Raw genomic sequence first — 57,671 nt, forward strand, 5'->3', positions numbered from 1 at the left:
CCTGGAATTCGCCCAAGCGCTGGAGGAAGGCGGCTTTACCCCGGCCAACCGCGATGCCTTCAACCAGCAGGCCGCTGAGCGGTATGAGGGGATCCGCGACTACATCGTGGGCCATTACCGCCTGAACCAGCGCAGCGACACGCCCTATTGGCGCGAGAATGCCGCCAACCAGCACCTTTCGGACCGGCTCAAGGCGATGATGACCGCGTGGTTCAGCCAGGCTGACCTGGCACAGGCCAACGCGCGGCTTTATGGCGCGCGCTACTATTCGGCGATGAGCTGGCACTGCCTGTTCGCCGGTTATGGCACCTTCCCAGCGGAGGACCGGATGCGACCGTTGCCGGACGGCATCGACGACGGCGGGCTGGAGCGGGTGCGGGCCATGCTGGTGGCCTGCGCCGGCAATTTTCCGCCACTGCCGGGCGTGGCCCAGATCCGCTGAGACCGGCGGCTGGCCTTTCAAACGTGTTGGCAAGTGAGCAGCGGCAAGGCATCTTCCCGCCAGACGTGCCCTGACCGCTCAACCGGAGACCGCCATGCCGCGCCTGCCCCAACGCTTCGCACTTGCTTTGCTGGCCCTGCTGGCACCTGTACCGGCCGTGGCGCTGCCTGCCGGAGAGGGGCGCGATCTGGTGGAGGCGGTGTGCACCGCCTGCCACGCCACCAACATGATCGAGGCCAGCTCCGGCTATACGCGCGAGGACTGGGCCTTCCTCACATCCACCATGATCGACCTTTCGGGCAATCCGGTGGTGCGGGATGGTGTACTGGATTACCTCGCCACCCATTTCCCGCCTGCCGCGAGGCGCAGCGCAACGCCTGCACCCGGGCCGCTGGCGGTCCGGTTCGAACAGTGGCAGGTTCCCACGCTGGGCCAGCGATCGCGCGATCCGGTGGAAGGGCCGGACGGCTCCATCTGGTGGGTGGGGCAGTGGGCCGACATCCTGGGCCGCCTGAACCCGGCAACGGGACAGATGGAGGAAATCCGCCTGCCAGCGGGCGCCAAGCCGCACTCGGTCAACATCGCTCCGGACGGCGCGGCCTGGTACACCGGCAACCGCAACGCCACGATGGGCCGCTATGATCCGCTGACCCGCCAGATCGTGGAATTCGCCATGCCCGATCCGGCAGCGCGGGATCCGCATACGGCAGAATTCGATGCGCAGGGCATCCTGTGGTTCAGCCTGCAGGGCAGCAACATGATCGGCCGGCTGGATCCGGCCAGCGGCGAGGTGCGGCTGGTGGCCAGCCCGCGGCCTGGTTCGCGCCCCTATGGCGTGAAGGTGGCAGCGGACGGCACCGTGTGGGTGGCCTGCAACGGGGCCAACTGCCTGCTGCGGGTGGACCCCGCGACAATGGCGGTGACCGAAGTCACGCTGCCGGAAGCAGGCACCACGGTGCGGCGGCTGGATATCGACGCGGACGGGATCATCTGGTGGGTCAATTCCGGTCTGGGCCGGCTGGGCCGCTACGATCCTGCCAGCGGCGAGATCCGCGAGTGGCCATCGCCCAGCGGCCCGCGATCGCACCCCTATGCCATTGCCGTGTTCGACGGGGCGGTGTGGTACAACGAAAGCGGCGTGCGCCCGGACATGCTGGTGCGGTTCGATCCGGCAACCGAGACGTTCCAGAGCTGGCCGATCCCGTCCGGCCCGGTCCATGCCGGTATCCTGCGGCACATGCGGACCACACGCGACGGGCAGGCGCTGCTGATCCACCAGAGCGGCACCAACCACATCGCCCGGGTGACCGTGTAAAGGTAAGGGCTGCGCCCGCGCCAACAAACTGAAAAACCACGCGTAAATTAGCCGACTTCGCCGGCTGCGATGACGTGCGCCCGCACGATCCGAGAATCTCTGCACGCCAATTCGATGCGATCGCAACAAACAGTGTTGCGATTAAGAATCATTCGCATTAGCTTGCAGATGAGAATGAGTCGCAAAAGCAGCGACGCAGATCGAGTGAGGAAAATCGTAATGAAGCTTGCCACTTGCCTCCTGCTGGCCGGGAGCGTCTTCGCTTCCAGCACCGTCCTGGCCCGGGATAGCGCGCCGGAGGACACCGACCGGGAGCAGATTGTGGTCACCGGCCAGCGCTTGCAGAGCGAGGGCGCAACCAAGACCGACGTACCTGCGGTGGAGGTGCCGCAGCCGGTGACAGTGATCCCGGCGGAGCTGTTCGAAGCCCAGGGCGCAGTATCGGTGTCCGACACGCTGAACTACGTCGCCGGCGTCCAGGCCAATCCCTACGGCCCGGACAGCCGGGTGGACGGCGGCTTCGTGCGCGGGGTCAACGCCCTGCAGTTCCGCGACGGGATGCGTGACATCTTCAGCTATTATGCCAGCATCCGCGCGGATCCTTATAACTTCAGCCAGGTCGAGCTGGTGCGCGGGCCGGCATCGGTGCTGTTCGGCGCTGGTTCGCTGGGTGGGCTGATCAACCTGGTATCCAAGCAGCCGGAATTCACGACCAGCGGCGAGGTGTCGCTGCGCTATGGCTCGCACGACCGGATCGAGGCGCTGGCCGATATCACCGGGCCGCTGGGCGATACCGTGGCGGCGCGGCTGGTGGCGCGGGTGCGCGACAGCGGCACGCAGACCGATTTCGTGGCCGACGACCGGGTGATGATTGCCCCCTCGTTCACCTGGGCGCCCAGCATGGACACCGAACTGACCCTGATCGGGCTGTACCAGGAGGACGACAGCGGATCGACCTCCCAGTTCCTGCCGCTGGTAGGCACCATCCTGCCCAACCCCAGCGGTCAGCTTCGATCCGACCTGTTCATCGGCAAGCCCGGCTGGGACCGCTACGACGGGCGGCTGGCGCAGGGCACCGTGCTGCTGCGCCAGAACTTCGCGGACAATGTGAAGCTGAACATGCGCGGCCGCTATATCGACAGCGACCTGACCTATTTCACCCACTATCCCAACAGTTACTCCAACCCTGCCAACCCCTACCTGGACCCGGACCAGCGGATCATCGGCCTCTACTCCGATGGCAGTTTTGCGCGGATGGAGATCGCCTCCACCGACAACAACCTGCAGTTCGATTTCACTACCGGCCCGAGTATCGAACACGTGCTGCTGGCTGGGGTGGACTATAGCTGGAACCACGTGAGGAAACGCGGCGGCTTCGGCTACGAGACGATCGACATCTACGATATCGACTACGATGCCATCAACGGCTGGAACGGCGGCCTGCCCCAGCCGGAGTATGACGCCGAGGATATCGAGCAACGGCAGCTTGGCTTCTACCTGCAGGACCAGATCCGCTTTGCCGATCGCGTATCGGTGGTGCTGGGGGTGCGGCGCGACCAGGTGAAGAGCGACAATTTCGGCACCCGCGAGGTCGACACCGGGGCCACTTCGTTCCGCGCCGGGGTGATCGGCGAGATCGTGCGCGGGCTGTCGCCCTTCGTCAGTTATACCGAAAGCTTCGAGCCGATTGCCGGCACCGCCAGCGACGGCACGGCCTTCGTGCCGCAACGTGGCCGCCAGTACGAGGCGGGGATCAAGGTGCATCCGTCCGACGCGATCATGGTCACCGTGACCGCCTATGACATCCGCCAGACGGGCCGGCCGATCAGCGACGATTCCACGCCCGATCCCACCGATCGGATCCAGGCGGGCGAGGCCTTTTCGCGCGGGTTCGAGATCGAGGGCACGGCCAGCCTGCCGGGCGGGTTCAGCGTGATTGGCAACGTCAGCCGCAACAAGGCGCAGGTGGTGGGTACCGGCGTGCAGCTTGATAACGTGCCGCGGTTCAACGCCTCGCTGTGGGGCACCCGGCGCTTCGCGGTGAGCGAGGAGATGATGCTGATGCTGGGCGGCGGTGTGCGCCATTCCGGCCGCAGCCGGTCATTCGGGCCTGCCTTCCCCGATGGCATCGTCACTCCGTCCTACACGCTGGTGGATGTGGTGGCCGAACTGTCGTGGAACGAATGGAGCCTGGCGCTGAATGCCACCAACCTGCTGGGCACGGACTATTACGCCGCCTGCCTGGCGCGCGGTGACTGCTTCCAAGGGGCGGAACGCAACGTCTACGCCACCGTAACGCGGCGGTTCTGACCATGGACGCGGGGCTTGGCCTGGCGGCGCTGGGTGCGCTTGGCGGAGTGGCGGTATTGCGCTGGTCATGGTCGCTGGCGCAGCGTTCCACGCTGGCGAACCTGGCCGGCTGGGGCTTGCTGGCGACAAGCCTTGGCCTGGCAGCAGGGTTTGCCGGGGCCTGGGGCGTATCGGTGGTGGCACTGGTGGGCATGACCGGAGCCGCCGCGCTGCTGGGCTGGGCAGCCGCAACCTCTCCCAAATTGCGAGCCAAGGCATCCGACCGGCGGGTGCGAATGCTGCCCGAAGCGGGCGAGCCGTCGCGTCCTGGCGGGCGGGTGCTGACTTTTGCCATGGTGGTGGTTGCGGGCCTGGCGGCTTCCATCGCGCTCGGCATTGCCCTGCGCGGCGCGGCGCTGGGCGTGGGATGGAGCGAGGCCGATGCCAACGCCAGCGCGCTGTTTGCCGTGCCGCTGGCGTGGGGCGTGCTGGCCAGCGTGCTGCTGCTGCTGGATTCGCGCCGCCAGCAGGTGACTGCCCTGATCGTGACGGCCCTGCCGCTTGTTCCTGCCCTGCTTGCCGGGAGTTGACCCGATGTCCGTTGCCCCCGAACCCTCCATCGTGAAGCGCGGCCTGTCTGCCCATGCCGCCATTGGCCTGGTCGGCGGCGCGCTGCTTTACCTCGTGTGCCTCAGTGGCACCGTTCTGGTCCTCTACGAGGAGTGGCAGCGCCTGGAGCAGCCGGCCGCCCCCGAGATGGAGGCGATCAGCCCCGCCGCCGTGCAACGCGCGGTGGAAGCGGTGCTGGCCAGCGAGGAGGAGCCGACCACCCACCTCTATGTCCACATGCCCACGGCCGAATTGCCGCGCGCCACGATCACCACGGACAACCGCGCGCTGCATGTGGACCGCCAGGGCGCGCCCGTGGTGCCGGAGGAGAACGCCTGGTCCGAATTCCTCTATGCCCTGCATTACACGCTCAACCTGCCCGCATTGGTGGGCATCACCATCGTCGGGGCGCTGGGGGCCATGATCGTGGCGCTGGCGGTAACGGGGCTCATTGCGCACCCCAGGATATTCCGCGATGCCTTCCGCCTGCGCGCCCGAAACCAGGGCGGTGTGGCCATGTCGGACTGGCACAACCGGCTGAGCGTGTGGACCCTGCCGTTCTCGCTGACCATCGCCCTGACGGGGGCGGTGATCGGCCTTGCCTCGGTGGCCGCCTATGCCTTGGCGGCGACCAGCTATGGCGGCGATGCCGAGGCAGTCTATGCCCCGATTTTCGGCGACGAGCCGGCGACCGACCCGGCCCCCGCGCCCGTGCCCGACGTGGCTGCGGCCCTGGCGTATATGCAGCAGGCCTATCCGCAGGTCACGGTGTCCTATGCCATCCTGCACGACCCGGGCACCGCCGGGCAGCACGTACAGATCGTGGGCGGGCATGACCGGCGGCTGATCTTCGGCGAATACTACGCCTTCTCGGCCGATGGCCAGTTCCATGGTGCCGCCGGCTTGGCGGATGGCAGCCTGGGCCAGCAGGCGGCGGCATCGGTCTACAACCTGCACTTTGGCAATTACGGCGGGCTTCCGGTCAAGCTGGGTTACATCCTGTTCGGCCTGGCCCTCACGGCGATCTGCGCCACCGGGGTTTATATCTGGCTGGGCAAGCGGCGACGGCGGGGCCATGCCGAGCCGCGCCTTACCGCCATGTGGCACGCGGTGGTCTGGGGCTCGCCCGTGGCGCTGGCGTTGACCGTGGTGGCGCGGCTGGCGTTCGGCAATGGCGCACCCTTTGCAGCAATCTTCTGGCTCAGCCTGGCGGCCATGGTCGGATGGGCAGCCTTGCCCGGCCGGTCACGCTCTGCCCGGGACAAGCGGGCCCTTGCTGGCGGTGAACACGCCTAGGTTCGCCTGTGCTCCGCTGTCCGTGCGTTCGGCCACGCTAGGTCACGTGGTGCGGTGACGGCTCCGCAGGAATGAGCCTGCCCTATTCCTCGGATGCTGAACCGGGTGAAGCGACCAGGCGGATCTTCGATGTGTTAGAGCAGGAGCAGCAAGCCGGATCAGAACCAGAAACGGATACCCGCGACTAGGCTGGTCGTACGGGGATCTGCACCCGCCGCGCGTGCGAAGTCGGCGCTGTGGCCCAGTCGCCAGCTCTGCTCGATGCCGATATAGGGCGCGAACTCGCGGACGATCTCGTAGCGTAGCCGCAAGCCCAGTTCGACCTTGTCGAGGCCTACCCCGATGCCAAGCTGCGGCACGTCCTGCGCCGCCAGCGACACCTCAGCGCGCGGCTGCAGGATCAGCCTCTGGGTGATGCGCTCGTCAAGCTCGGCCTCGATCCGCGCGGTCAGGTCACCGCGGTGCGACAGGAACAGCGCTGCATCCAGTTCGAACTGGTAGGGGGCCATGCCCTGCACGCCCAGCGTGGCATAGGTCGTTTCGGCCCCGCCAAAGTCCTGCCGCGCACCAGCCTGCAGGTCGAAATAGGGTGAGACCGCCTGCGAGTAGAGCGCCTGCACCTCGGCATCATCGATCCCTTCGGCAAAACTGCCTTCACCTTCGCTCTTGAACCACAAGCGGCGGGTGGGGCTGCCATAGTAACCCTGCGTGTCCCACAGGAACTGGTCTTCACCGTCACTTACCTGCACCTCGGCGCGGTCGGCCTGGAACCAGAACAACGGAAAATCGCCATGGGTCTTGAGGTCAGCGCGGGAGGCACGCATCGCCTCGGCACCCCAGATCGCATCGGCGGCGCGCGGCGGGCCGCTGCCCGCTTCGGGCGGGGGCGGCGTTTCGACGGTCGGCCCGGGGGACACCTGCACGGCGTTCGCCTGCCCCATCGCGCCGTGATCCATTGCCCCATGGTTCATCGACCCGTGATCCATGGAACCGTGGTCCATCGCGCCGTGGTCCATCGCGCCGGACGGTGCGTCTGCTGCCGGTGGGACGGCGTGTCCTGAATGGGGATCGACCGCTGCAGGCAGAGGTGGCGGGCTGGGTGCCGGACTTGGTGCCGTGGCCGGTGCGGGCGCGGCATACCCTTCATGGCCGGAGTGGTCCTGCGCCAGCACCGGGGCGGCAGTCGTCAGCCAGGCCAGACCCGCAACCGTGCTCAGCAGCGCCTTCATTGGCCCGGCCCCATCACGGTTACTGTCTGCATCATGCCGCCGTGCATGTGGTAGAGCAGATGGCAGTGGAAAGCCCAGTCGCCCGGCTCGTTGGCGGCCAGGTCGAACTGCGCGCTCGCTCCCGGCTGCACCACCACCACGTTCTTGCGCGGCTGGTGCGCCGGGTCAGCTCCGTTGACCAGTTCGAAGAACATGCCGTGCAGGTGGATCGGGTGGGCCATCATGGTGTTGTTGACCAGCTTCACGCGCACCCGCTCGTTCCAGGCGAAGCGGATCGGGTTGTCGCTGACGGCCGAATACATCTGTCCGTCGAACGACCACATGTAGCGTTCCATGTTGCCCGTCAGGTGCAGTTCCAGCAGGCGCGATGGCTCGCGCACATCCGAGTTCGGCTCCAGCGCGCGCAGCATGCGATAGTTGAGCGCCCGGTGCTCCACATCGCGCAGGCCCAGGCCGGGATCGCCCATCTTGTCCACGGGAGCCATGGCGACCATGTCCACGCCGGGGCCAAATTGCACATCGGGCGGCAGCAGGGCCGGGTCGCGCATGTTCATGCCCGCCATATCATGGCCGGCATCGGTCGCTGCGGTCCCGCCGCCATGGGCGGAATGGTCCTGGCCGGTAGCCGGACCAGCGCCATGGTTCATGCCCATGTCGGCCATGGTCAGCAGCGGCGGATCGCGCAGAGCCGGCACCGTCGCGCGTGCACCGAGACTGCTCGCCAGCATGGCCAGGGCCATGCCGGAGCGGTCCATCGCTTCGGCGACAATCGCATAGGCAGCGGCACTGCCGGGATGGACGATCACATCATAGGTTTCGGCGGTGCCGATCTGGAATTCGTCCACCTCCACGGGCTGCACGTTCTGCCCGTCCGCGGCGATCACCGTCATCGGCAGGCCGGGAATGCGCAGATTGAAGAAGCTCTGGGCGGAGCCATTGATGATCCGCAGCCGTACCCGCTCGCCAGGGTTGAACAGGAACTCCATCCCCTCATTCGGTCCGAGTCCGTTGGCAAGGAACGTGTAGGTCGGCGCGCCGATGTCCATGATATCGGTCGGTGCCATCCGCATCCGCGCCCACATCCGCCGTTCCGCGCCGGACAGCGGATAGGCGTCGGTCCAGGTGTTCATCTGGCGGTTGAAGTGGTGCTCGCCGGTCCGTAGCCGGTCCATGATGTAGTGCGGGTCGTGCGTGGTGAAGTCGCTGACCAGCAGGATATAGTCGCGATCCACCTGCACCCGCTCGCCGCCGCGCGGTTCGATGATCATCGGGCCATAGTGGCCGATTTGCTCCTGCAGGCCCGAGTGGCTGTGATACCAGTAGGTGCCCGCCTGCCGGACGGGAAATTCGTAAATGAAGGTCTCACCCGGCTTGATGCCCGGGAAGCTGATGCCCGGCACCCCGTCCATATGGAACGGCACCAGCAGGCCGTGCCAGTGGATCGAGCTGTCTACGTCCAGCGTGTTGGTGACGGCCAGACGCACGCTCTGGCCCTCAACCAGTCTGATCAGCGGCCCCGGCACGCTGCCGTTGACGGCGACGCCCGGGCCGCGCCGCCCTTCCACGATGCGGTGGCCGCTGCCGATGGTGAGGTGAATTTCCTCTCCACGCACCTCGTCGAATCCGGCGGGGATCAATGGCCCGCCCTTGCCGTGGCTGCCGCCATGCATGCTGTGACCCTGCGCCCAGGCCGGGATGGCCAGCGCGGTGGCCCCCATGCCGAGACCGCCGAGTACCGCGCGACGGGAGAACGAATCAACGAGAGCTTGCTTGTTCATTCCTGGATGGATACTATACCCCCCTAGGGTATACAAGAGGCAGGGTAACCATGGGCAAGGGCAAGGAAGCGATACTGAACCGGCTGGGGCGCATCGAGGGCCAGGTGCGCGGTGTGCGCCAGATGGTGGCGGACGACCGTTATTGCATCGATATTCTGCATCAGGTGCAGGCGGTGAAGGTGGCGCTGGCCAGGGCCGAGAGTGAAATCCTGAAAGATCACGCCGCCTGTTGCGTTTCCGAAGCGATTGCATCTGGTGACGTGGCTGAACAGCGCGCCAAGTTCAACGAGCTGATCGACCTGTTTGACAAGGTCAAGCGATAGGGGTGCTGTCGCGCTCAACGAAAGGTTGACGATCCCGGCCATATATTAGTATGGGGATTTTAATTAGGCGGCGGGCAGGATGTCCATTGCCAATCGCCGCATCCTGCTGAAGCGGCATCCCCCGGGAGCGTGACCCCAGCCATGAATACCGACCCTATCGCGATCAGCCTCGACCTGATCAACCGCCACTATCAGGAGCCGAACCGGAACCGGTACGAAAGCCGCTACTTCTGGGAGGAGCTCTACACGCTGATCGCGGCGGCGGGCTTCCCGGCCATCGAAATCCCCTACGAACCGGTGTGGCAGTTTGGCGGGCGCAGCGGGGTGCCGTTCAACCGCTATTGCGTGAACACCAAGTACGGCGATGCCGCCACTTACCGGGCACGGCTTGCCGCCAGCGGCATCGACCGGGTTGCCGGCATCACCTTCGATCCCAACCTGTTCATGCGCAACGCCAACCTCGATTTCTTCTTTGGCGCGACCGGGCACTTTGCCGGCGAGGCCCTGGCCCATGCGGCGGACATGGGGGCGGATTACCTCGCCATCAGCCCATCAGCCTATTACGGCCGCATTGCCCAATATCATCCGGACCTGGAAGCAAAGCGAGACTTGTTTACCGAGCGGACGGTGGCCCTGCTGGTCGGGCTGGCTGCCAAGGCGGAAGACCTGGGCGTAACCCTGGTGCTGCGCAACGAATACTGGAGCCTGTTTGGCGGCGAGCGCATTCTGGCACTGGCCGAGGCCCTGCCCGCCAGCGTCAAGCTGGACCTGGACAGTGCCAACCTGTTCATCGCCGGCCTATCGGCGACAGAATTCCTCCACCAGCACGCCGGACGCATTGGTTGTGTCCACCTGACCGATACGGCCTTCGTCGACACCGCCGATGTTTGGAAGGCGCCCAATCCGGAATTTCCGCCAGACCGCGCCACGCAGGTGTTCCGCGACCCCGGCCAGGGCGAAATCGACTTCGCACAGCTTGTCGCCGCGCTGGACCAGGCTGGCTACACCGGGCCCGTCACCTGCAGCGCCCGCCAGACGCGCGACCCGTTCCGCGCCCTGCTGCGCACCCGCGCCGTGCTTGACCGGCTGGCCAACTGAGACGGACGGAGACTGATCCGATGCCCAACATCCGCTACGCCAACATGTGCCACTGGAAGTCCATTCCGTACCGGCAGATCCCCAATTTCCGCGAGTTCTACTACGAGGACAAGACCAACAGCGCCTACTATTCCGATTGGGACAGCATCCTGAAGTACCAGTCTGCCCTCGGCTTCGACGGGATCGAGATTGCTCCCTGGGATCTGGCCGACATCCTGCCGCTGTTCGGATCGCCGGAAAACTTCAGCGCCTTTGCCCGGGATCGCGGAGTGGAAGTGATCGGCATGTTCCACGGGGCCCACGCCAGCCACGCGGCAGACCATTTCGACGAGGCGGTCCGGTCAGGGCGCGAGGCGGTCGATACCATCGTAAGGTTCGGCGGCACCTACATGAACACTTGCCCCACGCAGAACTATTTCGGCACCGGCCCGCTGACCCGCGATGAGGTGCAGAACTGTGCGAAGGTTATGAACGAGATCGGCCGCTATGCCACCGATCACGGGGTGAAGATCGGCCTGCACAACGAGTTCTTCTGCGCCATCAACCTGCCCAACCATCGCGAGCTGATCGAATCCACCGATCCCGCCCTGGTCCACTACTGCATCGATACCGCGCAGGTCTCTATCCTGGGCGAGGACTTGCTGACCTTCTATGACGACTATCACGACCGGATCAGCACCTTCCATCTGAAAGACACCGCATCGTCGAAGCAGCCGGACAGCGTGCGCTATGCGCAAGACCCCGAAATTGCTGACGACGGCCACCGCTGGTTCTGGGAGCCGGGCCTGGGCGAGCTGGACCTGAAGGGGCTCTACCGCCTGCTCAAGAAGCACGAGTTCAAGGGCTGGATGTCGATCGAGTATGACGGCTCGCCCGACCTGCTCGCGTCGATGGCGCTGACCCGCTACCACCTCGATCACGAACTGCGGCCGATCTACGACTGATCCGCCGACCTGCTACCGAGAAAAAAATGGGGATGGGGCCCGGATGGGGCACCCATCCCCAAGAAAGTCGATGGCCGGCTACCGGGGAGGCTTCTGCCGGCCAATCAGACTGATCAGAAAGACCGGCGTACGCTCAGCGACCATTCGCGCGGGCGGGCCGGGTTGGCCGCCGTGGTACCCGAATTGTTGTTGGGTCCGATGCCGGTGTAATACAGCTCGTCGGTGATGTTGTGGACCTGCAGGGCGACCTGCCAGTCCTCGTCCGGCGAGTTCCAGGCGATGCGACCGTTCAGCAGGTTGTGCGAAGGCAACACTGCCAGAACGTTGTTCTGCACCTGGCTCACTTCCTGCTCGGCCACGTAGCTCCAGTCGAGCCGCGGGGTCAGCGAGCCGGCCGAACCCAGGTCGATGCGGTACTGCATCCCCAGGCTGAACTGCCTTTCCGGCGCATAGGCCAGCTTCATCCCATAGCGCAGGCCTGCACCCAGACCGCCCGAAGGCGAGGTGCAGGTGGTGGGCGTCAGTGCCGGCGAACAGCCCGACAGGCGATCGTACTTGAAGTCGAGGAATGCGGCCGATGCTTCGATGAACAGGTCATCGATCGGCTCCAGGCGCAGTTCGGCTTCCAGGCCCTTAAGCGTCGCGTCACCCGCGTTGACGAAGTAGGAGCAGGTGAGCGCCGTCGGTTCCATGAAGCAGGTCTCGTTCGGGGCGGCTGCCACGCGCGAGAACACGGACGCGATGAAATCCGAATAGTCGTTCATGAAGGCCGAGACGTTCAGGCGCATGCGGCCATCCAGCAGATCGGTCTTGGCGCCGATTTCATAGGCCGTCAGGTGCTCGGGATCGAACGGATAACCCTGCGCCGGGGTATAGGGCCGCGGGTTCACGCCGCCACCCTTGAAGCCGGTGGCGACGCTCGCATAGGTCATGAATTCGGGCGACCATTCGTATTGGACCACCGCGCGCCAATCGATGTTGTTGCCGGTGTATACGCCTTCCGCCCCGTTCAGGCCGCAGAAGGCCACGTGGACCACGCCGTAGTTCACGCCGTTGACGGTGCAGGGGAAGTAGGGCGGATTGCTGGGCGGCCCGCCAGGTCCGGGCGCCGTGCCGGTAACGCCCGGGCGACCGCCGCGGAAGAAGCGGAAGGTCTTCTTCTCTTCCGAATAGCGCGCACCCACGTTCACTTCGAGGCGGTCGGTCAGCCGCCAGGATGCGTTGGCGAACATGGCCCAGTTGGAGGCCGGGATCTCGTCGTATTCAGTGAAGACCACCAGACCTTGGTTGATGATGCCCGAATAGGTGCCGAAGCGGTCGATGTAGAACCCGCCGACAACCACATCCACCGCATCGTCGAACAGGCTGGCGGCCAGCCGCGCTTCCTGGGTGAACTGCCAGTTGGTCGCCTGGTAGGTGATCAGGGCATTGCTGAGCTGGGTGGCATCGAAATCCTGCACCCAGTTGGCGGTAAAGCTGCGATAGCCGGTGATCGAGGTGAACTTCAGCGTGTCCGACAGGTCATACTCGACGTTGGCGCTGACGCCCCAGCTATCCACCTGGCTGACCGGGTTGACGCAATAGGCGCCGCCGTTGTCCTGAGGCTTGTCGTCGCAATAGGTTGCATAGGAAGTGTAGGGGCTGTCGGTGAAGGTGTCCCCGGCCACACCGAAGGGCGAGTAGGAGACGAAGGGCGATGTGCCGGTGGCCGCGTTGAACAGGCTCAGCCCGTTGGTCGGCGCGGTGGTGTACATCGGGTAGTTGCGGCTGAGATTGAGGCCGGCAATGCCAGGGGTGTAGCTGGTGGTATTAGCCGTACCGACGAAGATCAAAGTCTGTGCCGCCGCTTCGGAATCGTCGCGGGTGATGTCACCGCTGAGGTTGATCTCCAGCCGGTCGGTCGGGGTCCAGCGCAGCGATCCGCGCGCCGCCACGTAGGACTTGCCGCCCTCGGTACCCAACAGGCACTCGCGCCCATCGGAGCGCGAGGGGATGGCAAACGTGCTCGCGAGTTGCGGATGGGTACAAGCGAAATCGTAGCGCTTGACGTAACCATCCTGGTTGCGGCTGACGCCGGCGATGCGGGCGAACAGGTTGTCGGTGATCTCGAAATCGGCCCCGGCGCGCAGATCAACCCGCTCGCGGCTGCCCATTGTAACCTCGGCATAGCCGCCATCGTCCCCACGCGGGCGGCGGGTATACAGCTTGATCGCGCCGCCGATGGAGTTCATCCCCGCCAGCGTCCCCTGCGGACCGCGCAGGATTTCCACCCGCTCCAGATCCAGCAGGTCCAGCACCGATCCGGTGACGGTGGAGTAGTAGACATCATCCACGTAGACGCCCACGCCCGGCTCGAAGGCCAGGCTGAAATCGGCCTGGCCGATGCCACGGATATGCGCCTGGAGCGAGGGGCCCTGCGGGTTGCTCTCGCGCAGGTTCACGTTGGGGGCCTGGGCGGCGACCTGGGTGATCGAGTTCTGTCCGCGCTGTTCCAGGGCCTCGGCGCTGATCGCGGTGATGGCGATCGGGGTATCCTGCACGTCCTGTTCGCGGAACTGTGCGGTCACAATGATGCGGTCGTCATCGGCGGGGGCATCCTGCGCCAGGGCCGGCATGGCACCGGCCGCTGCCCCGGTAGCCAGAACCACGGCCATCGCGGTGCGCGAAGGTCCGCGCGTGAAGACAGTGAACTTGGTCATCTCATTTCTCCCGAACCATTTTTTGTTGTTGTGTGCCCGGCGCTCAGGCCGGGGTAACGATCCTCAAAGCACCATCCAGTAAGTGAACACCGAGCGCTTCTCGCGCCGGTCGGCCTTGCCGATGAACACCGCCGTACTCAGCCATTCGTGGGGTCCGGCAGGCGCATCGAAGGTGGGGGTAAGCGCCATGTAGTATTCGGACGGGTCGACTGGCTGGTAGTCGTTCAGCCTTTGGAGCACGTCCTTGCTGCCGGTGCGGACACCCTTGTTGACCAGTTCGATGATGGTCCCGTCATCCGCCTGCAGCAGATAGCGCGCGTCGAACCGCACCGTGTTGTCGGAGCCACGCACCGTGGGCCAGTCCCCGCCCGTGTGCGGCATCACGATGCCATTGAGCATGGGGCCCGACACGGTGCCGCCGGTCACGCCCACGAAGCCGCGTTCCAGCCCCCAGATGTTGGGGCCATAGCGCAGGCGCGGCGACAGCTCGATGGCGATCTCGAATGCGAATTGGAGCTGCGGCGCAGCCGAGGGCCCTTTCGCAAGCGTACCGGCACCCGGCGACAAGCCAGCCTGTTCCGTCATTCCGCAAAAATCCTTCCCATGCCATCCATCTCGGAGTCGCGCCTTTGCCCGCGCTTCTGGCTGGAAGCTTGCAAACAATCCAACTCAGTGCAATGTAGTTCCACTGAATAAGAAAACGGACTGGAGAGATCGGATGGCCGGCAAGGCGGCGCAACCGGAGAGCGCAGGCACGATCGAGCGCACGCTGCGGGCGATTCGCTGCGTGGCCGAGAAGGGCGAATTCAGCCTGAAGGAATTTGCCGAGGAGGTGGGGATTCCCACCAGCACCGCCTATCGCCTGCTGCAATCGCTGGGCGATGTGAACTTCGTCGAGAAGTCCACCTATGGCAGCTACAGCATCGGGCGCGAGCTCTACCGCCTGTCTTCGCTGGTGGTGCACGATATCGAATACGAGGCGATGGCCCGCCCGCTGCTGCAGCGGCTGGCCGATCGGTTCCAGGAAACCTGCGCCTTCGCGCTCTACCTGCCCAAGGAGAAGGTTTACACCATCGTCGAGCTGATCAACTCGGTCCACCAGTTGCAGTTCGTGGTGCAGCGCTACACCCACCGGCCGATGGTGTGGGGTGCAATCGGCCGCTCGATGCTGCCTTTCCTGCCCGAGGAGGACGTGCAGGCCGCGATCGAGCGCCAGGGGCCCGCGCCCGAGCCGAACATGCCGCCGATCACGCGCGAAGACCTGCGCAACGAAGCCGAGGCGATCATGCGCGAAGGTTGCTTCGTGGCCAACAGCCCCAATGTCTGGGGCAACAACAACACTGCGGCGCCGGTGTTCAATTCCAAAGGGCAGGTGTTCGGCAGCATCGGCGTGACCATTCCCAGCGTGCGGTTCGACCACACCATGCAGGGGGAACTGAGCGCGGCGATCGTGCAAGCCGCCAAGGACATGAGCGCGGCTCTGGGTTTCCGCGAGCGGCAGACCCGGGCGCAGGTCGGCTGAGGAGAGGGAAGAATGGACACGACACTGATCTTCGCCGGGCTGGCACTGGTTGCCTTAACCGCGGTGGTAACATGGCGTTTGGCTTCATCTTCCGTCCTGCGGGCCGAGGCGGCCCGCCAGCAGGCCAACATCGATCTGGTGATGGCGATGTGGGAGGGCGTGATCTACCGCGGCGACCGCGAGGCGGTGCTGCGCTATGTCCACCCGGACTACAAGCAGCACAATCCCAACGTCCTGCCGGGGCGGGAAGGCGTGCTGCAACTGGTGGAACTGATCGCCAACCCCGTGCCGGGGATCGAGCCGGCCGCGCACAAGACCTTCAACCGCGCCGTGGCCCAAGGTGACTGCGTGGTGATCATCTGGGACCAGGACCAGCCCGACCCGCACAATCCGGGCGAGACCTATGTCGGCCAGGCGTTCGACATGTTCCGCGTGGCTGGCGGCCAGGTGGTCGAACATTGGGACGATACCCGCAAGAAGGCCAGACCGTGGACCCGCGCTGCCGCGCAGGAAGCGGCCGCCGCTGCCAACAGCCCGACCAAGGAGAACTGACCCGTGGCCAGCTATGCCGAAGACCGTGCCGAGATTGAAAACCTCCAGGCCCGCTACCTGTTCGCGCTCGACTGGCAGGACCCTGATGAATACGCGGGCACCTTCACCGAGGACGGCGTGCTCGACTGGGCCGGGGGAATCGTGACCGGGCGCGAGGCGATCCGCGAGGAATGCCACGGAATGCGCGCCTATTTCTCCGGCCGGTCTAAGGGCGAGGAGGGTGTGCGCGTACCGCGCCTGCGGCATTTCATCACCAACGTGGTGATCAAGACGAAGGGTGATATCGGCTGGAGCCGGTCGTTCTGGTTCGAGATCGACAACGACACCCGCCTGCGCACCCCCTACGTGGGCGGCTATGGCCATTATGAGGACCGCCTGGCGCGGGTGAATGGCGAGTGGTTGTTCACTTTCCGGAAAATCTGGAACGAGTGCATGGCGGATCGTGCGGCGCGCTACGTCAATCCGGTGCGCGAAATGGTGTGATTCTCATTCAACGGCATGGCCTTGTGATGAATGGGATTTCCTGCGAATCCTTATGAGAGGAAACAGTCGGCCCCCCGAGAGACCGGCGCAACCGATGGGAGAAGCCGTGACACGGCAGGTAGCTGAAAGGCCGAAGGCAACGGGCGTCCTGTCTGCGCGGCGAGGTGCGGCGTGAGTAGCGCCACCAGCCTCGCGCCCACTGGCGATGCCATCGACCTGTTCGATACCGCGCGCCTGAAGCCGCGCTTCTGGATCCTGGTGATCCTGCTGATGACGCAGGGCATCTTCGAATTCTTTGACTTCTTCATCGTCGGCTTCCTGGTCAGCGTGATCGGGCCGGAATGGGGGCTGACCTTTGGCCAGACCTCGATCATCCTGCTGTCTGCTGGCGTAGGGCAGTTGGTTGGCGCGATCCCGTTTGCCTGGTTGGCCGACCGCTATGGCCGCAAGCCCGCGCTGATTGCTGGCACAGTGCTCTATTCGATCGCGGCGGGTCTGGCGGCCTTCGTGCCGGATGGCAACTGGGCGCTGTTCGCCTTCCTGCGGTTCATGGTGGGCGTGGGCTATGGCGGCACCCAGATCACCCTTCTGATAGAGATTGCGCCGACGCGGATGCGCACGATCCTGGCCAGCGCCAGCGGCGTGGTGGCCCCCGGCGGGGTGCTGCTGGCATCGCTGCTGGTGGCCAACTACCTGCCAGTGATCGGCTGGCGCGGGCTGGCGCTGCTGGGTTTCACCCCGCTGCTGGTGGCCTTGGCGCTGTGGATCTTCATCCCGGAATCGATCCGCTGGCTGATCTCGCGCGGCCGGCCTGAGGAAGCACGGCTGATCCTGGCGCGCTATGTCCACGTCCCGCTGGAACAGATTCCCTTGCCGCAACCCCCTTCCGATACCCGCGCCGCCAATGTGACCGACCTGTTCCGCTTTCCGGGCCGGGTGCTGATGATCGTGTTCATGACCATGGGCATCGGCATGGCCGGCTTCGGCGTGGCGCTATGGGGCCCCACGATCATGGCCCAGCTGCTGGAAATCTCCACCGCCGAGGTGGCAGGATACTTCGCCTATGTCAGCACCGCCGGTATGATCGGCCGGGCGATCTGGACCATCACACCGCATTACATCGGGCGCTGGCGTTCGGCGCTGATCTGCCTGTGGGGCGCGGCGGCGGCAGTGATCGGCGCGGCGTTTCTCTATCCCTATTTCATCATGGGTGTGCCCGTGCTGCTGGTGTGCCTGGTGGTGGGCGGCGTGTTCTACGATGGCGGGGCTTCCAACACTAGCCCGTTCGGCACAGAGCTGTTCCCGGTGCGCATGGCAGCGCAGGGCGGTGGACTGGTGCAGATGGTCAGCGGCTTTGCCAAGCTGGCCGGGCCGCTGATACTGGCGCTGATCGCCGGCAGCAGCAACCTGCTCTCGCCCGAGGCGACCGAGGCCGCCATCACGCCCGGTTTCCTGACGCTGGCCGCCTTCTCGGTGATGGGCGGCATTGCCCTGCTGGTGCTGCGCTACGAAACCAATGGCGTGCGCATGGCGATCAGCGACGAAGAACTGGAAAACCACCGGCAGAGGGCACGCACATGATCCTTTCCCTCCTCAATCGCCGGGCCGTGCTGGCCGGGACTGCCGGAATGCTGGCAGCAACCTCGTCGCTGGTGCGGGCGCAGGCACCGGTGCTGGCGCCCGCCGTGGTGCGCACCCGCGCCGGCCTGCTGCAGGGTGATGTGGAGCAAGGCGTGCACGCCTTCCGCGGCATCCCCTATGGCGAGCCGACCGGCGGCGCGGCGCGCTTCAAGCCGCCGGTCGCGAAACAGGCATGGGACGGCGTGCGGTCGGCCACCACCTTCGGCCAGCGCAGCCCGCAGACCGGTGGCCTGGGCGGTACCGATAATCCCACCCACGGCGAAGACTGCCTGGTTCTCAACGTGTGGAGCGGTTCTCTGGAGGGCGCCAAGCCGGTGATGGTGTGGTTCCACGGCGGCGGCTGGGAAGTGGGCGGATCGAACGATGCCGTGTCCAACGGGGCTTACCTTGCCGCCGTGCAGGATGCGGTTGTGGTTTCGGTCAACCACCGGCTGAATGTGTTCGGCTACCTCAACCTCTCGGCCATTGGCGGCGAGGAATACGCTGCATCGGGCCATGCCGGCTTGCTGGACATGACGCTGGCGCTGCAATGGGTTCGCGACAACATCGAGGCTTTCGGCGGCGATCCGGACCGGGTGATGATCTTCGGCCAGTCGGGCGGGGGGCGCAAGGTCAGCACGCTGATGGCCACCCCTGCCGCAGCCGGCCTGTTCCAGCGCGCCGGGGTGATCAGCGGCTCCGCCCTGCGCATGGACGACTTCGCCATTGGCCACGATCGGGCCGAGCGGGTGCTGCGCCAGCTCGATATTCCCAAGGCAAACTTCCACCGCCTGCTGGACGTGCCCACCGCCGCCCTGACCGCAGCCGGTATCGAGGCGCGCAACGCCACCGGCCAGTTTCGTCCCTGGGTGGACGGGGCCATCCTGCCGCGCGATCCGTTCGCGCCAGGGGCCCCGCGGCTCAGCGCCCATGTGCCGATGATCATCGGCACCGCGCGCGATGAGATTGCCGCGTTCCTGGGCCCGTGGCCGCAGTATGCGCAGATGAGCGATGCCCAGGTGCTGGCCGAAAGCCAGCCCTTCTTCCCCCCGGGCGAGGCCGCCCCCGCCATTGCCGCCTGGCGCGCCCGCCTGCCGGATATGAGCAACACCGAACTTTTCTCGCGCCTGATCACCGATCGCAGCTACATGCTCGATGCGAACATCCAGGCCGAGCGCAAGTCTGCCCTGCGCCAGGCCCCGGCATATCACTACAACATCGACTGGCAGACCGATGTGGGGCCCCTGCGCGGCGTGACCCCGCACGGCTGGGACCTGCAGTTCATCTTCGGCAACCTGGGCGGACGGGAGTGGGCAGCGGATGACCGGCCCGCACTGGAGCGGCTGCGTTCGGTCATGTCCGGTGCCTTTGCCACGTTCGCCCGCGACGGGGTGCCCGAGCATCCGCAGATGCCGCAGTGGCTGCCCTACGAACCGTCGCTGCGCTCCACCATGCGCCTTGGCCGCACCGTGCGACTGGAATCCGATCCCCTGCAATTCGAGCGCGAATACATGGCGCGCATCGGCACCGAACAGTCTGGCCCGCGCGAGCCTGTGCCCCCGGGCCCGTGGATCCGCTGACCCTTTCCTTTCCACTCACGCATCAAGGACCGCCCATGGAACCGCCCAAACTGGAATATGCTTTCGAGATCAAGGTGCAGCTCAGCAAGCGGTTCCGCTATGGCCCCTGCACCGATGGCATGGAGCGTGGCCACGTTCACGTGCTGGGCGGCCAGATCACCGGCCCGCGCTTCAATGGCCGCGTGGTGCCCGGCACCGGCGGCGACTGGCCGGTGATCCGCCCGGATGGCACCTGCGTGTTCGAGGCCCGTTACCTGCTGGAGGGAGAGGACGGGACCCTGATCCAGTTGCGCAACACCGGTATCCGGCACGGTTCGCCCGAAGTGCTTGATCGTCTGCAGAACTACCAGCCGGTTGATCCATCCGAATACTACATGGCCATCACGCCGGCCTTCGATGCGCCGGAAGGCCCCTATGGCTGGCTGACCCGCACGGTGTTCCTCGGCAAAGCCAACCGCCGCGCTGATGATTCGATCTTCACCTACTGGGCGGTGGTCTAGCGATGGCCGCGCCGGGCTCGCTGTGGCCGGTCGCGCAGGCCATCGCCGATGATGCGATCCTGCCGGCGGCCCAGGCGGCAACGCCCGAGTATGTCGCAAAGACCGCCCGCAATCGCGCAATCATGATCGATTTCGTGACCCTGCTGTACCACGAGAAGAAGCCGCGCGAGGCTTTCGAGAAGTACGTCGACGAAGGCTACATCCAGCACAATCCCAAGATCCCGGATGGCCGCGAAGCTGCGCTGGAGTGGCTGGAGCCGGTGTGGAACCTGCCGGAGGCGCAGATCCAGGTACGCCGCGTGCTGGTGGACGGAGACTATGGCTTCGTCCAGATCATCGGCCGGATGAACAACCAGGATCCGGGCAGCGCGGTGATGAACATCTTCCGCCTGGAAGACGGCATCATCATGGAACACTGGGACGTGACCCAGGCCATGCCCGCCGAGACCGCCAGCGGTCGGCCGCTGGGCTGAGTGCGGCTGACAAGGGGGAGAGGGCAGCGATGCGATGGACGACCTTCCTTGCCGCTGCCCTGCTGGCCACGCCCGCGCTTGCGCAGTCCGACGACGCGGTAGCGCCGCGCGACCACTATGCCGCCTCGCAAATGGCTTCCATGCGGGCGATGAACATCTGTTCGGGCCTGTGGCACGGCGGACTGGACCTGGCCACGATCGAGCGCGAACTGAACGGGCGCGATGCCAGTTTCGGTGTGCTGGCCGACCAGGGTGGGACCGGGATCGACCATCAGGCCCGGATGGTCAGCACTCGCTACACCGACGGCATGCCACCGCGTGTGGTGGTGTGGCGGCCCGTTCTTGGCTGCATCCAGTTACCACCGGGGGCAGGCCCTGACGCTGCGGAATATCTGCCGCGCCTGCCCGGCGATTTCGCGGCTCCGAACCTTGATGACCGGGCGTGGCCAACAGGGGACCGCGATGCCCTGCGCCCCCTGACGGGTGACCGGGCTGCGCGGCTGGACTCTCTGGTGGCCCAGGCCTTCGACGGGCAAACCTTCGGCGGCCGCACGTGGGGCGTGGTGATCGTCCATCGCGGGTACATCGTTGCCGAACGCTACGCAGAAGGCTTCAACCGGCACACAGCGTCGCAGACCCATTCCGCGGCCAAGAGCTTTGCCGCCACCCTTGTCGGGATTGCCCAGGGCCAGGGCATCGTGGCGGTGGAAGACGATCATCTGCTGGGCCAGTGGCGCAGCCCCGGCGATCCCCGCGCAGGGATTTCGCTCGGCAACCTGCTGCATATGGCCAGTGGCCTCAACACGCGGGGGATGGCTCCGCCACGCTTCATGGATGCCTATACCCAGGGGACCGCCGTGCCTGAGGCGGTGGCCGGCAACTTCCTGGCGGCGCGGCCCGGCAGCGAGTTCGTCTACAGTCCGGCAGATACCATGCTGGTGATGCGCGCCCTGCGCGAAGCGCTGAATGATGACGCGCGCTATCTGCGCTTTCCCTACGAAGAGCTGTTCTGGCGCATCGGCATGACGCGCACGTCGATGAACGTGGACGGACAGGGCAACGTCTTCGGCTCCGGCCAGTCGTGGAGCACGGCACGCGACTTTGCGCGGTTCGGGCTGCTTTATCTTCATGACGGCGTGTGGAACGGCGAGCGCGTCCTGCCTGCCGGCTGGGTGGACTATGCCACCACGCCAGCCCCGGCCCAGCCCGCCGAGGGGCCTGGCTATGGCGCCCAGTTCTGGCTTTACGGGCCGCAGCACGGGTTGCCAGAAGGATCGTTCACCCCATCGGGCGGACAGGGGCAGTATGCCATGGCGATTCCTTCTGCCGACCTGGTGGTGGTCCGCCGCGGGACCGACCTCGGCCCGGGTTTCGATATCGCCCGTTTCAGCGCGCAGGTGCTTGCGGCCCTGCAGGATTAACGAGCCACGGCAGCGTCGCTGACAGCCGCGCTTGAGGCGGCCATCACCCCATTTCATGCGCGGGTGAAGTCGGCCGCTAGCAGGTTACCCGCAGCTTGGTCAGCTTGTCGCGTGTGTTTGCCGGTTCAGACCTGGCGAACCGGATTGCTCAGCACGCCAAGGCCGCTGATCTCGATAGTGACATCGCCGAGATAGCCATGGATGTTGCAGCGGGTGATGCCGGGCAGGTTGGGCGCGCCCGGGTCGGCGCTCTCCAGCCCCACCGCCGTGCCCATGGCCACCACGTCTCCGGGCAGCAGGGTATTGGTCCGGCTGATGTGTGACAGGGCCAGGGCCACGCTCCAGACATAGTTGGCTGTGTGGTCCGAGGCGACCAAGCGCGCGTCCATGAAGCAGCGGATGGTAAGGGCGCCAGGGTCAGCCACTTCATCCGCCGTCGTGATATAGGGCCCCAGCGGAGCAAAAGTGTCCGCCCCCTTGTAGCGGCCCGGGTAGGACGTGTGGTGCAGGTCTTCCACGTGGCTGCCATCGGGCTGCCTGCGGTCGATCCGCAGGGTGAAGCTGTCCTCCTCGCGCATCTGGGTGCAGGTGACATCGTTGATGATCGAAAAGCCGAAGACGGCCGCCATCGCCTCCTCGGGCGTGGCATCGGACAGGGTCCGGCCCACGATCACCGCCAGTTCGGGTTCCGGGTGGGTGAAGCCGTATTCGTTGCGGATGCGGATTTCGGCCAGATGGCCGGTGAGGGCTGTGAAGGGCTTCAGGAAAAAGGCCGGATGATCGGTGGGCGCGCGCACCTTGATCTTGTCGAGGCTGCGGTTGTTCAGCGCCACACAGACTACCTTGCATGGGCGGCGTACCGGCGGATGCCACGTGACTTCGGCGGGGTCGAAACTGACCAGGCGGGCCGGATCGGCGGCGGCAAGGTCTGCGGCCACGCGTTCTGTCAGGCCGCTCTCGATCAGGGCGATCATGTCCGGTGGGCAGGTGGTGAAGCTGGCCAGATCGACCAGTCGGCCATCGACCAGCGCCACCAGCCGGTCGGCACCGGCGGCATGAACCGAGGCAAGCTTCATCCTGTCACTCCCAGAAAGCGGACCGCCGCGTCGCGGAACTGCGGCTGGCGGGGCAAGTCGAAGTGGCCCACGCCGGGCAGCACCAGTGGCTCTGCGCCAAGGGCTGCAAACAGGCGTGTTCCCATGGTCATCACGAAATCATCCGCGCCATTGACCACGGCGGCGGGGCAGCGGATGGCGCGCACCCCGGCCTCGTCCAGCAGCGGATTGGGTGGACGGCGCAGGATTGCAGCCACGGCCAGCGGATCGTTCAGCGCCGGGTCCCAGGTCGCCAGAAAGGCGCGCACGCCCGGCGGCGTATCCGGCCCCGCGCCGTGTTCAAGCGCGCTGGCCGCAGTCTCACCCACGGTTTCAGGGGCAAAGGCGTTGTCGCCGATCCCGCCCAGCACCATGCGGCGGACGCGGGCCGGCCAGCGGACCGCGAGATCAAGCGCGATCTTGGCCCCCAGCGAGAAGCCGACTAGGTCCACCGGCCCTTGTGGCAGGCGGGGCAGCAGCGCGGCAGCCAGATCGGCATAGTCTACCGGATCGTGCGACACGCTGTCATGGCCGTGGCCGGGCAGGCGCGGTGCGAATACCTCCCGCCCGCTAGCAGTAAAGGCCTGCGGCCAGCCGCTGGCCAGGAAAGTCTGCTCGGGCGAGCCGCCGCAGCCGTGCAGCAGCACCACCGGTGGCAGCCGGGATTCCTCAGCCATGCACCACCACGGCGCAGACGCCCATCGGCAGCTCATGACTGAAATAGTCGACGGTGATGTCGGAAACTCCCATGCGCCCGGCCGCCGCAGCAGCGGCGATCCACATGCGTACCTCGCCTGCGCCGTTGCCCCCGGCGGCCAGCACCTCCGCATCGCTCCAGCCGTCGAACACGGTCATGTCTCCCCCGGTGAACAGGCGGATGAATTCGGCATCCCACTCGGGCCGGATCTCGCCCACGCCCGGTGTATGTTCCAGCAACAGTCCGTTCACCACCTGCAGGCCGTCGTGCAACTCGGCAAGCCACTGCTCGCGCGACAGCTCGCCGGTGCGTCCGCCGTGCAGCAGGTATTCGCGGGTGCGCGGGTCCTGCACCTCGCGGAACTGGGGGAAGACTTCGCCGGTCTCGTGGCTGAGGCCGCCCGTGCCGATGATCGCCACTTTCAGGCCGGTGCGGGCCGCCCAGTCGCCCACCGCCTCGCCCAGCATCCGGCAGCGACGGAACGTGGGGCGCGGCTCTGCCAGGGCATTGATGAAGACCGGGATGACCGGTTTTGCGGCAATCCCGCCGAAATAGTGATTTAGCGGGGCGGAAAAGCCGTGGTCCACCTCCATCGCGTGGCTGGTGGCAACATCTATCCCTGCATCCACCACGTGGGCGGCGCAGGCATAGGCCAGTTCCGCCGGCACATTCAGCTTGCCGGGAAAGCCGCCATCGTCGGCCACCGCATGGGCCGCCATGCCCACGGCGAAGCTGGGCATCATGGCCATGTGCATGCCGCTGTAATGGTCGGAGCCGAAGGCGATCACCAGGTCCGGATCGAGCGCGGCAATCCGCTCTGCCTGCGCCCGGTAGGCCGCCCAGAACGGGGCGTTTAGCGCGCGGTCCTGCAGCACGGTGAACGGCACATGGGGCACGCAGCCGAGATAGGCCTTGGGCGGCGAACTGGCGGAACTGGTCATCCGGGCGGTCCTTCAGCGAGCGAATGCGGCAGCGCCGGGGCCCACGAACACGGTGGCGGCGCTGCGGTGATGGTAGAGCCAGCGCCCGTCGGGCTGGCGGCGGCAGAGATCGTGGAAATCGGCAATGCCTGAAGGCTCGGTGGCAGGCAGGGGATGATCGCCGTTGCCGGTATGGACCATCACGGTCGAGCGCACCCGCACGCTGCCATCGGGCTGCGGCAGAGCCAGGAAATTGCTGGCCAGGTGGCGCGTGGTGCGCCCGCTGGCCCGCATTCCCGCCTCGCGCTCGGCAAAGAAAGCGGCAATGGCGGGCAGGCCCTCCAGCTGCAGCTTGCCCAGATCGAACACGGCATCGGGCGCGAACATCTCGTCCAGCGGAACCGCTTCAGTCAGGTCCGCCAGCGCCCAGTAACGGGCAGCAAGCTGCTGCAAGGCCATAAAGTCTGTTGCGGGCAGGTCGGGGGCGGGCACGATCACCGGCCCCCCTCCTCGGCAATCAGCCGGTCAAGCAGCAGGCGTGCGCGCACGGCGGCCACATCGGTCTTCAGCATGGCCGGTTTCAGCGCAAACAGGTCGTGCGTGCCCATCATCTCCTGGCATTCGCGGATCATCGGCTCGTCCTCTTCCGCAAAGGCCTTGCGGGCAACGTCCGCAATGATCGCATCGAGGCCCCGATTGTCGATCGCGGCATTACGGCCCATCGCGTAGAAATAGTGGGTGCGCCGCTCATTCTCCGGCACCAGCAGATGGGCGGTGGGCAGGAACAGCCCTTCGTCATCCGGCCCGTCCACCTCGTTCATCCGGAAATCGAGCATCAGGCTGCTGGGCGGATACAGCGCCATCATCGCCCGCACATCGGTGCGCCGGTCGCCCCACAAGGGGGCCAGGCCGGGCGATGCCGCCACGTCCTTGAACAGGTAGTCCGAATGGACGACCTGGCCTTCCTGCCGGAAGCGGTGGTGCATCTTCTCGCCCATGTATTCAGGCGAGGAAATGGAATTGGCGTGCAGGATTGCCGGGTGGGTCAGGTCCAGCAGGTTGTCGATGATGAGCTGGTAATGCGCCTCCACGCTAAGATAGCCGAACACGGTGGCATAAGCAGGATCGACCACGAAGCCCGTGTCCACCACCGGCGTTTCGGCGGCCAGCGCCGGATCACCCAGCCACACCCACACCACGCCCTGGCTTTCGATCACCGGATAGGTGCGCAGGTCGGCGTTCTTCGGCAGTTCGCCGTCGCCATGCGGGTTGTGGATGCAGCGCCCGCCGCGGTCGAAAACCAGCCCGTGGTAGGGGCAGGTTATCGTGTCACCGGCGATGGTCCCCCGGTGCAGCGGGGCAAAGCGGTGGGGGCAGTTTCCCTGCACAGCCGCCGCTGCACCATCTGCCGCACGGAACACGAGCACCGGCATGTCGAGCATGCGCCGCGCAATCGGCCCGGCATCCAGCTCGTGCATCCAGCCCGCGCAGTACCACCCGTTCTTGAGGAACATGGCTTGTCTCTCTCCCCCGCGCCCCGCTGTCGGGATCGCAACCGCCTGCCGGAAGGCGCGCGGCCGGGATGATGCTGACACAAGTCCTGCGCCAAGCAAAGCCCGGGGCCGGTCGTGTCGGCTCAACTCCGACAATTCTGATACATTAAGCCGGGTTGGCAAAGCGCCCGAACCAATGCAAATTCCGGACATTGTTAACGACCGGGCGGGAAAGCGCGGCGTTAGGGGGAGAGATACCGATGGCCGCGAACCTGCGCATCCTGCTGGCTGCCGTGATGGCACCTGCCGCCCTGCTGCTGGGCAGTCCTGCCCTGGCGCAGGATGACCACGCCCACATGCATCAGGCGCCACCAGCCCCGTCCGGCCCGATAGCACGCCAGCAGGCCATGTGGTCCGATCCCGCCGCTTGGCCAGATGGACGGGTGCCGCAGGCGGGCGATGCGGTCACCATTCCGCGGGACAGGCACATGGTGCTGGATGTCGAACCGCCGGCGCTACGCAGCCTTACCATCCAGGGCAAACTGAGCTTTGCCGATACGCGCGACCGCGAGCTGGCGACCGAGTGGATCTATGTCCAGGGCGGCGAACTGGAAATCGGCACTGAGGCTAGCCCCTACCAGCACCGGGCCACGATCACGCTGACCGACGCTGTGCCGGGCGAGAACATCAACACCATGGGCGACCGGGGCATCATGCTGATGGCCGGCACGCTGAACCTGCACGGCAACCGCGCGCACAGCTGGACCAAGCTGGCCCGCACAGCGGAGCGCGGGGCCCGCGAGATCGAAGTGCTGGATGCCGGTGACTGGCGGGTGGGCGACCAGATCGTCCTCGCCTCCACCGATTTCGATCCGCGCCAGGCCGAACGCCGCCATATCGCCGCCATTCGCGGCAATGTGCTGACGCTGGACCAGCCGCTGGAATACATGCACTTCGGCCAGATCACCTATGGCGTAGACCAGCGCGGCGAGGTGGGGATGCTGTCACGCAACATTGTGATCCAGTCATCCGAGGATTCGCAGGGCAATGGCTTTGGCGGGCACATCATGGCGATGATCCAGTCGAAGATGTACGTTAACGGCATTGAGCTGAACCGCATGGGCCAGCACATGAACCTGGCCCGCTATCCCATCCACTGGCACATGATCGGGGAAGGGCAGGGGCAGTACATCCGCAATTCGGCCATCCACGATACCTACAGCCGCTGTGTGACCGTGCACGGCACCAACAACCTGCGGGTGGAAAACAACGTCACCTTCAACAACGTGGGCCACTGCTTCTTTCTGGAAGACGGGGCGGAAACGGGCAACCAGTTCGTCCGTAACCTGGGCATCATGACCAAGTGCCATCCCACCCTGCCGTGCCAGCCCACCAACCTGGTGCTGGCCCACCAGGGGACCGATGGCCAGCGGTCGCCCCACGTGCTGATCCCTTCCGACAACACGGCCAGCACCTTCTGGATCACCAATCCGGACAACGTCTATCGCGACAACGTGGCAGCGGGATCGGACCAGATCGGCTTCTGGATCGCCCTGCCGCAGCATCCCACCGGCCAGTTCGAGGGGACCGAGGTGAGCGCCCGCACATGGCCCCGCCGCACGCCGATCCGCGAGTTTTCCGGCAACATCGCGCATTCCAACTTCGATGGCGTGATGTTTGATCGCGGCCCGCGCCCTGATGGCACGTTCAACATCGGCGGGGCAGGGCATATCAGCCGCGCCGACCCGGGGGACGAGGCAAGCGAGCTGGTCCCCTCGGTGATCGACAACCTCACCGCCTACAAGAACCGCAACGGCGGCATCTGGAGCCGGGGCGAGTATCACCTCTACACCAACCTCAAGCTGGCCGATAACGCCATCGGCTTCACCCACGCCGCCAGCGCGCCGGGCATTGCGCCCTACACCTCGCGGGTGGAGAACGCGCTGTTCGTGGGTGAGAGCGAAAACGTGGGCAACCCCACGCGGCCGGAAGAAGTGGCCTATGGCCGCAGCCTGCCGGCCGAGTCCCCGGACTTCCCGATCCGCGGCTACGAGTATTATGACTATCACCACCAGGTGGTGAACAGCCGCTTCGTCAACTACGTGGCCAATGACCTGCGCGATGCGGGCGCCATCTCCTACCTGCTGTTCACCAGCTTCGGCATGAGCACCGAGAACTCGGTGGAGGGCCTGACCTTCGAGAACGCCAAGCCGGTCAGTTTCCCGCCGATCACCCGGCGCTGGGCATCGGACTATGGCGGCCGCGCCGCGTATCGCAGCGCCGCGTTCCACGACATCGACGGATCGGTGGGCGGCATCCCAGGCGCGACGATCGTGATCGACAACGGCATCGCTTCGGACGAGGCGACCTGCGTGGCCCGGCAGAGCTGGAACGCGGCCATCTGCCGTGGCGATATCGGCCGCCTGAACATTGCGGGCGATTTCCCCGATTTCGGCAACCAGCCGATTGCCGATCCGGTGATCCTGATCCGCAACGGCCATCGCTTCGAGTACAATGGCGAAACCACCATCGGCAGCGGGGCCGAACTGGAGGTGAACACGGCCAAGGATGACCTGACCGTGCACCTGCGCGAGATGGACCAGGGATCTTTCGTGATCCTGGAACTGCCCGGCTTCGCCAGCGCCGCCAGCGGCGTGCGGGTGGACAGCCTGGATGCCCTGCGCGCCGCCAGCCAGACGGCCTGGTTCCGGGACGATGGCAAGCTGTGGGTCAAGCTGGTGGTGGAAGATGCCACGCCCGATGGTCCGGTGGTGGTGCGGGTGGGTGCCTTGCGCGCCCAGGCCAGCATCGATGTCAGCCGGCTGGGGGGCTGATGCCTGTGCGCTCGCTGCTGCTTTTCGCGCTGGCCGCCCTGGCCCTGGTATCCGGCACTGCGTCGCTGGCGCAGGGCGGGCACGATCACGAGCACATGGCCGATCCGGCCCCGCTCGCGCCGGTGGCCCTGCGCCAGGCGCGCTGGTCCGATCCCGCCGCCTGGCCTGACGGCCGGGTGCCGGCAGCGGGCGACGCGGTGACCATCGCCCGCGACGTGGATATGGTGCTGGACGTCTCGCCCCCGGCGCTGCGCAGCCTGACCATCCAGGGCAAGCTGACCTTCTCCGACGAGCGTGACCTGGCGCTGACCACCGAGTGGATCTATGTCCCCGGCGGCGAACTTGCCATCGGCAGCGAGGCGCGGCCTCATCGCCACCAGGCCTCGATCACGCTGACCGACACCGTCAAGGACGAGAACATCAACACCATGGGCGATCGCGGCATCATGCTGATGCGCGGCACCCTGAACCTGCATGGCGACCGCGCACATGGCTGGTCGAAGCTGGCGCGCACCGCGCAGGCTGGCGCAACGCAGATCGAGGTGCTCGATGCCGGTGACTGGCGGCAGGGCGACGAGATCGTTCTGGCCTCGACCGACTTCGATCCGCGCCAGGCAGAACGGCGCACCATCACTGCGATCAACGGCAATACCATCACCCTCGACCGCCCGCTGGAATACATGCATTTCGGCCAGATCACCTTCGGCGTGGACCAGCGTGGCGAGGTGGGGCTGCTCACCCGCAACATCCGCATCCAGGCGTCCGAGGATGCCGACAGCACCTATTTCGGCGGCCATATCATGGCGATGGTCGGCTCGAAGATGTATGTCTCGGGTATCGAGCTTTCCCGCATGGGCCAGCACATGCAGCTGGCCCGCTATCCCATCCACTGGCACCTGATCGGCGAGGGTGAGGGGCAGTACATCCGCAATGCGGCGATCCACGATACCTACAGCCGGTGCGTGACGGTGCATGGCACCAACAACCTGACGATTGAAAACAACGTCACCTACAACACGGTGGGCCACTGCTTCTTCCTGGAAGACGCGGTGGAGACGGGGAACCGGTTCATCCGCAACCTGGGCATCCAAACCAAGTGCCACCCCACGCTGCCCTGCGTGCCCACCAATCTGGGGCCGGGCGGGTTAAACGCGGGACCGGCGGGGCAGACCGGCCATCCCGTGCTGCTGCCCAGCGACAACACCGCCAGCACCTTCTGGATCACCAATCCCGATAACATCTACCGCGACAACGTGGCCGCCGGATCGGACCAGACCGGCTTCTGGTTTGCCCTGCCGGAACATCCCATCGGCCAGTTCGAAGGGACCGAGATCAGCGCCAACATCTGGCCGCGCCGCATGCCGGTGCGCGAGTTCAGCGGCAATGTCGCCCATTCCAACTTCGATGGCCTGATGTTCGATCGCGGGCCGCGGCCCGACAACACCTTCAGTGTGGGTGGCAGCAATTACCACGTGGCCCGCGCCGATCCGGCCAATCCGGACAGCGAAGCGCTGGTTTCGCGGTTCGACAACTTTACCGGCTACAAGAACCGCCACGGCGCGGTGTGGGGCCGGGGGGAACTGCACCTGTTCACCAACCTGCGCGTGGCCGATAACGCCATCGGCTTTACCCACGCTGCCGCTGCCGTGGGCCGCACCGAATACACCTCGCGGGTGGTCGACTCCGTATTCGTGGGCGAGAGCGAGAACGTGGGCAATCCGCGCACCCCGGCAGAGATCGCCTATGGCCGCAGCCTGCCCAACGACATGCCGGATTATCCGATCCGGGGGTACGAATACTATGACCTGCGGCATGAGGTGATGAACACCCGCTTCGTCAACTTCGCGCCCAATCCCACGCGCGATGCAGGTGCGCTGTCCTACCTCATGTACACCAGCTTCGGCATGAGCACCGAGAACACGGTTAGCGGTGCCACGTTCGAGAACGCCAAGCCGGTCAGCTTCCCGCCGGTGGTGCGACGCTGGTCGTCGGACTTCGGGCGGCAGAACGCCTGGCGCGGGGCGACTATCCACGATCTCGATGGCTCTGTCGGCGGGCTGCCGGGGGCCTATATCGTGCTCGACAATGGCATTGCTTCGGACGAACAGGCCTGCGACCTGCGCCCGGCATGGGGCGCGGCGGTGTGTCAGGGTGATTTCGGTCGCTTCAGCGTGGGCGGAAACTTCGGCTTCGGCAGCGCGCCGATCCCCGATCCGGTGATGATGAGCCGCAACGGCCGACGGTTCGAATACACCGGCGAAACCACCATCCGCAGCGGGGCGGAAGTGCGGCTGGAAACCAGCCGGGCCACCCTTTCGCTGGCCTTGCGCGAAATGGAGAACGGTTCTTCCGTAGTGTTCGAACTGCCCGGCTTCAGCACTGCTGCGGGCGGGGCGGAGCAATCCAGCCTGGACGCGCTGCGAGATGCGAATGAAACCGCGTGGTTCCGCGCTGATGGCACCTTGTGGGTCAAGCTGGTCGTGGACAACGCGGCCGGCCTCAATGTGGCGATCGGCCGACCCGGGCAGGGCGTCAGCACCGTGGGCACGGGGCCGGGCGGGGCATTCACCGCTGGCGCCGCGCTGGACGTCAGCCGCTAGGGAGCGGAATCGCAGGCAAGCCATAGTCTGATCGCCGGATCCGTCCGGCGGTCAATGGGGCGTTTGGCGTATTCCCTGATCGGGCAATGCAGGGCTGTTTCCGGGGGCCGCAAGGCCAGACCCGGAGTGCCCAATGGAAGCCCCAACATCTTCACGGCGTCAGTTCCTGAGCGCCATCGGCAACCTCGCCAGCGCGACCTGGGTCACCATGCACTGGCCGCAGATCGCGCTCGCCGCCGAACACGCCGGCCACGGTGATGCGGCCGGTGCGCCCACAGGCATTTCCACGCTGACCGCTGCCGAAGCGACCGAGATCGATGCCATCGCGGCGCAGATCGTGCCTGGCGGCATCACCCGCGAGGCAACCGTCATCAACTTCATCGACAACGCGCTGGGCAGCTTCTGGTCAGGGCAACTGCCGGCCTTCCGCGAAGGGCTGGCCGGGTTCAATGCCGCCCATGCCGCGCAAGGCGGCACGGGGCCGTTCTCCGCCGCCACGCCGGAACAGCAGGTCGCCTTCCTGCACACGGTGGACACGACGCCGTTCTTCATGGCCGTGCGCCGCCTGACCGTGCTGGGGCTGATCGCCCTGCCCAAGTACGGCGGCAACAAGGACTACCTGGGCTGGGGCCTGCTGGGGGTGGAGAACCGCCACTTCTGGACCGCGCCTTTTGGCTACTACGACGTCGATTACCCCGGTTTCATGCCTTATCCCGGCACCAATCCGATCACTGCCTGAGAGCGGAGCTTCCCATGCCCACCACCTATCGTACCAGCGACACCGTCGATTTCATTGTCGTGGGGTCCGGCTCTGCAGGCGGCATCATGGCGCGCGAGCTGGCCCAGGCCGGCCACAGCGTGGTGGTGATGGAGCAGGGGCCGCGGCTGGACGCGCACGAGTTCGAGCATGACGAGCTGAAGTACCGCCAGCTTTCCGGCATCACCAACAACCCCGCCACCAGCCCGCAGACCTTCCGCCGCAACGAGAACGAGGTGGCGGTGCAACGGGCCAGCAACTCGCTGACCTATGCCCGCGTGGTGGGCGGCAGCAGCACCCACTTCAACGCCAACTTCTGGCGCCTGCACGAGATCGACTTCCACGAGCGCAGCGTGTGGGGCGCGATCGAGGGCGCGGACCTGGTCGACTGGCCGATCACCTACGCCGAACTGGAGCCCTACTACTGCAAGGTTGAATGGGAGGTGGGCGTATCGGGCCTGGCCGGGGCCAGCCCCTTCGCCAGCTTCCACAGCCGCCCCTATCCGATGCCGCACCTGCCGATCAAATCGTCCGGCGTGCTGCTGGAAAAGGGCGCGCGGGCGCTGGGCCTGCATCCGTTCCCCTCGCCGATGGCGATCAACTCCACTGTGTACAGGGGCCGCCCGGCCTGCGTGCAGTGCGGCCTGTGCGGCGGCTTTGCCTGCGAGGTGAAGGCCAAGAACTCGTCGGTCTGGACGGTGATCCCGGAAGCCGAAGCCACCGGCAACTGCGAGGTGCGCAGCGAAAGCTATGTCTTCCGGATCGGCGTGAACGATGCCGGGCGGGCCACCGGTGTCCACTATTTCGACAAGGACCGGGTGGAGCATTTTCAGAACGCGCGCGCCGTGGTGGTCTGCGCCAACGGCTCGGAAACGCCGCGCCTGCTGCTGAATTCCGCCACGCCCGCGCATCCTGATGGCCTGGCCAACTCCAGCGGCGCGGTGGGGCGCTACCTGATGTTCAACAAGGGCGGCGGTGCCGCTGCGCGGTTCGAACATCCGCTGAACGAGTACAAGGGTGCCAACGTCACCATGATGCTGCACGACTGGTACAACGCCGATCCGGCGCGCGGCTTCTATGGCGGCGGCGGCTTCACTGCCCGCTCCGGCGGCCCGCTGACCTGGGGGCAGAGCGTGCCGGAAGGCACGCCCACCTGGGGCCAGGGTTTCAAGGAATACCTGGAAAGCTACACCTACTGGATGAACCTGGCCGGCCACGGCACCTCGCTGGCGCGGGAGACCAACCGGATCGACCTTGACCCGGAACTGAAGGACGCCTGGGGCATCCCGGCCATGCGCGTGACCTATACGGACCACCCGGATGACCTGAAGCACGCCCAGTTCATGATCGACCGGGCGGTCGAGATCATGGATGCCGCAGGCGCTGTGCAGATCGATCCGGGCCATGTGGACCTGGCAACGGGCGGCGTGCACCTGCTGGGCACCTGCCGCATGGGCGACGACCCGACCCGTTCGGTGATCGACAAGTATCACCGCACCCACGACGTGCGGAACCTGTTCCTGTGCGACGGGTCCAGCTTGCCGACCTCGACCCGCGGCCAGCCGACCCACACGATCGAGGCGCTGGCCTTCCGCGCCGCGCACCACATCAACGAATTCGCCGCCCGCAACGAGATTTAGGGGACGCAGAAAGGGGGCAAGCCGGACCGGCTGCCCCCTCAGCGTAACCTGGCTTGAGGATAAGAGGCGAAAGCCTCAGCGGGTGGCCGAAGCGTCCGCGTGGATCATCTCGACAACCGGCTGCACCAGCTCGGCCGCGCGCACCGGGCGCGGGGGCCAGAGGATGGCGGGAACGGCCAGGGCTACGGAGGTGGTGAACAGGGTAACGCCGCGCATGGACTTGTCCTTCGCTTCGATTTCGAAGGTGCCACTCTCGCGCGGGCGGCATACGCAGGACATACGCCAAACGGCGTATCCCAAAAGCCCCCCGCCAGGCGGATCGTCCCCCTGACAAAGAGGCAAAGGGCCCGCCAGAGTCGCGTGTTGCGAAGCGGGGCCCCTGCCACAGCCAGGGGCGCACATGGACGACCAACCCGCATTTACGATGAACAAACGCCAATTGCTGTCGATGATCGGCGCAGCAGGCGGGGCCACGGCCATGATGATGGCGATGGGCCAGCTGGGCCAGGTCCACGCCTCCACCTTCAAGGGGCCGATTGCGCTGGAAGGCGGGGCCAAGGGCAAGAAGGTGCTGATACTGGGCGGCGGCGTTTCGGGCATGGTCTCGGCGCTGGAGCTTTCCCGCGCGGGCTATGCGGTGGAAGTGCTGGAATATCAGGATCGCGTGGGCGGCCGTGCCTGGACCATCAAGGGTGGTGACACCTTCACCGAGCTGGGCGGCGCCACGCAAACCTGCGAATTCGCGCCCGGCAACTATATCAATCCGGGCCCCTGGCGCATTCCCACCGAACATGGCGGGCTGATCCATTACTGCCACCAGCTTGGCGTGGGGCTGGAGCCGTTCCAGCAGCAGAACTACAACGCCTATCTCCACTCCACCGATGCCTTCGGCGGGGTGCCGCAGCGCTACAAGACCATCCAGGCAGACTATTACGGCCACGTTTCCGAACTGCTGGCCAAGGCCGTGCGGCAGAATGCGCTGGCCGACAGCGTGACCGCCGAAGATGCCGAACTGCTGCTGGAATCTCTGCGCAGCTGGGGCGCGCTCGATCGCAACATGCGTTATGTGAAGAGCAATGCCTCGGCCAGCCGACGCGGGTGGGACAAGGGGCCGGGCGGGGGCCTGACGGCCGTGCCCATCCCCTCCGAGCCGCTGGATGTCCACACCGTGCTGCAATCGGGCCTGTGGCGCTCCATCGGAGGCAACCTGACCAACGAGCACCAGTATGCCATCTTCCAGCCGGTGGGCGGCATGGGGTCGATCGCTGCGGGGTTCGAGCGGGCCGTGGGCCACCTGATCCGCCGCAACAGCAAGGTCACCGAGATCCGCCAGAGCGAGCGCGGCGTTACGGTCAACTTCCTCGATACGAAAACGGGTGAGCGACTGAGCACCAGCGCGGACTACTGCATCTGCACCATTCCGCTGTCGGTTCTGGCGCAGATCCCGCTGAACGTTGGCCCCACGCTCGCTTCGGCAATCAGCGCCGTGCCCTATCGCCCCAGCGTGAAGGTGGGCCTGGAGTTCAGGCGCCGCTTCTGGGAGCAGGACGAGCAGATCTATGGCGGCATCACCAGCACCAACCTGCCGATCAGCCAGATCTCCTATCCCAGCTATGGCTACGGCTCGCAGGGGCCGGGCGTCCTTCTTGGGGCCTATACCGGCGGCTCGATTTCCTACGAGCTGACCGCCCAGTCCCCGGCCGAACGGGTCCGCCGCGTGGTCGAATGGGGCAAGCAGATTCACCCGCAATACTCGACCGAGTTCATGAACGGCGTAGCCGTGGGCTGGCACCGCGTACCCTGGACCCTGGGCTGCTTCGGCATCTGGACCGAGGAGAGCCGCGCCGCGCACTACGATAACCTGTGCCAGTTGGACGGCCGGTTCATGATCGCAGGCGAGCACGCCTCCTACATCGGTGGCTGGATCGAAGGGGCGGTAACCTCGGCCCTGGATGCGGTCACCCGTCTCCACCAGCATGTGCAGCAGGCAGCGTAAGGGTTTTCGACAATGATCAAGCAAGCAATCGCCCTCGCCGCCGCCAGCGTGACCCTGGCCGCGGCCCTTGCCGCCACCGCCACGGCGCAAAGTTCACCTGTGTCCGGCGATGCCGCCTCTTCTGCGCCCACCGCCGTCTCGGCCGTATCGGGCGAGGATACCTACCAGCACCTGTGCGCCGCCTGCCATATGCCCGACGCCATGGGCGCTGCGGGCGCGGGTACCTATCCGGCGCTGGCCAATAACCAGCGCCTGATCGCCAAGGGCTATCCGCTCTACGTGGTGCTGAAGGGCAAGAACGGCATGCCGTCGATGGCCGACATGCTCACTGACCAGCAGGTGGCCGACGTGGTCAATTACGTCCGCACCCACTTCGGCAACAGCTATGCCGACCAGGTGACCGTGGCGGAGGTGGCGCAACTGCGCTGAGCTGGGACAAGCTACACAGCGGAGCGCCCGTCCGGAGAAATCCGGGCGGGCGTTCTGCCGTCAGAAGTCGGCGATGAAGGCCAGGCTGGCGTGGCGGCGCGGGCGATAAGTGAAGCCGCCGCTGGACGAGACGTTCCAGCTATAGGTGTTGGTGACGTTGTTGACCTGGGCGCGGACCAGCGCGTTGGTGGTGCCGATGGTGAAGCGATAGCGCATTCCCACATCGATGATTTCGGGCCCCGGCGCCATCAGTGTCCCCGCGGCATTGCCCACTTGCGGGCCAAAGCTGTTGACGCTGACATCGAAGGACAGCGGGCTGGTGCCGCCGTTCAGCCGCCAGTCCGCATCGAAGATGATCTTGCGGCGTCCGGTGCCCACCGGGCGCGGGCCGATCAGCCCGTTGTCCACCAGCAGCCCGTCGATCCGGGAATCCAGCAACACCGCGCCCGCAACGATGTTCAGGCCCGGCAGCACCGTTCCCGCCAGGCTCAGTTCGGCCCCTCGGTTGGAGTTGGAGCCAAGGTCGCGGAAAACCAGTGCCGGGTCCACGTTGTAGTAGGGCTTGGTGATCTTGAACACGCCGGCCACCAGCCGCATGCCGCCCGGCAGCGCAAAGCGCAGGCCCAGGTCGCTCTGCCGCGTGCGCAGGGCGGGCGGGGCATCGCCCTGGTTGACCGCGATATCGGGCGCCAGCACGGCATCCTCGAACCCGCGCACGTGGCCGCCGTAGAGCACCAGTGCCGGTGTCAGGAACACCGATCCGGTCAGGCTGCCGGTCAGCGGGCTGTCGCGGATTTCCACGTCCTCGCGCGCCGGGGCGGCGAAATCCACCCGCTTGCGATAGGTCGACTGGGTGACTGAGGCATCGAGCGACCAGTTGCCCGGGCTGGTGGCGCTCCAGGCAAGGCCCAGACTGCCTTGGCGCACGCGGTCGACGTTCTCGGCCCCCAGGGTGATGGCGGGCAGGGCGCGCACGTCGCGCAGCAGTAGCGTGCTTTCGCCCAGGTTGATGCGCTGCTGGCCGCCGAACAGGCGCTCGCCATCGCGGCCCCGCACGCTGGCGATGATCTTGTGTGCCACGCCGCCCGTCAGCAGGCTGCGGGTGATCCGAAATTCGCCCGAAGTCACATCGTTGCGGTTGTTGCCATCGGCCACGATCACGCGCGCCGGTGTGGTGCCATCGGCGCGCAGGCGGGTGAACAGGTCGGAGAAAGTCTCCGGCACCCGGCTGCCCGACCGGAACAGGCCGGCATCCACCCGCCAGTTGCCGAAAGGCAGTTGGGCCACCCCGCCATACAGGCTGCTGGTGTTGTCCTTCAGCGCCCAGGGCTGCGACAGCAGTTCGCGCCGCCGGTATTCGGGCGGCAGGTAATCGCCATCGGGGAACACCACCGGGGCTGCCGGATCCTGCCAGAAGCGGTATTGCGAGGCAAAGGCGATGATCTGCGCGCCCTGCCACGGCCGCACCGCCAGCGTGCCGCCCAGGCCGGTGTTTTGCGCCCGGCCCCCTTCGTGCCGCTCCTGCTCGCGCACATTGACCGAGAAGGTGACGCCGGCATTGTCGCCCAGCGGGATGCTGCCATCGGCCAGCAGGATGGGCGAGGCATACTGGCCCAGTTCCAGCCGGGTGCTGACGCCCAGGTTGCCGAAATTGCTGTACAGGCTGTAGTCGACGATCCCCGTCGGCGCGGGGAAGGCATAGCCCTGGGCCGTCAGCCCCACGCGGATCACGTTGCCGGAAATCGCCCGCCCACCCGGACCGGATGCCTGCGCGAAATACAGGCCGTTGATGCGGCTGTTGCCCGCCTCCACCGGCGAGAAGCCACGCACATCGTCGGTCCCGTAAAGGCCCCCGCGTTCGTTGCCGACCGACTGGCCGAAGGCATCGTCGGCACTGGTTACGGCGTTGTCCTCGGTGCGGCTCAGTTGCGCGGCTGCCGGATTGGCAAGCAGCGTTAGCGGCATCAGGGACGCCAGCAGGCGCAGGGAACTCGGTATTGAAGGCATTGGTCGGTCAGCCGATCTGTTGTTGGCCTCAGCTATCCCCGCCGGCAGCGGCGATGGCCTGTTCCACCTCCGCCACAGTCACGGGATCGGGGTAAGCGTTGAAGTGGCCGCGCACGTGGTTGAGCACGGCGGCGATCTGCTGGGGCGTCAGCATGTCGGTGAACCACGGCATGCCGCCGCTGCCGTTGACCAGAATGTCGATGGCATAGGCCTTGTCGGCCAGCCGGGGGTTGTCGGCCAGGGCAGGGATGCCGGTGCCCGCCCCGCTGCCGCCGCGCGCATCGGCCATGTGGCAGGCCTGGCAGATCTGCCGGTAGACTGCCTCGCCCTCTGCGCTGATGGACACGTTGGTGGTGCCGCCGGCGCTGTCCTGCGCCCGCAGCGCAGCCAGCGGAATTGCCGCAACGGCGGCAAGCAAGACCACGAAAGCCGGTGACTTCATGCGGCGGTGGCCCGCTGGTGCAATTGCTCGATGGCGTTGAGCGCGGAGAGCAGCGATCCCTCCATCCACCCGCCGTAGTAGGTGGCATGTTCACCCGCCAGCACCACCCGGCCGTCCATCGTGACCAGGTTGGTGTAGTGCTGGGCGCGGCTCGCATCCGTCCAGCGCGAGGTGCAGCCCTGGATCCACGGCATGCGGCTCCACGGGACCGATACGCCGGAGATGAATTCGCGGCGGTATTCGGCCGGGTGGAATACCGAGCCCTGGTCCAGCGCCACCTCGATCCGCTCGGCGGGGGTCATGCCGGTCAGTTGCAGCGCGCCCGCCCCGTTGGCGAACGCCCCCAGCAGCACTGCGGGGCCATCCTGGAAGAACTTGTCGTTGGGATAGGACAGCTGCGAGATCGCCTGGTCGGTGAAGCTGTGCCCGCCATAGATGGCATAGTCTTCCTCCCAGAAGCGGCGGCGCATCTCCAGCCCGATCTTGAGCTGGCCATTCATCGGCACGGCGCGGACGGCGGCCAGCAGGGCATCGCTTGCCTGCAATTCGATCTGGCTCAGCACCGGCGGGGGGATGGTGCACACGCACCAGTCGGCCTTGGTCTGCCCGGTCTGACCGGTAGCATTGTCGGTCCAGTCTACCGTCACGCCGCTGGCATCCTGGGCGATCTTTGCCACGCGGGTGTTTAGACGCACCATGGCGCCAATCTGGCGCATGAAGCCGGCGGCGATCTGGTCCATGCCGCCCTTGGGCTGGAACATCGTCGTCTGCATCACATAGTTGAAATAGAAGCCCATCTGCGTCCACACGTTGGACGAGAGGACATCGGCCAGCCCGTTGGGAGTGGAGGCGGTGGGGGCCGGGTCCAGCCCGCCGCCGGGCGGGATGTCATAACCGCGCTGGCCGGACAGGGCGATCGAAGGGGTGAAGGCCATGTTGCGGTCCAGCACGCCCCATTCGCGCATGGCGACCAGCAGCTTCTCCTTGTCCTCGGCAGAAACCTTGCCGTCCAGCGCGCCATCGTTCAGCGCCTTTCCCAGCAGTTCGGACACGTGGCCCTTGAAGTCGACCGCCAGCTCCTTGTAGCGCTGCGGCTGGCCGCCGAAGGCGTTGCTGCGGTGGATCAGGCCGTTGTGGTTGTTCTGGATGAACGGCTCCAGCTCCACCCCCAGCGTCTTGCAGTAATGCAGCAGCGTGCGGTGGTGGTGCGGGATGCGCCAGGGGCCGGGGTTGATGTAGTTGCCGGGCGCAAACTCGCAGGTCTGCGTGGCGCCGCCCACTTCAACGATCCGGTCCCCGCCGCGCACCGAATAGTTCCGTCCGCCAGCACGGTCCTGGTATTCCAGCACCTGCACGCTGTAGCCCGCACGGCTCAGCTCCAGCGCCGCCGCCAGGCCTGCCAGCCCGGCACCCAGCACCACCACGCTGGCCCCGGGCCGCGCACCGGACAGCACCGGCGGCCCGGTGAACTGGGTTTCCGCCGCATGGCCCAGCGCGGTCATCGCCTGGTACATCGCAGCCGCCCCGCCCATCGTGCCGATCATCCCCAGTAACTGGCGGCGGGTGGGAACGGCGATCTGGTCGGTCAGGTCGGATGCAGCAGGCATGGCGGGGGCAGTCTTTCGAGCGAGGGAAAGTGTGGCAGGCAGCGCTGGCAGGTCGATCAGGGCGCGACGGCGGCGATGCCTTCGATCTCCACGTACATCTTCTCCCGGCCCAGCGCGGCGATCTGGATGGTCGACCGGGTGGGGCGGTTGGGCTGTTCGGGCGTGCCGAAATAGGTGGCGAACACTTCGTTCATGGCGGCCGAATCCATCCGTCCGCCGGTTTCGGGCGTGCCGACAAGGAACACGGTCAGCTTGACCAGGTCGCCCAGGCCCAGGCCCTGAGCCTCCAGGGCCGCCTTGATGCGCTCAAGCACCGAGATCGTCTGGGTGCGCGTGTCGCCAAAGTCTTCCGGATTGGCGGGATCGAGCGGCGCGGGCGTGGTGCCGGAAACGAACACCAGGCGGCTGCCTTCGGGCACCAGTGCCATGCTGGCGATGCGCGCGGTGGGCGAACCGTAGACGCGCTCGATCGCGGCTTCGGGGACATCTTGTGCGGCGGCAGGGGCGGCAACGGCGAAACCCGCCAGCGCGAGGGCGAAGGCGGGAAGGTACTTGGTGGCATTCATTGTGATGGCCCTTTGTTTTTATGGGATTCTGGGGGCTGGTGACAGCAGGCAGGAAGGGGGCGGGCACCCCCGCACAAGGGGTGCCCGCCAGGCATAAACCTAGAAGTTCAGGGTGAGGCGGGCGTAATAATACCCGCCGTTGGTGCCGTAGGGCCCGAAGGTATAGGGCTGATTGATGACACCGGTATTGTTGATGTAGGGCGACCGGTTGTTGGTGGGCCAGGTCGCCGGGTTGTAATCGGCCACCAGGTCCGGAATTTCCGGCTTCTTGTTCAGCAGGTTGTTGGCACCCACCGCGATCTCCATCCAGTCGGTGAAGTCGTAGGCCAGCTCCAGGTCGAAGATCGGCGTGGCGCCAACCGTGGCCCGGTAATACTCGCCCACGCCGGCATAGTTCAGCACCGGTCGCGGCGTGGTGGAGAAGCCGTTCGGGCGCACTAGCTGGGTGGTCTTGCCATAGTAGTTCATGCGGGCATTGGCGCTGAAGGCCCCGCTCTCGAAGAGTGCGCCCAGGTTGATCTTGTAGTCCGGGCTGGCGTTCTCGATCGTGTCTTCGGCGGTCTGCACGAACAGGGTGCCCAGAGCCGAGGAGTCGGTCACCCTGGTAATGTTGTAGTTCGCCCCCAGGCTCAGGTCGAGCGAGCCGAACGGCAGGTCCACCGGATAGCGGGCGGCAAATTCGAGGCCCCACGTTTCGGTGTCGATACCGTTGGTGAAGGTCTGGATGCCCAGCTGGCCGCTGGCCACCACCGTGGGGTCAAGCACCTTGCCGCTGGCGGCAATGGCGTTGAGCACCAGCTGGTAGGGGGTCAGCCCGTTGATCAGCGGGGTCAGCCTCGGCACGGCAGGGGTCGGCACCGGCGATGCGTCCTGCCCGATGATGGTGCCCGAAGAGACGATGCGATCGTTGATCTTCAGGTAATAGCCATCCAGCGTCATGGTCAGCAGCGGGGCGGGGCGGATGACCGTGCCCAGCGAGATGTTGAAGGATTCTTCCGGCCCCAAGGCTCCGAACCCGGCGCTGGCGGCACCGGCCGAGCTGGGCGCGAGCTGCAGCACGGCGCTGGTCGGGCCCACGTTGGTGGCCGAATAGCCCGATTCCGCCAGCGTGGGGGCGCGGAAGCCCGTGCTGACCGTGCCGCGCAGGGCGAAGGCATCGGAGAAATCGTACCGGGTGGTCAGCTTGCCGATCAGCGTGTCGCCAAAGTCGCTGTAGTCCTCGTAGCGGCCGGCAACGTCTACCGTCCAGCCGTCGACCGGATAGAGGATCACGTTGGCATAGGCGGCCTTGGCGTTGCGGTCGATCTTGCTCGCGTCGGTGGGCGAATAGCCGGGGAACGACTGGCCGCCCTCGATGTAGAGTGATCCGGCATCGCCCTGGAACACCTCGTAGCTTTCGTCGCGGAACTCACCACCGAAGGCGATGGTCATCGGTTCCGCCATGCCGACTTCCAGCTCCTTGCTGATGTCGACCGTGCTGACGAACTGATTGAACTGGAAGCCGCCGTCATAGAAGTCGGTCGGCGAGAAGCCGGTTGCGACATAGAGCGAGGCGTTGACCGAGCCGGTGGTGTAAACCTTCGCGCGGTCTTCCGCGTAGGTGGCCGACACGTCCCAGGTCCAGCCGCTGTCGGTTTCGCCGCGCAGGCCGCCGGTGAACGAGAATTCGTTCTGGAACACCTCGATGTGCGGCACCAGGCCGGTGGCGGCGGTGTTGCCGAAGCAGTTGGTCGGATCGCTGGTCTGCGCGGTGGCGGTCAGCGGGTTGCGGCACACGCGGTTGGGCACGCGATAGCCCTGCAGCGCGTCACCGGTGCGGCGCGAGACGTTGCCGAACGAGTACAGTTCGAACGCGTCGAAGTCGTACCCGAAGTTGTAGATGGCAACGTTCAGGTTGGATGCCGGCTGGCCACCGTTGATGTTGGCCGTTCCGCCGTTGTCAGCCAGCGCCTGGTAAAGCGGACGGAAGGCGACGGATACGCCGGAGTTGATGGTGCCGTTTACGTTCACCACCGAAATCTGGCCGTCGCCGATCGTGGTGTAGCCATTCTCGCGGTGGAACAGGCTGACGTCCAGAAAACCGGCGTCGCCCACCTCCATCCCGAAGTTGCCGCTGACGCTGTAGCTGGCGCCCTCGTTGTCGTAATACTGGCCCGCGTTGAAGCGCACCGAAGCACCATCGGTATCGCTCTTCAGGATGATGTTAATCACGCCGGCGATGGCGTCGGAACCGTACACGGCGGCCGCGCCGTCCTGCAGGATCTCGATGCGCTCCACCATGTCCGGCGGGATCAGGTCGATGCTGGGTGCGGCCGAACCGCCGAAAGCGCCGTTGATCACCTGCAGGATCGAGTTGCCGTGGCGGCGCTTGCCGTTGACCATCACCAGCGTGTGGTTGGGGCTGACGCCACGCAGGCGGGCCGACAGCGAGAAGCTGGCCATGTCGGTGCCCTGGGTCTGGGCCTGGAAGCTGGGGACCAACTGGGTCAGTGCCTGGTTCAGGTTGGGTTGGCCCACGCGGGTCAGTGCGTCATCCGACAGCAACTGGATGGGGGCGGCGCTATCGGCAGCGGCCTGGCCCACGGCGCGGGTGCCGGTGACGATGATGAAGTCGCCTTCGATGGCCTCTTCCGGCGCGGCCTCCGGAGCGTCCTGCGCCATTGCCGTGGTGGAAAGTGCGGTGGAAGCGAGGAAGATGAAAGCGGTCGTCCTGGTAATGCGCGACATTAGCGTGGCCCCTGTTGTTATTCCGGTGCTCTCCCTGCTTGTGTCGCCGCACCGGCGCTTGCCGGGACGGTCACGGACTCGTTGATCCGATGCCTTTAATCGAACGCAGATGGCGGGCGAATCCCATACGCCGATGTGCGTAGATCGCTGCGGCGGGTGTTTCGGTAGGGTGCAGACACAGGACAATTGCCGAAGGTGCCACGATAAAAATGCCCACCAAGAGCCAACTGATCGCTGCCCCGCTGCTGGCGTTTGCCACCGTGGCGGCGGCCACGCCTGCCGCTGCGACAGGCGAGGTGATCCGCATCCAGCGCAACCCCCAGGCGATCATCCTGGAAGCCGCGCGGGTCAATGCCGGGGCGGATACGATTTACGTCTCGGGCCAGCTCCCGTCGCCGCTGGATCCCACCATGCCGATGAGTGCGGTGACGTCGATCGAGCAGATGGGGGATACCCGCCAGCAGACCATCAGCACCCTGGCCAAGATCAAGGACATCCTGGAAACCCAGGGCTTCACCATGGCCGACGTGGTCAAGTTGACGCTGATGGTGGCGGCGGACCCGCGCACCGGCGCAATGGACTTTGCAGGGGCCAATGCCGGCTATCGCGAGTTCTTCGGTACCGCTGAAAATCCCACCACGGTGGCCCGCTCGACCTTCCAGGTCGCGGCCCTGGTGGGACCGCATTACCTGATCGAAATCGAGGCGATTGCAGCCCGGGCGCCTACGGAATGAGCAGATTCACGCCAGGCTGCACAATTTTTTTGCATCCCGGGCGATTTTTTTCGGGGTTCTGTTCTGCAACGCAGCACGGAGGGGCGGGGCAGCAGCAATGAATAGCTAGATGCGGAGCGGGCCTCCGACGGTCTTCGGAAGCCCGCATGGGCAAGCACGTGGCTCCGCATTCCGCGGCGCTGCGCCGTAATGCTTTGTCGTTCACAAATAAAACAAGCACTTTTAGTGATGATGACTCAGACTCTATTCTGATTCATCATGACTCTATTGTGAATCACTTGAGCCATATGGAAGCTGAATCGTAAAGCTTCGGGCGTTTGCTTCTTTGTTCTTACTTTCATCGACGCCCTTCGGCCTCCTCTCCCGTGCAGTGCGATAGCGCAGTTGCAGCATGAAAATGGCGGAATTCCGCCATTTCTGGGAGTGTGAGGTGCTTGCCAAAAGCGTGGTAGGCGCATATCTGCCCTCTCAGCGCAGCAAGAACGCCTGACGGACCGGTCCGACCTTGGTCGTAGAGAGTCCGACAAATCGAGCCATTCGCAATACTCGCAAAACACTGCAAAAGATGTTCTCAGGAGAGCTATCGATGAAGACCCTTGCCCTGGCAGCCGCTGCTGCCGCCGGCCTCCTCGCCGCCGCCATTCCGGCGACTGCCAATGAAGCCCCCGCCCAGCGCGAAGCCGTGACCCTGCGGGTGAACTCGTCTGGCGTGAACTTTGCCGATCCGGTCGCCGTGGCCCAGTTCCGCCGCGATGTGGAACGCCAGATCGCCGCCGCCTGCAACCCGGGTGACCGCGTGGGTGCCGACCAGAAGCCCGATTTCCGCTGCCGCCGCGAGCTGGCCGCCAGCCTGGAGCCGACGGTGACCTACATGGCCGCCCGCGCCACGCGCGGCGACACCCGCTTCGTCGGCATCGACTGAGCCATCCGGAGATTACGCCACTGCGGGGGCGGGGCGACCACGGTCGCTCCGCCCTTTTGCTTTGCAGTTGGCGTCAGGCCTCGGTCATGCGGATGGCGATGGCCGCTGCGGCAGAGCGGGTTTCCACGCCCAGCTTGGTATAGACGTGCTCCAGGTGCTTCTGCACCGTGCGCGGGCTGATCTCCAACACCTCGCTGATATCCAGGCTGGACTTGCCGTAGCTGACCCAGAGCAGCACCTGCGCCTCCCGCGCGGTCAGGCCCAGGCGACCGGCCAGCCGCTCCACGTCCTGGCGGGGGTTCATCTCGTTGATGCGGATCAGCACCTCGTTCTGGCGGTAGCGGCCCACCAGCACCAGTTCCAATGTGCCCCCTTGCGTGGGGTTGGCAGGCGTTGCCGCTACGGTGGCGCTGGCCCCGGCGCTGCCCCGTGCGATCAGCCGGGTGACCACGGGCAGCAAGGCGGTCGGCGTGCCGTTCGCGGGGGTCCAGCCGTCCTGGCAGCGCGCAAGTGCCGCCTCGGCCCCGGGAGTGCACCACAGCAGGTTACCGGCCGCATCGGTCGCCAGCATCAGCCGGCCCGTGGCATCCAGGCTGGCCGCGCTGGCCTGCGCCGCGCGCCCCTGCGCCATGTGGACCTGGACCCTGGCGAGCAGTTCGTCGAGGTTGACCGGCTTCTTTACATAGTCGGTCGCCCCGCACTCGAAGGCCTGCACTACATGCTCGCTCTCGGTCATGCCGGTCAGGAACACGATCGGCAGCGCGGCGGTGCGCGGATCGGCCTTGATCCTGCGGCAGGTCTCGAACCCGTCCATCTCCGGCATGATCCCGTCCACGATGATTAGGTCGGGCAGGATCCGGTCGAGCAGGGCCAGCGCTGCCTTGCCGGACGTAGCCACCAGCACGGTAATGCCCACGGCTTCCAGCTTGGCAGTGATCATGCCCAGCGAACCGGGCTCGTCATCGATTACCAGAACCGTGTCTCCCTGACCTGGCAAAGTTCCGGGAAGACTGGCGGGCGGACGTTCACTCATGCTTCCTCCAGCAGACGTAACAGGCCGGCGAGGTCGAACTCGTCCAGCGCGGCATAAAGGGCACTGACCAGGCGGCCGTGATCCGGGGCGGCCTGGGCCAGCATGGCAATCTCGGCCTCGATCCCGCGGACGTGGCCGATATGGATGCGCTCGCGAAGCCGCTCGACGTGCTCGAGCGCGCGCTTGGGCAGGCGTTTGCCGCGTGCGGAGCCGGCCGGCTCCTCGGGTGTTTCGCCGGTGCTTTCCCACTGCCAGGAAAGCCCCAGCAGCGCGCCGATTCCGTCCGCCAGATCGTCCAGGCGATAGGGTTTGACGAAGAAATGGTCATGGCTGGCCTTGTCGGTCTCGGGCCGGTGGAACTCTTGTGCATTCGCCGATGCCATGGCGATGCGAACCTGGCTGCCGCAGAGCTCCCGGATGCGGGCGCCGGTTTCCCACCCGGTCATGCCGGGCATGGATATGTCCAGCATCACCAGGTCGAACGCGCATTCAGCGCACAGTGCCAGGGCTTCGGCCCCGCTGGCCGCCGTGGTCACGTGGAAATCGCAAGCGGTGAGATAATGCTGCAGCAGGTCGCGCTGCTCCGCTTCGTCATCCACTACCAGAATGCGCCGCCGGTCGCCCTCATAACCGATGATCTTGCGCTGCGTGGCCTGTGGATCAAGCGCGCGGATCGGTTCGGGCAGCATCAGGGTGACGGTGAAGCAGCTCCCCTGGCCAGGCGTGCTGGCCAGCTTCAGGTCACCACCAAGGATACGCACGATCGCCTTGGTGATCGGCAGGCCCAGCCCCACGCCCTGGGCGCTGCCATCGGCGCGTTCATAGGGATCGAACACGCGCTGCTGGTCTTCCTCGGCGATGCCGGGGCCGGTGTCGATGATGTCGAAGGTGGCGATCTGACCGCGATAGGCAACACGCAGCGTCACGCTGCCGCTGGCGGTGAACTTCACGGCATTGCCGATCAGGTTCAGCAGTGCCTGGCGCAGCCGGCCAGGATCGGTGCGCACAACGGCGGGAATGCGGCCCACGGTTTGCAGGTGGAATGCCAGGCCCTTGGCTTCGGCCCCCGGACGCACCATCCAGGTCAGCTGGTCGAGAAAGTCAGGCAAGTCGATCGCTTCGTGGCGCAGGCGCAGCACGCCACTATCGAGTTGGGCAATATCGAGCAGCCCTTCCGACAGGGTGGTGATATGCTCGCAACAGCGGCGGATCACGCGGGCCGCCTGCCGCGGGTCGACATCGTTTTGCTGCTCGACCAGTTGGGCATAGCCATAGATCGCGTTGAGCGGCGAGCGGATCTCGTGGCTGACCGTGGCCAGGTAGCGCTGCTTGACCATGTTGGCCGCTTCGGCCGCGTCCTTGGCGCGCAAGGCTTCCTGCATGCTGGCGGAAAGCTTCTCCAGCTCATCCACCCGGCGGCGCATCAGGGCAAAGCTGCCCACGCCCGCCACGGTGATTACCATCAGCACCACCATGGTCAGCCAGTGGAACGGGCGGCTGCTATCGGCGGAGGTCGCCTCGCCTGCCAGCAGTGCAGCCTCGACGATGGTGGCCAGCAGGATCAGCCCCAGCGCCAGGTTGGCGGCGGCGTTGTGCCGGGTGGAATTGAAGGTGCGGGTGTTGGGCAGCCCGGCGCTACGGGCATGCGGCGAGGGAGAGGTGGCGCTGCCAGTCATCGCCCGAAGGGGGTCCCGTGCCGGAGCGATGGCTGCCCGGCGCGGCCGGCCTGGCGGCGACCGGCGGGGCAGAAGCATCCATAAAATATGTCAGGCGGGGGCAACCCCTCGACCATTTTACCCTCGATCAGGCCCACGTTCTTCCCGGACCCTATGTGTTAGCGACCGGGTGCAGGATACCGCGATATTGGTGCGATGCAAAACGCAGGGAGTGGATGGGGGCCAGGGTGCCGTCCCCGCTCTGCGGGCGCGAATGGAACGTTAACAACCTCTCGTTTGGTTTACCTAAATACCGGAAAGAAGATGCAAATAGTGGTCGGAAAGGGGGCTAGCTCGCACGATCCATCTGCATGATCCCTGCGGCACGGTGGCAATCTCATCCACTCAGGATGTTGCATTGCAGCAACAGCGCTGCAGGAAATTGACGCACTGCACCAGGGACGCGCCGCGATGCGGCTCGCAACTAGAGCGCGGGCCCCGGCGGATCGAACGTGATTCGTTGCAGGGCAGCCTCATCGGCGGGCAATTCGCGGGCACCCGCGGGCACGCCGTTGGCCTGCAGCAGTAGCGCCACCAGATGTGCGTTCTGTTCGGGTGCCAGGCTGCCCGGTGCATGCTGCGGCATGGCCCGCGAGACATAGGCGAACAGGTCGGCCACCGGGCGACCCGCCCAGTTGGCCACGAAGCGCCCCGTCAGCGGCGGGATCTCGCCGCGCCCTTCCATCCGCGCGCCGTGGCACATGGCGCAGTTGATGGCATAGACCTGCGCCCCGGCTGCCGCCTGTTCCGCAGTATAGCGTCCCGTGCCGGTTCCGCCCCGGCTCTGCGCCAGCGCGGCCCCGGTGCCCAATGCCACCAGCGCCAGGGCGGCGACCAACTGGCCCGTCCGCGCGCTCATGCCGCCGCTCCCGCGCTGCGGGCGAAGATGGCGGCCAGCGTTGCCATCGCCTCCTCGATCGGAGCGCGATTGGGCAGTTCCATGCTGTCGCCCACGCCCAGCATATCACCCAAGTCAGGGTTGTTGTTCATGATCACGATGCCGTCGCCCTTCGACAGGGCCGACACGTTGCGATAGCGCAGCGAGTAATTGACGCCTGGCTGCGGCACCAGCCAGCCGGTCTGCCCGCGCACTGGGATGACCGTGCGATCGCCCCAGAAGTCGCGCGCGGCATAGCCGGTGGCGTGGATCACCACGTCCTCGGGCAGGTCCGCCAGTTCGCCGGGGCGATGAAAGACGCGGTTCACGAACTTTCCGCCGCGGCCGAAGAACTCGTCCAGCAGGATCGCGGCATAGGCGGGGAAGTTGAAATGCATCTGCGAACTGCGCGTGGCATAGGGCATCCCGAACGGGTTCTCGCCCGGCGGCAGCGGCACGGCCTGCGGCACGATATCGGCAATGCGGCTATCGAGGTGCGCGAATTCGCTGTTCTGCCGGGGCAGCCCGGCGGTGGCAAAGCTCTCGGTAATTGCAGGATCGGCCGGCCAGGTACGCCGTTCGATCGGGGCGTCCGACACGGCATAGCTGTCGCCGAACCGCACCGGCTCGCCCGGCAGGCCCAGCATGGTGCGGAACATGCGCCAGGAATGGCGCGCCATCTGCTCCCACAAGTCGGGAAACTGCGGGCCGGCGGGCTCCACCAGGGCGATGCGCGATCCCGGTGTGTAGGAGCCACTGGCGCGGAATGAGCGGGTGCGCGCAATCTGGTCACGGGCATAGATCGTAACGTCAAGGCCATAGCGTTGTGCCACCACAGCCGATGTCAGCCCGATGATGCCGCAGCCGACCACGGCCACGCTGCGCGGCAGGGAAGCGAGGGCCTTGCCCACCGCCACCTCGGCCGATCCCCAGGAGAGTGACCAGCCGCTGCCCCCGTGGCCATAGTTGTGTACCACCAGCTTGCCGCCCACGCTCTCTGTGCCCAGGTTCGGCCCGGCGGCGCGCAGCGGGCGCAGGCAGCACTTCATGTCGACAAGCTGGTCGGGCGAGAGGCGCATCGGCACCAGCGACGGGGTGCCCAGCACCTGCCCGCGCACCAGCCCCGGCACGGCCAGCGCCCCGCCAGCCATAAGTGCCCCGCCTAGCAGGCGGCGACGGGTGGCGGCTTGTCCAATGAAGGCTGTCTGCTGCACCGGCCCGTCTCCACCAGCGGAATATCGGGAGGCAGCATATGGCGTGTTTGGGGCGCGGCCCATGCCGCAAATTGCGTAGATAACGGCGGTCAGCCGCGCACCACGCAGCGGAAGCCGATGTGGCTGGTGGACGTGTCGACCGCCTGCGGCTGGCGCGCGGCGGGGCGATAGCGCTGGCAATAGCTTTCGGCGCACAGGTGGCTGCCGCCCTTCAGCACCCGGCGGCCGATCTTCACCTGCGGGGTGCACGGATCGAAGCTGTCGGCCTTCCTGCCGCCGCGCGGGTTGGGAATGGTGCAGCAGGCACCGGGCTTCTTCTTCTCGACGGCCTGCGGCTGGGCATACCAGTCGCTGGTCCACTCCCACACGTTGCCGATCAGGTCCCACAGGCCATAGTCGTTGGCCGGGTAATGACGCACCGGGCTGGTCCGCTCGAACCCGTCCTCCAGCGTGTTCTCGTAAGGGAAGGCGCCCTGCCAGAAGTTGGCCAGCATCTGCCCCCCGGGGATCAGGTCATCCCCCCAGGCATAGTCGCGGCCCTCGTGCCCGCCCTTGGCCGCGAATTCGAACTCGCCCTCGGTTGGCAGGCTCTTGCCGGCCCACCGGGCATAGGCCAGCGCATCGCCATAGGTGACCTGCACAACCGGGTGATCGTCCAGCCCCGCGATGCTGCTGTCCGGCCCGGTGGGGTGGCGCCAGTCGGCCCCCAGGCAGAACTCCCACCACTGGCTGAAATCGTTGAGCGGCACGGGGCGCGGCGTCTTTCTGAACACCAGCGATCCGGGCTGGGCCAGTGCCGGGTCCATGCCGGGATAGTCCTTCGGGTCGGGCGCGATCTCGGCAAAGGTCCTGTGGCCCGTAGCCTCCACAAAGGCGGCGAACTGGGCGTTGGTCACCGGCGTCTCGTCGATCCAGAACGGGTCCACCTTCACCCGCCGCAGCGGACGCTCCTCGGGATAGAAGCTCTCCGAACCCATGGTGAAAGTGCCCCCCGGCAGGTGGACCATGCCGGAGGTGTCGGGACCGCTTCTGAGCCGTGTATGCTTCATCACATCACGGGCGGTACCAGATCGGCGACGACCATGCACGTTCCTGCAAGGTCAGCGGCAGGGCGGTGCGCGCCGGGTCCATGCCCAGAGCGATGGCATCAAACAGCTGGTGGCGCGGCGTGGGGATTTCCAGCACGCGGACATAGTAGAACGCGTTGACGGCCGGATCGAAATCGGGGTCGCGCCACAGGGTCACCAATTCGCCCGCGCCGATGGTGTTGGTATAGCGGGCCGTGCGCCGGTCCACCGTGTCACCCACCGGGGCCAGCGAGCCATCGCTGCGCAGGCGGCCGGAGCCGCTCCACACCACGTTGTAGACTTGTTCGCGCAAGGTCCCGTCGGCCGTGCGCCAGCCCTTGATCACCTGCACCCGGTCAAGATTGGCACCGCCCGCTTCCTTGACCGCCTGGATCAGCAGGGCCGGGGCAACAGCACGGGTGGGGCGCTGCAATTCGCCACCCATCGGCACGCCCTTGCGATAGCCGACGCGGGCAAAGTCCGCCGCCTCGGCATCCCCGGGCACGAAGCCGAAGCCGCCGAATACCCGCAGGGCAATGCGCGGGCCGCTGGTGCCATAGACCTCGCGCCGGCGGAACGCCTCGTAGATGCTGCGACGGTCGTTACGGTCGGCCCACACGGCGGCAATGCCACCTGCCGAGACGACCCACGAGTTCATCGGCCCCAGCACGGCATCGGCCTTTTCCTGCGGGTAGATGTCCCCGCCGGACTTGCCGTAGAACTCGTCCTCGCGCTGGGAGGAGAGGCCGGAGTGGCTGTCGGTGCTGCCGATCACGCCAAAGGCGAAGGGGTTCACGCCGGTGCGCGCCTGCGCGGCCAGGCCGGCCAGCAGCCCTGTGCGGACATAGCTGCCGGCGTGGGGGATGGCCGGCTCGCTGCCGAACATCGTCTCGCGGATTTCGAAGTCGGCGAACTCGTCATTGGTGGACAGGCTGGGGTGCGCCTCGCTGGTCCCCTTGTACTGGGTCACCTCCACCACGCGCTCCCATTCAAGCCGCTCATGGGCATAGGCGGCGTCGAATTCCTCGCCGTCGGTATTGAGCTGGGTCCACATCTGGCCCTGCGACAGGTTGGAGTTGTGCGGGATGGCCACGAAGTCGGCCCCCGTGCGGGCCCGCGTCTCGCGCAGGAAACGCCACAGGCCTTCCGGGGCCATCGTGTCATAGTTGCTCAGCGGCAGGAACTGGCGGGCCACATCGCCATCGGCCGAAGTGAACACCACGCGGTGCTGGTTGATGCCGTTGGGGGTGCTACTCCACTCCCAGCCTATCAGGGCGGTGAACTTGCCCGGTTCGTTGTAGCGTTCGGCAGCATCGATGTGGCGTTCCCACGATGTGCGCAGGATCTCGGGGTTGTGGAGCGAGGAGATGATGTCGTTCACCGGGTCATGCGGGCCCAGCTTCATGGTCTGCATATAGGCGGTATCGGGATTGGCGCGGTAGGCTTCGGCCAGTTGCCGCCCGCCGGTGGTGGCCAGGATATCTTCATCCCCTTCCACCATGCGCGGCAGCACGCCCAGCATCTCGGCATGGTCGGCGACGACGAGGAAATCGAGCGGCTTGTCGATCCGGATCACGTCGCCCGTGCGGGTGTGTCGCACCGGCATGCCGCGGGCGAAGCGGTATGCGGTATCGATATCGGCGTTGTTGGTGCCGTTCTCGAAAGCGTCTGCACTTTCGCGCGTGTGCAGGTGGGTATCGCCCCACAACAGCACGCGGTCCCCTGCTTCTGCGGGGTTGGCCGCCAGCCGGTCCACCGCCGGATCGGCGGCCGTGGCATCGGGCGCGGCAGGCTGCTGGCAGGCGGCAAGGGCCGCCAACAGGCTGGTGGACGCAATCAGGCGAAGGGTCGGGTGGCGCATCAATATTCTCCCGGCAGGCGAACCCCTAAAGGGCCCGTTGCAGCATCCAGTAACTTGCGGTTATTCCGATGAAATAGGCAGCGGCGAGACGAGGCAGTGCCGCGAAGCGCTCGTGGTCAAGCAGCGGCAGCAGGCGGCGCGCAGCCAGCCCCAGCAGGGTGACCAGCACCATCAGCGCGGCCACGAAGACCAGTTGCCCCAGTTCGATCCCCAGGTTGAAGGCCAGCAGCGCGCTCAGCAAACCTTCCTGCGGCAGGCCCACTTCCTTCAGCACGGCGGCAAAGCCGAAGCCGTGGAGGAGGCCGAACCCGCTGGATACGGCCAGCGGGTGACGCCAGGTGATCGTGTCTGACCGGCCCCGAGCCAGTTCCACCGCCAGCAGCACGATGCTGAGCGCGATCAGCACCTCCACCGTGCGGATCGGCACCGCCACGATGTCGAGCGCGGCCACGGCCAGCGTGATCGAATGGCCGATGGTGAAGCCGGTAACGGTCGCCACCACGCGCCGCCAGTGCCCGGCGATCCACACCAGGCAGGCGACGAACAGCAGGTGGTCGAACCCCAGCCAGATATGTTCCACCCCCAGCACCAGATACTGGGTGAAGGTTCCTTGCGCTTCAGCCGTGGGGGCAGGGAAGGGAATTTGCGTTACGCCGGGCAAGCGCATGCCGATGGTGGCCGCGCCATCGGGTAGCACGGCGCGGTAGATGGTGGGCAGGTTCGGGTTGCCCATGGGGTAGGATATGGTGAACCCGCGCCCCGCCAGGGGCTGGCGGCAGGTGAAGCGGGCGGTGCGCTGATGGCCGATCCCGTCGCTCCACCGGCGCATGCTGCCGTCGAGATTGCAATCGGCGGGCAGCACCAGGTTGGGCACGGCCCCGGGGGCAAAGTTTGGCGGGATGCGCCAAGCCAGGTCCAGCGTGGTTTCGCTGGTGGCCTTCGCCTCGATATACAGCGGACGGGCCTCGTCAGCCCGGGCCGGCATGGCAAAAGCCAGCATGGGGGTCAGCAGCAACAGGGCTAGCAGCCACCTCACCGTTCCGGCTCGCCCAGTTCGCCCAGATCGCCTGCTGCATCCACCCGGTAGGCGGAAATCGCTTGTCGGATCTGCTCCTCGCCCAGCCGGTTGCGCTTGGCCTGCAGGGCATCGCGGGCCACAAGGTCGCGGATCTGCTCAAGCCGCACCTCTTCCGCTGCGCGGCGCGAGGCGACGCGCAGCATGTGATAGCCCAGCGGTGAGCGGAATGGCCCGGTCCACTGGCCCAGCGGCTGGCGGAAGGCGGCGGCAGACAGTTCCTCGCCCAGTTCGGGCACCAGCGAGGACTGCGTCATGGCCGAATAGTTGCGCTGGTAGGGGAAACGGTCGCCCCGCTCCAGCGCGTCCTCCGGCGCGACATTGCCCGATCGCAGCGCCTGTAGTTCGCGCTGCGCCACTTGCGCGGTGGCGGCTCCGTGCTTCTGTCCGTCGATGAACACGTGCGTGAACGTGGCCGTGGCGGCCTGGGCATAGTCGGCCCGGTGATCGTGGAAATACTCTTCCACTTCCTGCGCCGAAATGGTCACGCCCGACAGCGCCTGGTCGCGCAGCAGCAGGTCCATCTGCTGCACCAGCCGGCTGCGCACCAGCGGATCGGCCTCGTCCAGGCTGATCGCGCGTGCCTCGCGATAAAGGGCTTCCTGGCGCACGAAATCGTCATACAGTTCGCGCCTCTGCCCGGGGCTCAGCGCGTCATAAGCCTCGTCAAACGTCTGCCCGTCATACAGCCGCGCCTTGCCCTGCATGTAGCCGATCAGGTCCGCGCGGCCGACGGCGATCACCTGCGATGAAGCATCGGTTTCGCGCGGGAGCAGGGCATAGAGCAGGGTGCCGGCCAGCAGGAAATGGACCAGCGGGTCTTTCAGCCAGCGGGGCAGGGTTCTCACGGGCGATACCATATGGGCGAGGTCCAGGCGCGTTCCTGCAACCAGGCGGGCTGGCCTTCCGGGAAGGGCAGGTTGCTGCGCCGGGCCAGGTAGACCGGCCAGCGCGGCGTGGGGATTTCCAGCACCCTGGCATAGTACAGCGTCGGCTGGGCGGGGTCGAACTCCGGGTCGGTCCACCCGGTGACAAGCTGGGCGCTGCCGATGGTGTTGGCATAGCTGGCATTGGCCACGTCCACGGTATTGCCCACCGGGCCGACCTTGCCGGTGCGCGGATCGCGCTGCCGGTTGCCCGACCAGACCACGTCGAACACCTTCTCGTGCGCCCCGGCGTGGTCGATCCACACCTTGACCACCTGCACCCGGTCGAGGTTGCCCGAAAGCGGATCCTTGACTGCTTCCAGCAGGAACTGCGGCGCGGCACGGCCACTGGCGCGGCTGAGCGATCCGCCCATCGGCTGGCCGCGGCGGTAGGCTTCGGCCACCCAGCTGTTCCGCTCGATCAGGCTGGCGGGCAGGTCCCACCCGGCGAACATCCGCACCTTGATGCGCGGACCGCTGGTGGCGAAGACCTCGCGCCGGCGCAGCGCGGCAAAGATCGCCTCGCGCGTGTTGCGCTCAGCCCAGACGCCGGTGATCCCGCCCGCCGAAAGCGTGGTCAGCGGGGCGTTGAGGATGGGCGAGATCTGGTTCAGCAGCGCTTCGGGATCGGCCTGGCTGTCACCCAGGCCCAACCCGCCGGGAAAGTTGTCTTCCTCGGTGGACGAGACACCCGAATGGAAATCGCTGGCGGCGATGATGCCGAACTGCATCGGGTTGATGCCCAGCTCGCGCTCGATCAGCAGGCCCCGGCCCAGGCCCGTGCGGACATAGCCGCCACCCAGGTCCTCGCCTTCGGGGGCGAGCAGCTCGAAGCCGGCAAATTCGTCATCGGGGGACAGTTCGGGGCGGGTTTCGCTGCTGCCCTTGTTCTGGCTGATTTCCACCAGTGGTTCATTGGCGTTGCGCCGCGCGGCCCACTCGCGGGTCATCGGCGCGCCGCCGGTCTGGTCCATCGAGAAGGCCATGCCTTCGGACAGGTTGGAATTGTGCGGGATCAGGATCGAATCCACCCCCCGCGCGCGCCAGCCTTCGGCATAGGTCCACAGGTCATCCGGCCGCATGGAATCGTTGGTGGAGAACGGCATGTCCGGATAGTCCGGACCGGCAAAGATCACGTTGCGGTGCTGGTGCCCGTCGTTTGGCGTAGCCGACCATTCGAACGCGGCAAAAGTGGTGAAGGTGCCGGGGACATAGTTCGCCTCGGCCGCCTCGATCACGTCGCCCCAGTTGTCGCGAATGCCGGCGCGGTCATAGAACGGCGAATCCGCCCCCCGCGTCAGCGACGGGTTAACGACCCGGCGCATGATCGGGAATACCTGCCCGAAATTCTCCACCGCCAGCAGCGCGGGCCATTCGGACCCGGCATAGCGGCCCGCCGGATCGCGCCCCAGCCGCACCATGCCCAGGTATTCGGCATGGTCGGTCACCGCCAGGAAATCCAGCGGCACGCGGCGCTGCACGGTCTGGCCCATGTAATCGACCGGCATCCCGCGGGCATAGCGATAGGCATCGTCCGGCACCGTGTTGGTGCCCGAGGCCGCTGCGTCCAGCGAGTAGCTGGTGTGCAGGTGCAGGTCGCCGAAATAGGCGTTGCGCAGGGGATTGGCGGGAATTTCCGCCTGCTGGCGTGGCGACGGCGCGGGCGCTTCGCTTTCCGCCGAACAGGCGGCGAGCCCCAGCGCGACACCGGCCAGCAGGATGCTCTTCGCGATCGTCCCCCCCGGCATCGCGTTACACCTTGTCGTAGTGGAATGGCGCGATCAGAGGCGCGGGGAAGCACTCGTATTCCATCGTCGGCGGGGCATCGGGCTGGAGGCCGTCGATCGAGCGCAGCAGCTTCACGCCTCCCTTGTTCCATCCTTCGTAGAAGTCGACGTAGATGTTCATGTAGCCGTGGAGCTGGGCGATCTTCCATTCGCCATCGACCCGCCTGTAGGCGTTTTCGTAGGTCGCCTCGCCCCAGCGGGCTTCGTTACCCACCGATCCGACCATCATGAAGCTGCGCCAGCGGCCCTTGGCCGTGCCTGCCGCGCTGTCCACGTGGATCACCGGCTGCAACTGCATGTGGTTATACAGCATGCCTTCGCCATAGGCGGGCAGGTGGTGAAGGTAGGCCCGCACCCGCTCTCGCCCGATGTAGACGCCGCGCCCGGCCAGCTCCAGCGTGCCGTCCTCGGCAAACAGGTCGGCCGCATTGTCCCACAGGCCCTTGTCGACATAGTAGCCATAGGCGGCCTGCAGGTT

49 protein-coding genes (2 of these 49 running past the window's edge) are annotated in these 57,671 nt (G+C 66.2%); 24 read left to right on the forward strand and 25 right to left on the reverse strand.

Annotated features, from left to right (window positions below; translation table 11 throughout):
- The 5 genes from GRI99_RS04845 to GRI99_RS04865 form a co-directional block, all read left to right on the forward strand.
- Window positions 1-442, forward strand: the end of a protein-coding gene (locus GRI99_RS04845; RefSeq protein ID WP_160770926.1) for a tryptophan 7-halogenase. 1,064 nt of this gene lie to the left of the window's left edge; only the last 442 of its 1,506 coding nucleotides appear in the window; its start codon lies off the left edge, out of view; its stop codon occupies window positions 440-442.
- A gap of 94 nt (window positions 443-536) precedes the next feature.
- A complete protein-coding gene (locus GRI99_RS04850) occupies window positions 537-1,757 on the forward strand; it encodes a Vgb family protein (protein WP_202392954.1) in 1,221 nt (406 codons plus the stop codon).
- 219 nt (window positions 1,758-1,976) lie between these two features.
- On the forward strand, window positions 1,977-4,067 hold the full coding sequence (locus tag GRI99_RS04855) for a TonB-dependent siderophore receptor (protein WP_160770927.1): 2,091 nt from the start codon (window positions 1,977-1,979) through the stop codon (window positions 4,065-4,067).
- 2 nt (window positions 4,068-4,069) lie between these two features.
- The gene (locus GRI99_RS04860) at window positions 4,070-4,636 is read left to right on the forward strand and encodes a hypothetical protein (RefSeq protein WP_160770928.1); all 567 of its coding nucleotides are present in this window, start codon (window positions 4,070-4,072) and stop codon (window positions 4,634-4,636) included.
- Between the two features lie 4 nt (window positions 4,637-4,640).
- Entirely contained in the window at window positions 4,641-5,951 is a 1,311-nt protein-coding gene (locus GRI99_RS04865) for a PepSY-associated TM helix domain-containing protein (RefSeq protein ID WP_160770929.1), read from the forward strand.
- Between the two features lie 158 nt (window positions 5,952-6,109).
- Here GRI99_RS04865 and GRI99_RS04870 read toward each other — a convergent pair whose 3' ends face one another.
- The gene (locus tag GRI99_RS04870; RefSeq protein ID WP_160770930.1) at window positions 6,110-7,180 is read right to left on the reverse strand and encodes a copper resistance protein B; all 1,071 of its coding nucleotides are present in this window, start codon (window positions 7,178-7,180) and stop codon (window positions 6,110-6,112) included.
- On the reverse strand, window positions 7,177-8,958 hold the full coding sequence (locus GRI99_RS04875; protein ID WP_160770931.1) for a copper resistance system multicopper oxidase: 1,782 nt from the start codon (window positions 8,956-8,958) through the stop codon (window positions 7,177-7,179). The genes GRI99_RS04870 and GRI99_RS04875 overlap by 4 nt, the downstream gene beginning before the upstream one ends.
- A 50-nt stretch (window positions 8,959-9,008) precedes the next feature.
- On the opposite strand from GRI99_RS04875, the gene GRI99_RS04880 reads away from it, so the two are divergent.
- The 3 genes from GRI99_RS04880 (at window position 9,009) to GRI99_RS04890 (ending at window position 11,323) form a co-directional block, all read left to right on the forward strand.
- Window positions 9,009-9,281: a metal-sensitive transcriptional regulator gene (locus GRI99_RS04880; protein WP_160770932.1), complete on the forward strand. Its 273-nt coding sequence runs from the start codon at window positions 9,009-9,011 to the stop codon at window positions 9,279-9,281.
- Between the two features lie 141 nt (window positions 9,282-9,422).
- Window positions 9,423-10,379: a sugar phosphate isomerase/epimerase family protein gene (locus tag GRI99_RS04885; protein ID WP_160770933.1), complete on the forward strand. Its 957-nt coding sequence runs from the start codon at window positions 9,423-9,425 to the stop codon at window positions 10,377-10,379.
- A gap of 20 nt (window positions 10,380-10,399) precedes the next feature.
- Entirely contained in the window at window positions 10,400-11,323 is a 924-nt protein-coding gene (locus GRI99_RS04890; protein ID WP_160770934.1) for a sugar phosphate isomerase/epimerase family protein, read from the forward strand.
- A 113-nt stretch (window positions 11,324-11,436) separates the two neighbouring features.
- Here GRI99_RS04890 and GRI99_RS04895 read toward each other — a convergent pair whose 3' ends face one another.
- The gene (locus GRI99_RS04895) at window positions 11,437-14,022 is read right to left on the reverse strand and encodes a TonB-dependent receptor (protein ID WP_160770935.1); all 2,586 of its coding nucleotides are present in this window, start codon (window positions 14,020-14,022) and stop codon (window positions 11,437-11,439) included.
- Window positions 14,023-14,085: 63 nt separating this feature from the next.
- Entirely contained in the window at window positions 14,086-14,607 is a 522-nt protein-coding gene (locus GRI99_RS04900; protein WP_160770936.1) for a DUF3237 family protein, read from the reverse strand.
- Between the two features lie 133 nt (window positions 14,608-14,740).
- Between GRI99_RS04900 and GRI99_RS04905 the strand changes: the two genes are divergently transcribed.
- The 8 genes from GRI99_RS04905 (at window position 14,741) to GRI99_RS04940 (ending at window position 22,173) form a co-directional block, all read left to right on the forward strand.
- Window positions 14,741-15,544 (forward strand): IclR family transcriptional regulator, encoded by an 804-nt coding sequence (locus GRI99_RS04905; protein ID WP_160770937.1) that lies wholly within the window; start codon window positions 14,741-14,743, stop codon window positions 15,542-15,544.
- A gap of 12 nt (window positions 15,545-15,556) precedes the next feature.
- On the forward strand, window positions 15,557-16,096 hold the full coding sequence (locus GRI99_RS04910) for a nuclear transport factor 2 family protein (RefSeq protein ID WP_160770938.1): 540 nt from the start codon (window positions 15,557-15,559) through the stop codon (window positions 16,094-16,096).
- 3 nt (window positions 16,097-16,099) lie between these two features.
- Entirely contained in the window at window positions 16,100-16,579 is a 480-nt protein-coding gene (locus tag GRI99_RS04915) for a nuclear transport factor 2 family protein (RefSeq protein ID WP_160770939.1), read from the forward strand.
- 171 nt (window positions 16,580-16,750) lie between these two features.
- On the forward strand, window positions 16,751-18,160 hold the full coding sequence (locus GRI99_RS04920; protein WP_160770940.1) for an MFS transporter: 1,410 nt from the start codon (window positions 16,751-16,753) through the stop codon (window positions 18,158-18,160).
- Window positions 18,157-19,779, forward strand: coding sequence for a carboxylesterase/lipase family protein (locus GRI99_RS04925; protein ID WP_160770941.1), 1,623 nt, complete (start codon window positions 18,157-18,159; stop codon window positions 19,777-19,779). Before GRI99_RS04920 ends, GRI99_RS04925 begins: the two co-directional genes overlap by 4 nt.
- 35 nt (window positions 19,780-19,814) lie before the next feature.
- Complete coding sequence (locus GRI99_RS04930; RefSeq protein WP_160770942.1) at window positions 19,815-20,279, forward strand: DUF3237 family protein; 465 nt, start codon at window positions 19,815-19,817, stop codon at window positions 20,277-20,279.
- Between the two features lie 2 nt (window positions 20,280-20,281).
- The gene (locus GRI99_RS04935) at window positions 20,282-20,752 is read left to right on the forward strand and encodes a nuclear transport factor 2 family protein (RefSeq protein ID WP_160770943.1); all 471 of its coding nucleotides are present in this window, start codon (window positions 20,282-20,284) and stop codon (window positions 20,750-20,752) included.
- Between the two features lie 29 nt (window positions 20,753-20,781).
- A complete protein-coding gene (locus GRI99_RS04940) occupies window positions 20,782-22,173 on the forward strand; it encodes a serine hydrolase domain-containing protein (RefSeq protein WP_160770944.1) in 1,392 nt (463 codons plus the stop codon).
- A 125-nt stretch (window positions 22,174-22,298) separates the two neighbouring features.
- On the opposite strand, the gene GRI99_RS04945 is transcribed toward GRI99_RS04940, so the two are convergent.
- Genes GRI99_RS04945 through GRI99_RS04965 form a run of 5 tightly spaced genes read right to left on the reverse strand, consistent with a single transcriptional unit; the run spans window position 22,299 to window position 26,398 of the window.
- Window positions 22,299-23,249, reverse strand: coding sequence for a fumarylacetoacetate hydrolase family protein (locus GRI99_RS04945; protein ID WP_160770945.1), 951 nt, complete (start codon window positions 23,247-23,249; stop codon window positions 22,299-22,301).
- Window positions 23,246-23,944, reverse strand: a complete 699-nt coding sequence (locus tag GRI99_RS04950; RefSeq protein ID WP_160770946.1) for an alpha/beta fold hydrolase — start codon at window positions 23,942-23,944, stop codon at window positions 23,246-23,248. The genes GRI99_RS04945 and GRI99_RS04950 overlap by 4 nt, the downstream gene beginning before the upstream one ends.
- Window positions 23,937-24,905: a DODA-type extradiol aromatic ring-opening family dioxygenase gene (locus GRI99_RS04955; protein WP_160770947.1), complete on the reverse strand. Its 969-nt coding sequence runs from the start codon at window positions 24,903-24,905 to the stop codon at window positions 23,937-23,939. The genes GRI99_RS04950 and GRI99_RS04955 overlap by 8 nt, the downstream gene beginning before the upstream one ends.
- A 12-nt stretch (window positions 24,906-24,917) precedes the next feature.
- The gene (locus tag GRI99_RS04960; RefSeq protein ID WP_160770948.1) at window positions 24,918-25,382 is read right to left on the reverse strand and encodes a nuclear transport factor 2 family protein; all 465 of its coding nucleotides are present in this window, start codon (window positions 25,380-25,382) and stop codon (window positions 24,918-24,920) included.
- The gene (locus GRI99_RS04965; RefSeq protein ID WP_160770949.1) at window positions 25,379-26,398 is read right to left on the reverse strand and encodes a Rieske 2Fe-2S domain-containing protein; all 1,020 of its coding nucleotides are present in this window, start codon (window positions 26,396-26,398) and stop codon (window positions 25,379-25,381) included. Before GRI99_RS04965 ends, GRI99_RS04960 begins: the two co-directional genes overlap by 4 nt.
- A gap of 239 nt (window positions 26,399-26,637) precedes the next feature.
- On the opposite strand from GRI99_RS04965, the gene GRI99_RS04970 reads away from it, so the two are divergent.
- The 4 genes from GRI99_RS04970 to GRI99_RS04985 all read left to right on the forward strand — a co-directional run bounded on the left by GRI99_RS04970 (window position 26,638) and on the right by GRI99_RS04985 (window position 34,208).
- Entirely contained in the window at window positions 26,638-29,211 is a 2,574-nt protein-coding gene (locus GRI99_RS04970; RefSeq protein WP_202392955.1) for a G8 domain-containing protein, read from the forward strand.
- Window positions 29,211-31,811, forward strand: a complete 2,601-nt coding sequence (locus tag GRI99_RS04975) for a G8 domain-containing protein (protein WP_160770950.1) — start codon at window positions 29,211-29,213, stop codon at window positions 31,809-31,811. Before GRI99_RS04970 ends, GRI99_RS04975 begins: the two co-directional genes overlap by 1 nt.
- A 133-nt stretch (window positions 31,812-31,944) precedes the next feature.
- A complete protein-coding gene (locus GRI99_RS04980) occupies window positions 31,945-32,550 on the forward strand; it encodes a gluconate 2-dehydrogenase subunit 3 family protein (protein WP_160770951.1) in 606 nt (201 codons plus the stop codon).
- A gap of 14 nt (window positions 32,551-32,564) precedes the next feature.
- Complete coding sequence (locus GRI99_RS04985) at window positions 32,565-34,208, forward strand: GMC family oxidoreductase (RefSeq protein ID WP_160770952.1); 1,644 nt, start codon at window positions 32,565-32,567, stop codon at window positions 34,206-34,208.
- Window positions 34,209-34,283: 75 nt separating this feature from the next.
- Here the strand turns inward: GRI99_RS04985 and GRI99_RS04990 are convergent, their stop codons facing one another.
- On the reverse strand, window positions 34,284-34,424 hold the full coding sequence (locus GRI99_RS04990; RefSeq protein WP_160770953.1) for a hypothetical protein: 141 nt from the start codon (window positions 34,422-34,424) through the stop codon (window positions 34,284-34,286).
- A gap of 184 nt (window positions 34,425-34,608) precedes the next feature.
- Between GRI99_RS04990 and GRI99_RS04995 the strand changes: the two genes are divergently transcribed.
- Window positions 34,609-36,204, forward strand: coding sequence for a flavin monoamine oxidase family protein (locus tag GRI99_RS04995; protein WP_202392956.1), 1,596 nt, complete (start codon window positions 34,609-34,611; stop codon window positions 36,202-36,204).
- 12 nt (window positions 36,205-36,216) lie between these two features.
- The gene (locus GRI99_RS05000; protein WP_160770954.1) at window positions 36,217-36,633 is read left to right on the forward strand and encodes a c-type cytochrome; all 417 of its coding nucleotides are present in this window, start codon (window positions 36,217-36,219) and stop codon (window positions 36,631-36,633) included.
- Between the two features lie 60 nt (window positions 36,634-36,693).
- Here GRI99_RS05000 and GRI99_RS05005 read toward each other — a convergent pair whose 3' ends face one another.
- From GRI99_RS05005 to GRI99_RS05025, 5 genes are all read right to left on the reverse strand, one after another.
- Complete coding sequence (locus GRI99_RS05005; protein ID WP_160770955.1) at window positions 36,694-38,598, reverse strand: porin family protein; 1,905 nt, start codon at window positions 38,596-38,598, stop codon at window positions 36,694-36,696.
- 70 nt (window positions 38,599-38,668) lie between these two features.
- Entirely contained in the window at window positions 38,669-39,082 is a 414-nt protein-coding gene (locus GRI99_RS05010; protein WP_160770956.1) for a c-type cytochrome, read from the reverse strand.
- Window positions 39,079-40,689 carry a flavin monoamine oxidase family protein gene (locus tag GRI99_RS05015; protein WP_160770957.1) on the reverse strand — a complete coding sequence of 537 codons (1,611 nt, stop codon included), beginning with the start codon at window positions 40,687-40,689 and terminating at the stop codon, window positions 39,079-39,081. The genes GRI99_RS05010 and GRI99_RS05015 overlap by 4 nt, the downstream gene beginning before the upstream one ends.
- Window positions 40,690-40,745: 56 nt before the next feature.
- Window positions 40,746-41,255, reverse strand: a complete 510-nt coding sequence (locus GRI99_RS05020) for a Rid family hydrolase (RefSeq protein ID WP_160770958.1) — start codon at window positions 41,253-41,255, stop codon at window positions 40,746-40,748.
- Window positions 41,256-41,354: 99 nt separating this feature from the next.
- Window positions 41,355-43,982 (reverse strand): TonB-dependent receptor plug domain-containing protein, encoded by a 2,628-nt coding sequence (locus GRI99_RS05025; RefSeq protein WP_160770959.1) that lies wholly within the window; start codon window positions 43,980-43,982, stop codon window positions 41,355-41,357.
- Between the two features lie 209 nt (window positions 43,983-44,191).
- On the opposite strand from GRI99_RS05025, the gene GRI99_RS05030 reads away from it, so the two are divergent.
- The gene (locus GRI99_RS05030; protein ID WP_160770960.1) at window positions 44,192-44,716 is read left to right on the forward strand and encodes a Rid family hydrolase; all 525 of its coding nucleotides are present in this window, start codon (window positions 44,192-44,194) and stop codon (window positions 44,714-44,716) included.
- A 586-nt stretch (window positions 44,717-45,302) separates the two neighbouring features.
- Complete coding sequence (locus tag GRI99_RS05035; RefSeq protein WP_160770961.1) at window positions 45,303-45,638, forward strand: UrcA family protein; 336 nt, start codon at window positions 45,303-45,305, stop codon at window positions 45,636-45,638.
- A gap of 73 nt (window positions 45,639-45,711) precedes the next feature.
- Here GRI99_RS05035 and GRI99_RS05040 read toward each other — a convergent pair whose 3' ends face one another.
- The 10 genes from GRI99_RS05040 to GRI99_RS05085 all read right to left on the reverse strand — a co-directional run.
- Window positions 45,712-46,671 (reverse strand): response regulator transcription factor, encoded by a 960-nt coding sequence (locus GRI99_RS05040; protein ID WP_160770962.1) that lies wholly within the window; start codon window positions 46,669-46,671, stop codon window positions 45,712-45,714.
- On the reverse strand, window positions 46,668-48,347 hold the full coding sequence (locus GRI99_RS05045) for an ATP-binding protein (protein WP_160770963.1): 1,680 nt from the start codon (window positions 48,345-48,347) through the stop codon (window positions 46,668-46,670). Before GRI99_RS05045 ends, GRI99_RS05040 begins: the two co-directional genes overlap by 4 nt.
- A gap of 463 nt (window positions 48,348-48,810) precedes the next feature.
- The gene (locus tag GRI99_RS05050) at window positions 48,811-49,245 is read right to left on the reverse strand and encodes a c-type cytochrome (RefSeq protein WP_160770964.1); all 435 of its coding nucleotides are present in this window, start codon (window positions 49,243-49,245) and stop codon (window positions 48,811-48,813) included.
- Complete coding sequence (locus GRI99_RS05055; RefSeq protein ID WP_202392957.1) at window positions 49,242-50,477, reverse strand: FAD-dependent oxidoreductase; 1,236 nt, start codon at window positions 50,475-50,477, stop codon at window positions 49,242-49,244. The genes GRI99_RS05050 and GRI99_RS05055 overlap by 4 nt, the downstream gene beginning before the upstream one ends.
- 89 nt (window positions 50,478-50,566) lie before the next feature.
- Complete coding sequence (locus GRI99_RS05060) at window positions 50,567-51,484, reverse strand: formylglycine-generating enzyme family protein (protein WP_160771638.1); 918 nt, start codon at window positions 51,482-51,484, stop codon at window positions 50,567-50,569.
- A gap of 46 nt (window positions 51,485-51,530) precedes the next feature.
- Window positions 51,531-53,405, reverse strand: coding sequence for a DUF3604 domain-containing protein (locus GRI99_RS05065; RefSeq protein WP_160770966.1), 1,875 nt, complete (start codon window positions 53,403-53,405; stop codon window positions 51,531-51,533).
- Between the two features lie 25 nt (window positions 53,406-53,430).
- Entirely contained in the window at window positions 53,431-54,441 is a 1,011-nt protein-coding gene (locus tag GRI99_RS05070; RefSeq protein WP_160770967.1) for a HupE/UreJ family protein, read from the reverse strand.
- Window positions 54,438-55,328: a peptidyl-prolyl cis-trans isomerase gene (locus tag GRI99_RS05075; protein ID WP_160770968.1), complete on the reverse strand. Its 891-nt coding sequence runs from the start codon at window positions 55,326-55,328 to the stop codon at window positions 54,438-54,440. Before GRI99_RS05075 ends, GRI99_RS05070 begins: the two co-directional genes overlap by 4 nt.
- Window positions 55,325-57,154, reverse strand: coding sequence for a DUF3604 domain-containing protein (locus GRI99_RS05080; protein WP_160770969.1), 1,830 nt, complete (start codon window positions 57,152-57,154; stop codon window positions 55,325-55,327). Before GRI99_RS05080 ends, GRI99_RS05075 begins: the two co-directional genes overlap by 4 nt.
- A gap of 4 nt (window positions 57,155-57,158) precedes the next feature.
- Window positions 57,159-57,671 carry the 3' portion of a nuclear transport factor 2 family protein gene (locus tag GRI99_RS05085; protein ID WP_160770970.1) on the reverse strand. Its footprint extends 108 nt past the window's final position, so 513 of the gene's 621 nt are visible here — the last part of the coding sequence; the start codon falls outside the window, past its right edge — the gene reads right to left on this strand; the stop codon is at window positions 57,159-57,161.

It is taken from the genome of Alteraurantiacibacter buctensis (assembly GCF_009827655.1).
Classification (GTDB): domain Bacteria; phylum Pseudomonadota; class Alphaproteobacteria; order Sphingomonadales; family Sphingomonadaceae; genus Alteraurantiacibacter; species Alteraurantiacibacter buctensis.

What these genes read in the sequence shown, in the direction of transcription:
- GRI99_RS04850 (WP_202392954.1), top strand. Translation starts at nt 537, where the DNA reads ATGCCGCGCCTGCCCCAACGCTTCGCACTTGCTTTGCTGGCCCTGCTG.
- GRI99_RS04855 (WP_160770927.1), top strand. Translation starts at nt 1,977, where the DNA reads ATGAAGCTTGCCACTTGCCTCCTGCTGGCCGGGAGCGTCTTCGCTTCC.
- GRI99_RS04860 (WP_160770928.1), top strand. Translation starts at nt 4,070, where the DNA reads ATGGACGCGGGGCTTGGCCTGGCGGCGCTGGGTGCGCTTGGCGGAGTG.
- GRI99_RS04865 (WP_160770929.1), top strand. Translation starts at nt 4,641, where the DNA reads ATGTCCGTTGCCCCCGAACCCTCCATCGTGAAGCGCGGCCTGTCTGCC.
- GRI99_RS04870 (WP_160770930.1), bottom strand. Translation starts at nt 7,180, where the DNA reads ATGAAGGCGCTGCTGAGCACGGTTGCGGGTCTGGCCTGGCTGACGACT.
- GRI99_RS04875 (WP_160770931.1), bottom strand. Translation starts at nt 8,958, where the DNA reads ATGAACAAGCAAGCTCTCGTTGATTCGTTCTCCCGTCGCGCGGTACTC.
- GRI99_RS04880 (WP_160770932.1), top strand. Translation starts at nt 9,009, where the DNA reads ATGGGCAAGGGCAAGGAAGCGATACTGAACCGGCTGGGGCGCATCGAG.
- GRI99_RS04885 (WP_160770933.1), top strand. Translation starts at nt 9,423, where the DNA reads ATGAATACCGACCCTATCGCGATCAGCCTCGACCTGATCAACCGCCAC.
- GRI99_RS04890 (WP_160770934.1), top strand. Translation starts at nt 10,400, where the DNA reads ATGCCCAACATCCGCTACGCCAACATGTGCCACTGGAAGTCCATTCCG.
- GRI99_RS04895 (WP_160770935.1), bottom strand. Translation starts at nt 14,022, where the DNA reads ATGACCAAGTTCACTGTCTTCACGCGCGGACCTTCGCGCACCGCGATG.
- GRI99_RS04900 (WP_160770936.1), bottom strand. Translation starts at nt 14,607, where the DNA reads ATGACGGAACAGGCTGGCTTGTCGCCGGGTGCCGGTACGCTTGCGAAA.
- GRI99_RS04905 (WP_160770937.1), top strand. Translation starts at nt 14,741, where the DNA reads ATGGCCGGCAAGGCGGCGCAACCGGAGAGCGCAGGCACGATCGAGCGC.
- GRI99_RS04910 (WP_160770938.1), top strand. Translation starts at nt 15,557, where the DNA reads ATGGACACGACACTGATCTTCGCCGGGCTGGCACTGGTTGCCTTAACC.
- GRI99_RS04925 (WP_160770941.1), top strand. Translation starts at nt 18,157, where the DNA reads ATGATCCTTTCCCTCCTCAATCGCCGGGCCGTGCTGGCCGGGACTGCC.
- GRI99_RS04930 (WP_160770942.1), top strand. Translation starts at nt 19,815, where the DNA reads ATGGAACCGCCCAAACTGGAATATGCTTTCGAGATCAAGGTGCAGCTC.
- GRI99_RS04935 (WP_160770943.1), top strand. Translation starts at nt 20,282, where the DNA reads ATGGCCGCGCCGGGCTCGCTGTGGCCGGTCGCGCAGGCCATCGCCGAT.
- GRI99_RS04940 (WP_160770944.1), top strand. Translation starts at nt 20,782, where the DNA reads ATGCGATGGACGACCTTCCTTGCCGCTGCCCTGCTGGCCACGCCCGCG.
- GRI99_RS04945 (WP_160770945.1), bottom strand. Translation starts at nt 23,249, where the DNA reads ATGAAGCTTGCCTCGGTTCATGCCGCCGGTGCCGACCGGCTGGTGGCG.
- GRI99_RS04950 (WP_160770946.1), bottom strand. Translation starts at nt 23,944, where the DNA reads ATGGCTGAGGAATCCCGGCTGCCACCGGTGGTGCTGCTGCACGGCTGC.
- GRI99_RS04955 (WP_160770947.1), bottom strand. Translation starts at nt 24,905, where the DNA reads ATGACCAGTTCCGCCAGTTCGCCGCCCAAGGCCTATCTCGGCTGCGTG.
- GRI99_RS04965 (WP_160770949.1), bottom strand. Translation starts at nt 26,398, where the DNA reads ATGTTCCTCAAGAACGGGTGGTACTGCGCGGGCTGGATGCACGAGCTG.
- GRI99_RS04970 (WP_202392955.1), top strand. Translation starts at nt 26,638, where the DNA reads ATGGCCGCGAACCTGCGCATCCTGCTGGCTGCCGTGATGGCACCTGCC.
- GRI99_RS04975 (WP_160770950.1), top strand. Translation starts at nt 29,211, where the DNA reads ATGCCTGTGCGCTCGCTGCTGCTTTTCGCGCTGGCCGCCCTGGCCCTG.
- GRI99_RS04980 (WP_160770951.1), top strand. Translation starts at nt 31,945, where the DNA reads ATGGAAGCCCCAACATCTTCACGGCGTCAGTTCCTGAGCGCCATCGGC.
- GRI99_RS04985 (WP_160770952.1), top strand. Translation starts at nt 32,565, where the DNA reads ATGCCCACCACCTATCGTACCAGCGACACCGTCGATTTCATTGTCGTG.
- GRI99_RS04990 (WP_160770953.1), bottom strand. Translation starts at nt 34,424, where the DNA reads ATGCGCGGCGTTACCCTGTTCACCACCTCCGTAGCCCTGGCCGTTCCC.
- GRI99_RS04995 (WP_202392956.1), top strand. Translation starts at nt 34,609, where the DNA reads ATGGACGACCAACCCGCATTTACGATGAACAAACGCCAATTGCTGTCG.
- GRI99_RS05000 (WP_160770954.1), top strand. Translation starts at nt 36,217, where the DNA reads ATGATCAAGCAAGCAATCGCCCTCGCCGCCGCCAGCGTGACCCTGGCC.
- GRI99_RS05005 (WP_160770955.1), bottom strand. Translation starts at nt 38,598, where the DNA reads ATGCCGCTAACGCTGCTTGCCAATCCGGCAGCCGCGCAACTGAGCCGC.
- GRI99_RS05010 (WP_160770956.1), bottom strand. Translation starts at nt 39,082, where the DNA reads ATGAAGTCACCGGCTTTCGTGGTCTTGCTTGCCGCCGTTGCGGCAATT.
- GRI99_RS05015 (WP_160770957.1), bottom strand. Translation starts at nt 40,689, where the DNA reads ATGCCTGCTGCATCCGACCTGACCGACCAGATCGCCGTTCCCACCCGC.
- GRI99_RS05020 (WP_160770958.1), bottom strand. Translation starts at nt 41,255, where the DNA reads ATGAATGCCACCAAGTACCTTCCCGCCTTCGCCCTCGCGCTGGCGGGT.
- GRI99_RS05025 (WP_160770959.1), bottom strand. Translation starts at nt 43,982, where the DNA reads ATGTCGCGCATTACCAGGACGACCGCTTTCATCTTCCTCGCTTCCACC.
- GRI99_RS05030 (WP_160770960.1), top strand. Translation starts at nt 44,192, where the DNA reads ATGCCCACCAAGAGCCAACTGATCGCTGCCCCGCTGCTGGCGTTTGCC.
- GRI99_RS05035 (WP_160770961.1), top strand. Translation starts at nt 45,303, where the DNA reads ATGAAGACCCTTGCCCTGGCAGCCGCTGCTGCCGCCGGCCTCCTCGCC.
- GRI99_RS05040 (WP_160770962.1), bottom strand. Translation starts at nt 46,671, where the DNA reads ATGAGTGAACGTCCGCCCGCCAGTCTTCCCGGAACTTTGCCAGGTCAG.
- GRI99_RS05045 (WP_160770963.1), bottom strand. Translation starts at nt 48,347, where the DNA reads ATGACTGGCAGCGCCACCTCTCCCTCGCCGCATGCCCGTAGCGCCGGG.
- GRI99_RS05050 (WP_160770964.1), bottom strand. Translation starts at nt 49,245, where the DNA reads ATGAGCGCGCGGACGGGCCAGTTGGTCGCCGCCCTGGCGCTGGTGGCA.
- GRI99_RS05060 (WP_160771638.1), bottom strand. Translation starts at nt 51,484, where the DNA reads ATGGTCCACCTGCCGGGGGGCACTTTCACCATGGGTTCGGAGAGCTTC.
- GRI99_RS05065 (WP_160770966.1), bottom strand. Translation starts at nt 53,405, where the DNA reads ATGCGCCACCCGACCCTTCGCCTGATTGCGTCCACCAGCCTGTTGGCG.
- GRI99_RS05080 (WP_160770969.1), bottom strand. Translation starts at nt 57,154, where the DNA reads ATGCCGGGGGGGACGATCGCGAAGAGCATCCTGCTGGCCGGTGTCGCG.